Source organism: Streptomyces sp. 11x1, assembly GCF_032598905.1.
Classification (GTDB): domain Bacteria; phylum Actinomycetota; class Actinomycetes; order Streptomycetales; family Streptomycetaceae; genus Streptomyces.
The window spans coordinates 8,151,071-8,207,878 of record NZ_CP122458.1 but is presented as its reverse complement, the minus strand read 5'-3'; the positions used below and the strand labels follow the sequence as shown (position 1 = coordinate 8,207,878).

Annotated in this window: 47 protein-coding genes, 1 tRNA gene and 3 pseudogenes (2 of these 51 only partly in view); 27 read left to right on the top strand and 24 right to left on the bottom strand. The window is 71.3% G+C overall.

Features of this window, described 5'->3' with window-relative positions:
• The 4 genes from P8T65_RS35975 to P8T65_RS35960 form a co-directional block, all read left to right on the top strand.
• A protein-coding gene (locus tag P8T65_RS35975) for a PLP-dependent aminotransferase family protein (protein ID WP_316729347.1) crosses the window boundary here: on the top strand, positions 1–1,335 show its 3' portion. Its footprint begins 72 nt before the window's first position; the window shows 1,335 of its 1,407 coding nt (coding positions 73–1,407); its start codon lies off the left edge, out of view; its stop codon occupies positions 1,333–1,335.
• Between the two features lie 304 nt (positions 1,336–1,639).
• A complete protein-coding gene (locus P8T65_RS35970; protein ID WP_316729345.1) occupies positions 1,640–3,913 on the top strand; it encodes a PEP/pyruvate-binding domain-containing protein in 2,274 nt (757 codons plus the stop codon).
• A complete protein-coding gene (locus P8T65_RS35965; RefSeq protein WP_316729344.1) occupies positions 3,913–4,797 on the top strand; it encodes a hypothetical protein in 885 nt (294 codons plus the stop codon). Before P8T65_RS35970 ends, P8T65_RS35965 begins: the two co-directional genes overlap by 1 nt.
• A gap of 137 nt (positions 4,798–4,934) precedes the next feature.
• Positions 4,935–5,660, top strand: coding sequence for a fused DSP-PTPase phosphatase/NAD kinase-like protein (locus P8T65_RS35960; RefSeq protein ID WP_316729343.1), 726 nt, complete (start codon positions 4,935–4,937; stop codon positions 5,658–5,660).
• 83 nt (positions 5,661–5,743) lie between these two features.
• Here P8T65_RS35960 and P8T65_RS35955 read toward each other — a convergent pair whose 3' ends face one another.
• From P8T65_RS35955 to P8T65_RS35945, 3 genes are all read right to left on the bottom strand, one after another.
• Positions 5,744–6,559 carry an SAM-dependent methyltransferase gene (locus tag P8T65_RS35955; RefSeq protein WP_316729341.1) on the bottom strand — a complete coding sequence of 272 codons (816 nt, stop codon included), beginning with the start codon at positions 6,557–6,559 and terminating at the stop codon, positions 5,744–5,746.
• Between the two features lie 79 nt (positions 6,560–6,638).
• Positions 6,639–6,923, bottom strand: coding sequence for a DUF397 domain-containing protein (locus tag P8T65_RS35950; protein ID WP_316729340.1), 285 nt, complete (start codon positions 6,921–6,923; stop codon positions 6,639–6,641).
• A gap of 9 nt (positions 6,924–6,932) precedes the next feature.
• On the bottom strand, positions 6,933–7,793 hold the full coding sequence (locus tag P8T65_RS35945) for a helix-turn-helix transcriptional regulator (protein ID WP_316729339.1): 861 nt from the start codon (positions 7,791–7,793) through the stop codon (positions 6,933–6,935).
• A gap of 286 nt (positions 7,794–8,079) precedes the next feature.
• On the opposite strand from P8T65_RS35945, the gene P8T65_RS35940 reads away from it, so the two are divergent.
• From P8T65_RS35940 to P8T65_RS35930, 3 genes are all read left to right on the top strand, one after another.
• Positions 8,080–8,835: an ATP-binding protein gene (locus tag P8T65_RS35940; protein ID WP_316729338.1), complete on the top strand. Its 756-nt coding sequence runs from the start codon at positions 8,080–8,082 to the stop codon at positions 8,833–8,835.
• Entirely contained in the window at positions 8,826–9,293 is a 468-nt protein-coding gene (locus tag P8T65_RS35935) for a hypothetical protein (protein ID WP_316729336.1), read from the top strand. The genes P8T65_RS35940 and P8T65_RS35935 overlap by 10 nt, the downstream gene beginning before the upstream one ends.
• A 291-nt stretch (positions 9,294–9,584) precedes the next feature.
• Positions 9,585–11,558, top strand: a complete 1,974-nt coding sequence (locus P8T65_RS35930; protein ID WP_316729334.1) for an ABC transporter ATP-binding protein — start codon at positions 9,585–9,587, stop codon at positions 11,556–11,558.
• Positions 11,559–11,561: 3 nt separating this feature from the next.
• On the opposite strand, the gene P8T65_RS35925 is transcribed toward P8T65_RS35930, so the two are convergent.
• The 4 genes from P8T65_RS35925 to P8T65_RS35910 form a co-directional block, all read right to left on the bottom strand.
• Positions 11,562–11,747 (bottom strand): hypothetical protein, encoded by a 186-nt coding sequence (locus tag P8T65_RS35925; RefSeq protein WP_316729332.1) that lies wholly within the window; start codon positions 11,745–11,747, stop codon positions 11,562–11,564.
• A gap of 303 nt (positions 11,748–12,050) precedes the next feature.
• Complete coding sequence (locus P8T65_RS35920) at positions 12,051–13,388, bottom strand: amidohydrolase (RefSeq protein ID WP_316731833.1); 1,338 nt, start codon at positions 13,386–13,388, stop codon at positions 12,051–12,053.
• 399 nt (positions 13,389–13,787) lie between these two features.
• The gene (locus tag P8T65_RS35915; RefSeq protein ID WP_316729331.1) at positions 13,788–15,776 is read right to left on the bottom strand and encodes an FUSC family protein; all 1,989 of its coding nucleotides are present in this window, start codon (positions 15,774–15,776) and stop codon (positions 13,788–13,790) included.
• 544 nt (positions 15,777–16,320) lie between these two features.
• A complete protein-coding gene (locus P8T65_RS35910; RefSeq protein ID WP_316729329.1) occupies positions 16,321–17,052 on the bottom strand; it encodes a hypothetical protein in 732 nt (243 codons plus the stop codon).
• Positions 17,053–17,290: 238 nt separating this feature from the next.
• Between P8T65_RS35910 and P8T65_RS47465 the strand changes: the two are divergent.
• From P8T65_RS47465 to P8T65_RS35900, 3 genes and pseudogenes are all read left to right on the top strand, one after another.
• Positions 17,291–17,401, top strand: a pseudogene (locus P8T65_RS47465) (3-alpha-hydroxysteroid dehydrogenase); the annotation flags it as partial.
• 427 nt (positions 17,402–17,828) lie between these two features.
• Positions 17,829–18,200 (top strand): annotated as a pseudogene (locus P8T65_RS35905) (FCD domain-containing protein); the annotation flags it as partial.
• A gap of 72 nt (positions 18,201–18,272) precedes the next feature.
• Positions 18,273–19,739 carry a LamG domain-containing protein gene (locus tag P8T65_RS35900; protein WP_316729328.1) on the top strand — a complete coding sequence of 489 codons (1,467 nt, stop codon included), beginning with the start codon at positions 18,273–18,275 and terminating at the stop codon, positions 19,737–19,739.
• A gap of 37 nt (positions 19,740–19,776) precedes the next feature.
• Here P8T65_RS35900 and pip read toward each other — a convergent pair whose 3' ends face one another.
• Together pip and P8T65_RS35890 are read right to left on the bottom strand one after the other, a co-directional pair.
• On the bottom strand, positions 19,777–20,742 hold the full coding sequence (gene pip / locus P8T65_RS35895; RefSeq protein WP_316729327.1) for a prolyl aminopeptidase: 966 nt from the start codon (positions 20,740–20,742) through the stop codon (positions 19,777–19,779).
• Between the two features lie 74 nt (positions 20,743–20,816).
• Positions 20,817–21,578, bottom strand: coding sequence for a uracil-DNA glycosylase (locus P8T65_RS35890; RefSeq protein WP_316729326.1), 762 nt, complete (start codon positions 21,576–21,578; stop codon positions 20,817–20,819).
• Between the two features lie 63 nt (positions 21,579–21,641).
• Between P8T65_RS35890 and P8T65_RS35885 the strand changes: the two genes are divergently transcribed.
• Positions 21,642–22,151: an RNA-binding S4 domain-containing protein gene (locus tag P8T65_RS35885; RefSeq protein WP_316729325.1), complete on the top strand. Its 510-nt coding sequence runs from the start codon at positions 21,642–21,644 to the stop codon at positions 22,149–22,151.
• A 13-nt stretch (positions 22,152–22,164) separates the two neighbouring features.
• Here the strand turns inward: P8T65_RS35885 and P8T65_RS35880 are convergent, their stop codons facing one another.
• The 3 genes from P8T65_RS35880 to P8T65_RS35870 form a co-directional block, all read right to left on the bottom strand.
• Positions 22,165–22,599 (bottom strand): DoxX family protein, encoded by a 435-nt coding sequence (locus P8T65_RS35880; protein ID WP_316729324.1) that lies wholly within the window; start codon positions 22,597–22,599, stop codon positions 22,165–22,167.
• Between the two features lie 120 nt (positions 22,600–22,719).
• Positions 22,720–23,400: a methyltransferase domain-containing protein gene (locus P8T65_RS35875; RefSeq protein WP_316729323.1), complete on the bottom strand. Its 681-nt coding sequence runs from the start codon at positions 23,398–23,400 to the stop codon at positions 22,720–22,722.
• A 123-nt stretch (positions 23,401–23,523) separates the two neighbouring features.
• Entirely contained in the window at positions 23,524–24,519 is a 996-nt protein-coding gene (locus tag P8T65_RS35870) for an acyltransferase domain-containing protein (protein ID WP_316729322.1), read from the bottom strand.
• 86 nt (positions 24,520–24,605) lie between these two features.
• Here P8T65_RS35870 and P8T65_RS35865 point away from each other — a divergent pair, with 86 nt between their 5' ends.
• Positions 24,606–24,869, top strand: a complete 264-nt coding sequence (locus P8T65_RS35865; protein ID WP_316729320.1) for a DUF6343 family protein — start codon at positions 24,606–24,608, stop codon at positions 24,867–24,869.
• A 15-nt stretch (positions 24,870–24,884) separates the two neighbouring features.
• On the opposite strand, the gene P8T65_RS35860 is transcribed toward P8T65_RS35865, so the two are convergent.
• From P8T65_RS35860 to rpsA, 4 genes are all read right to left on the bottom strand, one after another.
• Complete coding sequence (locus tag P8T65_RS35860) at positions 24,885–25,265, bottom strand: tetratricopeptide repeat protein (RefSeq protein ID WP_045555218.1); 381 nt, start codon at positions 25,263–25,265, stop codon at positions 24,885–24,887.
• Positions 25,266–25,314: 49 nt separating this feature from the next.
• On the bottom strand, positions 25,315–25,944 hold the full coding sequence (gene coaE / locus P8T65_RS35855) for a dephospho-CoA kinase (RefSeq protein ID WP_316729317.1): 630 nt from the start codon (positions 25,942–25,944) through the stop codon (positions 25,315–25,317).
• Positions 25,945–26,005: 61 nt separating this feature from the next.
• Positions 26,006–26,944 carry a PAC2 family protein gene (locus P8T65_RS35850; protein ID WP_316729316.1) on the bottom strand — a complete coding sequence of 313 codons (939 nt, stop codon included), beginning with the start codon at positions 26,942–26,944 and terminating at the stop codon, positions 26,006–26,008.
• A 160-nt stretch (positions 26,945–27,104) separates the two neighbouring features.
• The gene (rpsA, locus tag P8T65_RS35845) at positions 27,105–28,601 is read right to left on the bottom strand and encodes a 30S ribosomal protein S1 (RefSeq protein WP_184895379.1); all 1,497 of its coding nucleotides are present in this window, start codon (positions 28,599–28,601) and stop codon (positions 27,105–27,107) included.
• A gap of 227 nt (positions 28,602–28,828) precedes the next feature.
• Between rpsA and P8T65_RS35840 the strand changes: the two genes are divergently transcribed.
• Together P8T65_RS35840 and hrpB are read left to right on the top strand one after the other, a co-directional pair.
• Complete coding sequence (locus P8T65_RS35840; RefSeq protein WP_399101591.1) at positions 28,829–29,833, top strand: class I SAM-dependent methyltransferase; 1,005 nt, start codon at positions 28,829–28,831, stop codon at positions 29,831–29,833.
• A gap of 25 nt (positions 29,834–29,858) precedes the next feature.
• On the top strand, positions 29,859–32,408 hold the full coding sequence (hrpB, locus tag P8T65_RS35835) for an ATP-dependent helicase HrpB (RefSeq protein WP_316729315.1): 2,550 nt from the start codon (positions 29,859–29,861) through the stop codon (positions 32,406–32,408).
• Here the strand turns inward: hrpB and P8T65_RS35830 are convergent.
• The 3 genes from P8T65_RS35830 to P8T65_RS35820 form a co-directional block, all read right to left on the bottom strand.
• On the bottom strand, positions 32,398–33,390 hold the full coding sequence (locus P8T65_RS35830) for a DUF3068 domain-containing protein (RefSeq protein ID WP_316729314.1): 993 nt from the start codon (positions 33,388–33,390) through the stop codon (positions 32,398–32,400). The two genes, hrpB and P8T65_RS35830, sit on opposite strands and share 11 nt — an antisense overlap.
• A gap of 22 nt (positions 33,391–33,412) precedes the next feature.
• On the bottom strand, positions 33,413–33,547 hold the full coding sequence (locus P8T65_RS35825) for an SPW_0924 family protein (RefSeq protein ID WP_184895373.1): 135 nt from the start codon (positions 33,545–33,547) through the stop codon (positions 33,413–33,415).
• Positions 33,548–33,722: 175 nt separating this feature from the next.
• Positions 33,723–35,513, bottom strand: coding sequence for a lytic murein transglycosylase (locus P8T65_RS35820; protein ID WP_316729313.1), 1,791 nt, complete (start codon positions 35,511–35,513; stop codon positions 33,723–33,725).
• A gap of 377 nt (positions 35,514–35,890) precedes the next feature.
• Between P8T65_RS35820 and P8T65_RS35815 the strand changes: the two genes are divergently transcribed.
• The gene (locus P8T65_RS35815) at positions 35,891–36,748 is read left to right on the top strand and encodes a DUF4184 family protein (RefSeq protein WP_316729312.1); all 858 of its coding nucleotides are present in this window, start codon (positions 35,891–35,893) and stop codon (positions 36,746–36,748) included.
• A 593-nt stretch (positions 36,749–37,341) separates the two neighbouring features.
• Here the strand turns inward: P8T65_RS35815 and polA are convergent.
• Positions 37,342–40,068, bottom strand: a complete 2,727-nt coding sequence (gene polA, locus P8T65_RS35810) for a DNA polymerase I (RefSeq protein ID WP_316729311.1) — start codon at positions 40,066–40,068, stop codon at positions 37,342–37,344.
• A 402-nt stretch (positions 40,069–40,470) separates the two neighbouring features.
• On the opposite strand from polA, the gene P8T65_RS35805 reads away from it, so the two are divergent.
• From P8T65_RS35805 to P8T65_RS35765, 9 genes are all read left to right on the top strand, one after another.
• Entirely contained in the window at positions 40,471–42,750 is a 2,280-nt protein-coding gene (locus P8T65_RS35805; protein WP_316729310.1) for an FdhF/YdeP family oxidoreductase, read from the top strand.
• A 65-nt stretch (positions 42,751–42,815) separates the two neighbouring features.
• Positions 42,816–43,304, top strand: coding sequence for a hotdog fold thioesterase (locus tag P8T65_RS35800; RefSeq protein WP_215454578.1), 489 nt, complete (start codon positions 42,816–42,818; stop codon positions 43,302–43,304).
• A gap of 81 nt (positions 43,305–43,385) precedes the next feature.
• Positions 43,386–43,802 (top strand): hypothetical protein, encoded by a 417-nt coding sequence (locus P8T65_RS35795; protein ID WP_316729309.1) that lies wholly within the window; start codon positions 43,386–43,388, stop codon positions 43,800–43,802.
• Positions 43,799–44,458: a Tat pathway signal sequence domain protein gene (locus P8T65_RS35790; RefSeq protein ID WP_316729308.1), complete on the top strand. Its 660-nt coding sequence runs from the start codon at positions 43,799–43,801 to the stop codon at positions 44,456–44,458. Before P8T65_RS35795 ends, P8T65_RS35790 begins: the two co-directional genes overlap by 4 nt.
• A gap of 279 nt (positions 44,459–44,737) precedes the next feature.
• Complete coding sequence (locus P8T65_RS35785) at positions 44,738–45,967, top strand: branched-chain amino acid ABC transporter substrate-binding protein (RefSeq protein ID WP_316729306.1); 1,230 nt, start codon at positions 44,738–44,740, stop codon at positions 45,965–45,967.
• Between the two features lie 113 nt (positions 45,968–46,080).
• Complete coding sequence (locus tag P8T65_RS35780; RefSeq protein WP_316729304.1) at positions 46,081–47,013, top strand: branched-chain amino acid ABC transporter permease; 933 nt, start codon at positions 46,081–46,083, stop codon at positions 47,011–47,013.
• 5 nt (positions 47,014–47,018) lie between these two features.
• Positions 47,019–48,845 (top strand): branched-chain amino acid ABC transporter permease, encoded by a 1,827-nt coding sequence (locus P8T65_RS35775; protein ID WP_316729303.1) that lies wholly within the window; start codon positions 47,019–47,021, stop codon positions 48,843–48,845.
• A gap of 5 nt (positions 48,846–48,850) precedes the next feature.
• On the top strand, positions 48,851–49,762 hold the full coding sequence (locus P8T65_RS35770; RefSeq protein WP_316729302.1) for an ABC transporter ATP-binding protein: 912 nt from the start codon (positions 48,851–48,853) through the stop codon (positions 49,760–49,762).
• Positions 49,759–50,475 (top strand): ABC transporter ATP-binding protein, encoded by a 717-nt coding sequence (locus P8T65_RS35765; protein WP_316729300.1) that lies wholly within the window; start codon positions 49,759–49,761, stop codon positions 50,473–50,475. Before P8T65_RS35770 ends, P8T65_RS35765 begins: the two co-directional genes overlap by 4 nt.
• Before the next feature lie 85 nt (positions 50,476–50,560).
• Here P8T65_RS35765 and P8T65_RS35760 read toward each other — a convergent pair whose 3' ends face one another.
• Entirely contained in the window at positions 50,561–51,214 is a 654-nt protein-coding gene (locus P8T65_RS35760; protein ID WP_184895350.1) for an ANTAR domain-containing response regulator, read from the bottom strand.
• A gap of 90 nt (positions 51,215–51,304) precedes the next feature.
• Here P8T65_RS35760 and P8T65_RS35755 point away from each other — a divergent pair.
• Both P8T65_RS35755 and P8T65_RS35750 read left to right on the top strand, forming a co-directional pair.
• Positions 51,305–51,387: transfer RNA gene (locus P8T65_RS35755), tRNA-Leu, on the top strand.
• Between the two features lie 85 nt (positions 51,388–51,472).
• Positions 51,473–52,260, top strand: a pseudogene (locus P8T65_RS35750) (helix-turn-helix domain-containing protein).
• A 4-nt stretch (positions 52,261–52,264) separates the two neighbouring features.
• On the opposite strand, the gene pyk reads toward P8T65_RS35750, so the two are convergent.
• Together pyk and P8T65_RS35740 are read right to left on the bottom strand one after the other, a co-directional pair.
• Positions 52,265–53,701, bottom strand: a complete 1,437-nt coding sequence (gene pyk / locus P8T65_RS35745; RefSeq protein WP_316729296.1) for a pyruvate kinase — start codon at positions 53,699–53,701, stop codon at positions 52,265–52,267.
• Between the two features lie 111 nt (positions 53,702–53,812).
• Positions 53,813–54,523 (bottom strand): SIMPL domain-containing protein, encoded by a 711-nt coding sequence (locus tag P8T65_RS35740; protein WP_316729294.1) that lies wholly within the window; start codon positions 54,521–54,523, stop codon positions 53,813–53,815.
• Positions 54,524–54,700: 177 nt separating this feature from the next.
• Between P8T65_RS35740 and P8T65_RS35735 the strand changes: the two genes are divergently transcribed.
• On the top strand, positions 54,701–56,512 hold the full coding sequence (locus tag P8T65_RS35735; protein ID WP_316729292.1) for a 5'-nucleotidase C-terminal domain-containing protein: 1,812 nt from the start codon (positions 54,701–54,703) through the stop codon (positions 56,510–56,512).
• A gap of 13 nt (positions 56,513–56,525) precedes the next feature.
• On the opposite strand, the gene P8T65_RS35730 is transcribed toward P8T65_RS35735, so the two are convergent.
• On the bottom strand, positions 56,526–56,808 hold the 3' end of the coding sequence (locus P8T65_RS35730; protein WP_316729290.1) for a GDSL-type esterase/lipase family protein. 881 nt of this gene lie beyond the right edge of the window; only the last 283 of its 1,164 coding nucleotides appear in the window; its start codon lies beyond the right edge, outside the window; it ends in the stop codon at positions 56,526–56,528.

Here is a 56,808-nt window from a genome sequence, read left to right as displayed (position 1 = left end):
GGCCGGCGGGCGGCGTTGATCCGGGCTCTGCGGGAGGCTGTGCGTGGGGGTCGGCTGGCGCCCGGGACCCGGCTGCCGCCGTACCGCTCGCTCGCGGCGGACCTGGGGGTCGCCCGCAACACGGTCGCCGACGCGTACGCGGAACTGGTCGCGGAGGGCTGGCTGACCGCCCGGCAGGGGTCGGGGACGCGGGTCGCGCAACGAGTGGAACCCCTGGGCGCCCCACGCGTGCCCCGGAAGGCGCCCCGCGCGCGTGGGCCGCTGCACGATCTGCGGCAGGGCACGCCGGACGCGTCGGCGTTCCCGCGCCTCGCCTGGGCGGCGTCGTACCGCAGGGCGTTGACACGGGCGCCCAACGAGGCGTTCGGGCCGGGCGATCCGGCGGGCCGGGTCGAGCTGCGGGAGGCGCTCGCCGAGTATCTGGCACGCGCGCGGGGCGTGCGGACCGAGCCCTCGCGCATCGTGGTCTGCTCCGGTTTCGCGCACGCGTTGCGGCTGCTGTTCCACGGCCGGGTGCTGCGGGGGCCGCTGGCGGTGGAGTCGTACGGGCTGGGCTTCCATCGCGAGTTGCTGGCGGCGGCGTCCGTACGGACCGTTCCGCTGCCGCTCGACGAGAACGGTGCCCAGGTGGACGGGCTCGACCGGGAGAGAGCGGTGCTGCTCACGCCCGCGCACCAGTTCCCCACCGGCGGGCCGCTGCATCCCGAGCGGCGGGCCGCCGTCGTGGACTGGGCACGCGCGCGTGGCGGGGTGGTTCTGGAGGACGACTACGACGGGGAGTTCCGCTACGACCGCAAGCCCGTCGGGGCTGTGCAGGGCCTGGATCCCGACCGGGTCGTCCTCATCGGCTCGGTCAGCAAGAGTCTGTCGCCCGCGCTGCGGCTGGGGTGGATGGTCCTGCCGGAACGTTTCGTGGACGCCGTGGTGGAGGCCAAGGGAGAGCGGGAGGCGTGGGCGAGCGTGCCGGACCAGCTGGCCCTGGCGGACTTCGTGACGTCCGGGGCGTACGACCGGCATGTGCGGCGTATGCGGCAGCGGTACCGGGGGCGTCGGGACCGGCTGGTGGCGGCCCTGGCCGCGCACGCGCCGCACATCGAGGTCACCGGGATCGCCGCCGGGCTGCACGCGGTACTGCGGCTGCCGCCCGGTACGGAGCGGTCGGTGGTGAAGGCGGCGGCCTGGCAGGGGGTGGCCCTGGACGGACTGGCGGGGTTCCGGCATCCCGCGGCGAAGGGGGATGCCCCGGACGGGCTGGTGGTGGGGTACGCGACGCCGCCGGAGCACGCGTACTCGGCGGCGGTGGAGGCGTTGTGCGGGGCGCTCCCGCCGGGCTGAGCGGCAGCCCGGCTGAGCAGTCGCCCGGCTGCGCTGCCGACCCTACGGCGCGGCAGGCCGGCGGGGCGGTGCGTCGGTTGGTCGGTGAGTCGGTGTGGGGCGGTGGGTCGCCGACCGAAGGGTTCCCGGTCGACAGGAAAAGCAGGGCGGTGGGACCATTGAGGTCAGGAGGTACGTCACCGCTGTCGCCGCGCGGGCACCCCACAATCCGGTGGTGGCCTGCCCCCATCCTTCGTTCCGTCGTCAGGCGTAGGGCCCCTCCTTCGCGTCCCCCCTGTTGACGGCCGGTCCGGGAGGGTGCTCGATGACGGCGCTCGACGAACGTCACGGAGATCACGGAGCAGGTGCGCACGGCGGGGCGTCGCCCCGGAGCGGCGGCACTCTCGGTTCTCGCGTCGTCCCGCTGAGCCGGCCGACGGCCTCTCTGCCTCTGCTCACCGGATCGAAGGCGGCCCACCTCGCGCGGGCGGCCCGCGCCGGGCTGCCGGTGCTGCCCGGCTTCGTGATCCCTGACGCCCCTCCGGACCCGGGCGACCTGTGGGACCCCGACGATCTACGGGACCTGTCGCGCGCCTGGGCCGAGTTGTCCCGGCACGGGGCGCTGTCCCTGGTGGTGCGGTCCTCCTCGCCGCAGGAGGACACGGAGGAGTCCTCGTTGGCGGGACGGTTCGACTCGGTGCTCGATGTGCGGGGGTGGGAGGAGTTTCGGGCGGCGGTGCGCACGGTGCTGGGCTCGGCCCGGGGGCCCGACGGTGACAGCGCTCCGATGGCCGTGCTCGTCCAGCCGATGCTCAGGGCCCGGGTCGGGGGTGTGCTGTTCGGCGCGGACCCCGTGGCCGGGCGGACCGATCGGATGCTGGTGAGCGCGGTGCGGGGCGGGCCCGACACGTTGGTGAGCGGGGAGCAGCCCGGGACGAGTCACTGGGTGAACCGGTGGGGTCGGCTGCTGCGGACGGATTCGTCCGACGGCGGGGCGCTGCTCACCGGCGGTGAACTGCGTCGTCTGGCGCGGCTGGCCCGGCGGGCCGCCCGGGTGTTCGGCGGGCCCCAGGACATCGAGTTCGCGTTCGACGAGGACGGACGGCTGTGGTTGCTCCAGAGCCGTCCGATCACGGCGATGGGTCCCCGTCCGCCGCGTGGCGCCCGGTTGCTCGGTCCCGGGCCGGTGGCGGAGACCCTGCCGGGGCGGTTGGAGCCGCTGGAGGAGGATCTGTGGGTGGCGCCGATGGCCCGGGGGCTCGCCATCGCGCTCGGGCTCGGCGGGAGCGCGTCGCGTCGGCGGTTGCGGTCGGCGCCGGTGGTCGTGGCGGTCGGCGGCCGGGTCGCGGCGGACCTGCGGCTGCTGGGTGCCGTCCCGCCGAGGCATCCCCGGCTGGCGTGGCTCAACCCGGCGCCGGGGGCCCGGCGGCTGGGGGCCGCCTGGCGGGTGGGGCGGCTGACCTCGACGCTGCCGGGTCTGGCGACGGACCTGGTGGCCGACGTCGACAGGCGGCTGGTCGAGACCCCGCCGACCGGAGACCTGCCGACCGTCGAGTTGATCTCGACCCTGCGCTGGACACGCTCCGTCCTGGTCTCGCTCCACGCTCAGGAGGCCCTCACGGGTGCCCTCCTCCCCGAGCCCCGCGTCACGGCCGCGGGGGCCGCTCTCGCGACGCTCGCCGAGTCGAGGTACCGGGACCGGAGCCTGCCGGACCACCAGGTGGTGGCCGCCGAACCCGTGGTCCTCGCCCTGACGGCTCCGAGCCTGTGGGGCGATCTGCGGCTGCCCCCACCGGAGCCCGTCCACCCCAACGGCGCCTCCGCGACCTCCTCGGTCACCCCCGCCCCGCACCTCTCCCCGGAAACCGCCCTGGCACCCGCCTCCTCGCACTCCCCCTCCGCACGCCCCTCCTCCACCGCCGGCGCCCGAGGCGACACCACGGCCACGGCCCCCCTTCCGTCCGCGCGGCGCGCGGGCCACGTCTCCCCGGGCGCCCTGCCGCCGCGCGAGGCCCTGCGGCTGCGGGTCCGCTGGGTGCAGGAGTTGCAGGTCAGACTGGTGCGGGAGGCGGCGCACCGGCTGCTCGTCCGGGGTGTGCTGGGTGAGGCCCGGCGGGTGGGGCTGCTGCGGTGGAAGGAGCTCATGACGGCCCTGGAGACCGGTGGGCTGCCGGAGGACTTCGCGGAACGGCTGCCCCGGCCCGCGTCCGCTCCGCTCCCGGACCGGTTCCGGCTCGCGGAGGGCGGTGTGGTCGTCGCCGACCGCGCCACCGGGCCGTCCGGCGCGGGAGACGGGAACGGCGGCCGGGGCGTGTCCGGCGGCCGGGGCATGGGCACGGTGTGGGACGGCGAGGGGAGCGGGCCGCCGGACGCCGTGCTGGTGGTCCGGACGCTCGATCCGGCGCTGGCCCCGCTGCTGCCGCGTGTCACGGGGCTGGTGGCGCAGACGGGCGGCCCGTTGTCCCATCTGGCGGTGCTGGCACGGGAGTTCGGTGTGCCGGCCGTGGTGGGCATCGACGACGCGGTGCGCCGTTTCCCGCCGGGGACCCGGGTGACGGTCGACGGGGGCACCGGCGACGTACGGGCGGAGGGTTCGTGATGCGGCGCCTCGCCTACCTCTTCGGGGGCGCGGCGGTGGTCGGCGCGAGCGTCTACTTCGTCGTCTACCTCTACCGGTGGCAGTGGCAGCGGGCCATCCTCAGCGGGGTGCTGCTCCTGATCGTCGGGGTGCTGTTGCTGGGCCTCGTGCTGTTGGGGCGGCTGGCGCGGATCGAGGAGCGGATCAGGGAGAGCGACCGTCGGCAGCAGGACGCGCTGGCCCGGCTGCGGCAGACGCACAGCGGTGAGCGCGGTGACCGGTTCCGTTGGCTGGATGATCCGGCGAGCCGGACGTATGTCTTCGTGCCCGTGCTGTTGATCACCGGTGTGGTGCTGTCGGGGATCGCGTGGCTGGTGCAGCGAATCGCCTCGGTCGCGGCCCGGCCGACGGCGGAGCGGCACCTGGCCGGGCAGCTGGCGGTGCTCACGGCGCCCGATCCGGCGCCGGACGCCGATCTGGAGGACACGGCTGCGCCCGGTGGCGGCCGGGGGCGGGCGGGGCGGCTGATCACCGTGGGTGTCGGCGTCGCCGTGCTGGTCTCGCTGGTGGTCGGGCTCGCCGACCTCACGCAGACCAGGAAGGAGGAGCGGAACGGGGCAGAGGCGACGTCCGTGCTGGTCCGGGTGGACATGCGTGGCGTTCCCCCGAGCGCCGAACGGCAGGCCATGGCCGCGTCACAGGCCTGGGAGCGCTGCCGGAACTCCACGTCGGTGCCGCTGCGGCGGACCACGCTGGGCGAACTCGGCGACGGGATGTTCGCGGCCGTCGTCCGCCCCTCCCTCACCGATCACGACCAGCTGCGGCTGCGCGGCTGCCTGGAGGACGCTGACGTGGACCGCGCGCACCTCACCGTGGTGGGCATCGGCGACGCGGACCAGCCGTGACCCTGGAGATCAACAGATAGGACAAGATACCCACAAACACCGCAAAAGAAGTGAGGTGGCACACAAACAGACAGAGCGCTTATGTCGGGCAGGCTACGATTCCGGACAGACCCCCGTCCCCAACCCCCGGGTCATTCATGTCTGTCTCTGTCGCACCTCCGCCCGTACGCCCGGATCTCTCCGCCCCCTCCGCCCGTCCCCGCTCGCTGCGCCGCAAGGTGGCGCGTGTGCTGATCGGTGTGCTGCTCGGCTACCTCGCCATCTGGGCCACGGGCTCCCTGGGAGTCCTGGCGATGACGTACGTGGCGCGGGAGACGACCTCGGTGCCCGAGGGGACGCGTTCGGTGAAGGGGATCCACAACTTCCAGCCCGTCGGCACGGACGGCGAGCTGTGGCGCGGGGCAGCCCCCTCCCCCACCGGGTACCGGGCGCTCGCCGATCTCGGCTTCACCACGGTCGTCGACCTGCGCGCGGAGAAGCTGAGCGCCGCCCAGCTCGCCCTGCCGCGCGAGGCGGGCCTCGACGTCGTACGGGTGCCGATGCGTGACGGGCAGACCCCGACGCCCGAGCAGGCACAGCGTCTGCTCGACACGGTCTCCGAGAGCTCCGGGCCGGTGTTCGTGCACTGCGGCGCCGGGGTCGGCCGTACGGGGACGATGGCCGCGGCCTATCTTGTGAAGACCGGGCAGGAGGACTCGCCGGGCGCGGTCTGGCGCAACCTGTCGGTCGGGCCGCCGTCGATCGAGCAGATCTACTACGGACTGATGCTGGAGCGGGAGCGCGACACGGCGCAGCCGCCGCTGCCGGTGGTCGCGGTGAGCCGCCTCGTCGACGCGCCGCGCCGGATCTGGTCGTACGTGTAGGCGATCGCAGCAAGGCGTAGGAGTGCGCGGCGCGGGCCGAGAGGCCCGCGCCGCGCGGTCGTGCACCGGTTCCCTACGCCGCTCTACGGCTTGCGGGCCACCGCCCCGTACCCCGGGATGACCCCGTCGTCCTGGCCGGGGACGGGGTCGCCGAGTTCGGGGTGCCAGTGGTGGGGCACCTCGACGCCGGGGTCGACCAGTTCGAGGCCGTCGAAGAAGCGGGCGAACTCCTCGCGGGAGCGCAGCGCCAGGGTGACACCGGCGGCCTTGAGCTTCTCCGTGGCCGCCTTCGACTCCTCCGGGGTGAAGTCGGCGGTGGCGTGCGTGACGACCAGATAGCTGCCGGAGGGCAGTTCGGCCATCAGCCGCTGCACCAGGGCGTGCGCGCCGTCCTCGTCGGAGACGAAGTGCAGCAGCGCGATCAGCGAGAGCGCCACGGGCCGGCCGAGGTCGAGGACCTTCTTGGCGCCCTCGACGACGGCGTGCGGGTCGCGCACGTCGGCCTGCAGATACTCGGTGCGCCCCTCCGGCGTACCACGCAGCAGGGCCCCCGCGTGGGCCAGCACGATGGGGTCGTTGTCGCAGTAGACGACGACGGCGTCGGGGGCGACCCGCTGGGCGATCTGGTGCAGGTTCGGCTCGGTCGGGATACCGGTGCCGATGTCGAGGAACTGGCGGACGCCGTGCTCGGCCAGCCAGCGGGTGGAGCGGTGCATGAAGGCACGGTTGACCTGCGCCATCACCGGTACGCGGGGGTCGAGGGCCAGCATCTGCCGGCCCATCGCCTCGTCGACGGGGTAGTTGTCCTTTCCGCCGAGGTACCAGTCGTACATCCGGGCGGGGTGAGGTCTGCTCGTGTCGATCCCGACGAGGGGACGCCCGTTCATGACGAACTCCATGAGGTTCCGCGGCGGTAAGTGATCAATTCAGGGCCAACATAGGGGGATAGGCTGAACAACAGGGAGGGCGCAACAGGCCTCAGGAGAGCAGGAAGTCGGCCACCCCCGCCTTGGCACCCTGGATGAAGGCGTTCATCTCGTCCGGCGTGTAGATCAGCGCCGGTCCGTCGGGGTCGGTGGACTGCCGTACGGCGATCCGGCCGTCGGCGAGCTTCATGGCCTCCAGGCAGTTCCCTCCGTTGCCTCCGCTCCAGGGCTTGTGCCAGCCCTCGCTGCCCAGCTCCCGGGCGGGCATGCCGTTGTAGACGCGGTTGCGCGACTGTGTGCGTGTGCGCGTCTGCGACTGCGACTTGATGAATTCCATTCGGTGTCTTCAGAGCTCCTCGCGGAGGTCCCGGAGGACCTCCTTCGTGCGTTGTGCCGTGGCGGCCTGCGCCGCCATGCGGTCCATGACCTCGAGGTGGGTCGCCACCTCGGAGCGGTCGTCCAGGTAGACGGCGCCGGTCAGGTACTCGCTGTAGACCATGTCCGGAAGCTCCGGCATGGCGAAACGGAACAGGACGAACGGCCCGTACGTTCCGGGGTGCGGTCCTGTGTCGAACGTGGTGACCTGCACCGTCACATGCGGCAGCTCCATCGCCTCCAGCAGTCGGTCGATCTGGGCGCGCATGACCGCCGGGCCGCCGACGGGGCGGCGCAGGGCGGTCTCGTCCATCACGAACCACAGCCGGGGCGCACCCTCACGGGTGAGCAGTTCCTGGCGTCGCATGCGCAGGTCGACATGGCGCTCGATGTCCGCGGGCTTGGTCTGGCCGATGGCGCCCGAGGTCATGACGGAACGGGCGTAGCCCTCGGTCTGCAGGAGGCCGGGGACGAAGTGCGGGTCGTAGCCGCGGATCAGGGAGGCCGCGCCCTCCAGGCTGACGTACATGGAGAACCAGCCCGGCAGGATGTCGTGGTAGCGCTGCCACCAGCCGGGTTTGTTGGCCTCCTCGGCGAGCTGGACGAAGGTCTCGGCCTCCTCGTCACCGACCCCGTACGCCTTCAGCAGGAGCTGCAGGTAGGGAATCTTGAGGGCGACCTCGGCGGTCTCCATGCGGCGGACCGTTGCGGCGGTGACGTGCAGGACGCGTGCGGCGTCCTCGCGCCTGATGCCCGCGCGCTCACGCAGGTCCAACAGACGCCGACCGAGCACGACCTGCCCGACCGTCGGCGCGGACCGCGGCTCGCTCATCTCGCCTCTCTTCCTGTGACCCTGCGCTGACCTGCGTCGATGTTCGGCCCATCCCGGTGCCGACAGCCTTGCGGCGCCGTACGGAGACCTCGCGCGTCGCACCCGCGCGTGTACACATACGAACACTGTGCGTACATACGAACGTTGTGCGAGGGATTTCCAACTGGCGCCGCTACACGTGCTGTTGCGTGCAGTGTGCCACGACCGTTCAGAGAGTCACACGGCACTCTGCAATTTTCAGAGTGACACTTGCCAACCTGTTCACGGCGGGGCGATAGTGGCAAGCGTGATTCCGCCCCCTGCGCCGTTAGGAACAGACGCCGCCGGTGACCGTGTCGGTCCCGGTCCGGCCGCCGGGGCGCGCCCCGAGACAATCGCCGAGCGCCGGTTCCGATTCGAGCTGGCCGCGCACCCGGGTGCCGTGGCCCAGGCCCGGCGGGTGACCCGTGACCAGCTCACAGGCTGGGCCCTCTGCGAGGACACCTGCGACACCGCCGCCCTCGTCGTGTCCGAACTGGTGACCAACGCGATCGTGCACACCGCGAGCGCCCAGATCGTCTGCGAGCTGTCCGACGGCGACGAGCTGGTGCGGATAGCGGTACGGGACGAGGGCTGTGCGCCCGGCGAGCCGCACCCCTCGCCGCAGCGGCCCGAGGAGGAACACGGCAGGGGTCTGCTCCTCATAGAGTCCCTCTGCCGCTCATGGGGTGCCCAGCCGGTCGGTCCGGGGCTCCTGGTGTGGGCCGACGTGCCCCGCGGACTGCTCGCCCCCCTCGCGCCGGCGGTCACACCCGAGCCGGTCGTGGACATCACCCTGGGCGCGGGCGGGAGCCCGGACACGGCGGCCCGGTCCGATCTGGGCTGGGGTGCGAAGAAGCCGCCGGCCGAGGGTCGGCCCGGTGAGGCGGAGTCCTTCCGCGTGAAGGGCGTCGAGGGCCACCGCGGCGGTGCCGAGGCCGGGTACCGCACGGGTTTCGAATGTCGTACGGAAGTCGGAGTCCGGCCCCAGGCCGGACGGCGGACGGGGGCCGAATGGGTGTGAGCGCGTCGATCGGTCCCGCTCGGCCCCCCGGTGGGGGCAGAGTGGCTCGCGTGGTGAGCCTCGACACCCTGACCAGACTGCGCCGCGCCCAGCGTTCCGCCGCGCCGACCCGCCCCATCCCCCTGCCCGAGGGCATGACCGCGCCCATGGGATGCGACGCGGTCGCCGTCCCGGCCCGCTTCGGTCCGATGGTCCTGCCCCGGCTGCCCCGCGTGGGCTGCGTCTACGCCGACCGTGCCCACTGGTGGTGGATCGTGCCGGCCGACTCCGACTACGCGCTGGAGTGGCCGTCGCCCGTGCGCTACACCACCGGGGCGCTGGTCTCCGACGGTGCGGCCGCTCCCGGGCTGATCCTCAGGCCCGAGGGGACGATTCCCTATACGCCGCCGATACCGCTGTACCTGGCGCTGTGCCGGGTGACGGGGACCACGCCCACGTGGTCCCGCATGACCGCGTAGGGCTCCGCCGGGGTTTGGGCCGCGTTCTGAGAGGGGCTACGCCCCTGCTGCGCGTTCGGTTCGGGCGGGCACGGTCTCGTGGGCGGCTGTCCGGTCGTGGGGGCTGGTCGCGCAGTTCCCCGCGCCCCTGAAGGGGCCTGCGGCCCTTCAGGGGAAGGCCCTGAAGGGCCGCAGGCCCCTCGCGCGCCCCTTGTGCTCCGGGTGGGCCGTGGTGGCACCGTCGTGCGCCCTGGTCGGGAGCGGAGGGTCCCGGGATAGTGGCCGTCTGCGACGACTCGGGGGAGGCCGTGAGTGGGGAAGGCGCGTGGTGGGGGCAAGCCGGAGACGTCCGAGTCGGAGACGCTCCTCTTCGGAGGGCCGCTGCGGTACGACATGGGCTGGTCGCAGCATGCCGACGCCTTTCTGGAGCTGAACTTCCGCGCGATGATCCGGCGGCTGCCGTCGCTGCTCGCGTCGAGCTTCCGGCTGGCCTGGCAGGCGGACCGGCGGGCCGCGCGGACCGTGCTGGCGGCCGAGACGGGCCGGGGCCTCGCCCAGGCGGTGAGCCTGCTCGCGGTGAACACGATCCTGGCCCGGCTGATGGCGGACGGCACGGTCGAGGCACGGCTGCGGGAGGCGGTCCCCGCCCTCGGCACCATCGCCGCGGTCATGCTGGTGGCCACGCTGCTGCGGGCCGCGTCGACGTACGCCACGGGCCGTCTGGAACCGAAGGTCGAGCGGGTCGCGACCGAGCTGTACCTGGAACGGGCGGCGGCGGTGGAACTGTCCGCGATCGAGGACGACGGCTTCCACAAGCTGTTGGACACCGCGAAGTACGGCGCCCAGTCGGCCCGCCGGATGATCAGCTACTCGGCGCGCGTGGTCAATGCGCTGATCTCGCTGATCGCGGCGGCCGGCGTGCTGACCGTGCTGCACCCGGCCCTGCTGCCGCTGCTGGTCACGATGACCCTGCCGAGCGCCTGGAGCTCCCTGACGATCGCCCGCCGCCGCTACACGTCGTTCCACGCCTGGGTGCAGCACGCGCGGGCCGGCTATCTGATCGGTTCCCTGCTGATCGAGCCGGAGGCGGCCCCGGAGATCCGGGTGCACGGCGTCGGCCCGTTCCTGCTGCGCCACTACCGGTCGATGTCGGAGACCGCGGAGGCCGAACAGGCCCGGCTGGCCCGGCTGGCGGCCCGTACGGGCCTGTACGCGGCCGTGTGGACGGGGCTCGCCACCGTGGCGACGTACGCGACGCTGGGCGGTCTGCTGCTCGCCGGTGCCATGGCGCTGTCCGTGGCGGGCACGGCGGTCCTCGCGATCCGCACGGGTTCGTCGAGCCTGGACACGCTGGTCCTGGAGGTGAACGCGCTGCACGAGGAGGCTCTCTTCGTGGGCGACATGCAGCGGCTGTACGTGGAGGCCGCCAAGCGCGCGATCCCGGAGGGCGGTGATCCGCTGCCTGAGGACCCGCGGGAGATCCGGGTGGAGAACGTGACCTTCACCTATCCGGGCAAGGCCGGCCGGCCCGCGCTCAAGGACGTCACCCTGACCGTGCCGCTCGGCAAGATCGTGGCGCTCGTCGGGGAGAACGGCTCGGGCAAGACGACCCTGGTCAAGCTGCTCGCCGGGCTGTACGCGCCCGACCAGGGCAGGATCATGTGGGACGGCGTGGACGCGGCGGGCGCCGACCGGCGGCAGCTCGCCGAGCGCATCGCGATGGTCGCGCAGGACTTCAAGCGGTGGCCCTTCACCGCCCGCGTCAACATGGCGATCGGCCGCCCCTCGGCGCCGCTGACCGAGGAACGGCTCGCGGCGTCCGTCGCGGAGGCCGGGGCGCAGGACGTGATGGACGATCTGCCGCGCGGCCTCGACACGCTGCTGGGCAAGGGGTTCAGCGGCGGGCACGAGCTGTCGGGCGGGCAGTGGCAGCGGCTGGGGATCGCGCGGGCCGCGTACCGCCGCGGGCGGATCCTCATCGTGGACGAGCCGACGGCCGCCCTGGACGCGCGCGCCGAGCTAGAGGTCTTCGAGAAGATCCGCGCCCTGGCGGGCACCGGTCAGACGGTCGTCCTGATCACCCACCGGCTGGCTTCGGTCCGCCACGCCGACCTCGTGCACGTCCTCGACCAGGGGCGCCTGGTGGAGTCCGGCACCCCGGACGAACTGCTGGCCACGGGCGGGGTGTACGCCGAGCTGTACTCGCTCCAGGCGGAGCAGTTCGCGGCGCGGCTGCCGGCCGAGCGGACCGCCCCGGCGAGGGTTCCCGCGCCCAAGGCGGGGTGACGGTCAGGCCGACGCGGTCGCGGCGGTCTCGCCACCGCGCACGATGACCAGGAACATGTCCGTCGCGATGTCCATGACGACCTCGGCCTGCTGCCCCTCCAGGCGCGCCGCGTGCGCCAGCTCCTCCGCCGGCCACGAGCCGCGCGGTCCACCGGCGGGAAAGCGTCCCAGCACCGTTCGCCCGTTCACCCTGCACCTCCATGTCGCGCTGAACCCGTGAGCCCGTAGCCCGCGGCTAGTCAGCTCGTAGATTTAAACGCCAACCATGGGGTGAACGGCTCGCGAAGTGACGGTACTGAGACGTAGTTGACACGAGGTCAACGGCGGATCGTGAGGTGCCTCTCAGAAACCACACATTCCGGTGACGGAGCGTGCCAACACTTGCACTATTTGTCACTCCTCGTACGTGCCCCGCGTCGCGTCGGCGTTGCCGTACGACGAGTACCGGCGGACCGCCGGTTTCATGCGCGCCTCGGAGGGCGCGATCATCGGCTACTCGGGGGCCTTGTCGTAGTCCTGGATCCGGCCGCCGTGGCTGCGGTCGGTGAGTGCGGCCAGGCGGCCCGTCATCTCCCTCACCGTCGCCGGCACGTCGACGGTGAGCAGCTCGCGGTCGCGCATCAGGACACGGCCGTCGACGATCGTGGTGGTGACGTCGGCGGAGCGGGCGCTGTGCACGAGGGTGGCGGCGAGGTCGTGCACGGGCTGGGTGTGCGGGCCGCAGAGGTCGACGAGGACGATGTCGGCCCGCCGACCGGGCGCGAGGCTGCCGATCGTCTTCCCCAGTCCCACGGCCCGGGCGCTCTGGAGCGTGGCGTGGTGCAGGGCCTGTCGGGAGGTCAGCCAGCGCGGGTCGCCCTCGGTGGCCTTCTGCACGAGCGCGGTGAGGGCCATGGCCTCCCATACGTCGAGGGAGTTGTTGGAGGCGGCGCCGTCCGTGGCGAGTCCGACGGGGACGCCGATGCGGCGCAGGGCGCGCACCGGGGTGGTGGGCCAGGCGAACTTGAGATAGCCGCGGGGCGCGGTCGCGACGGCCACCGGCCCCGTCGCCCGCTCCAGGACCGGCAGGTCGCGCTCGTCGATTCCGGTGCCGTGCGCGATGAGGACGCCCGCGGGGAGGCCGAGCAGTCCGGTGCGTTCCAGGACCTCGATGGGCGTGACGCCGTGCCGGGCGAGGCTGTTGTCGGTCTGGTCGCGGCTCTCCGCGGCGTGCAGGTGCACCGGGAGGTCGTGCGCGCGGGCGAGGTCGGCGGTCGCGGCGAGGTCGGCGTCGTCGACGGTATAAGGGGCGTGCGGGGCGAGCGCGGTGGTGATGCGGCCGCCGGCCGCGCCCCGGTGCCGTAGCGCGAACTCCAGGGACTTCTCGCGGCCCTCGGGTCCCTGGGAGGAGAAGAAGGCCTCCCCCAGATGCGCCCGCAGGCCGGTCTCCTCGACGACGGCGGCGACGGTGTCCATGGCGAAGTAGTGGTCGGCGAAGCAGGTCACCCCACCGCGGATCATCTCCGCACAGGCCAGCCGGGCTCCCAGCTCGACGTCCCGCGCCGTCAGGTTGGACTCGACGGGCCAGATGACGTCGTTGAACCACTCCTCGGCCGGCATGTCCTCCGCGATGCCGCGCAGCGCCACCATGGGCGCGTGCGTATGGCAGTTGACGAGCCCCGGCAGGGCGACCTGTCCGCGCGCGTCGATGCGCTCCGCCGTGGGGACGGGGGCCGTCTCCTCCGCCGGTCCGATGCTCGCGATCACCCCCTCCCGTACGACGATCGCGGCGTCCTCGACGAACGCGATCCCCTCGTGCTCGTCGTGGACGAGGGCGGTGCAGCCGGTGATGACGAGCTCGGCAGGGGCCGGGGACGAGGCCGAGGAAGGGGGCCCGGAGGAGGGGGTGAGGGCGGAGGCGGCGGCGTCATGCCGTCACGGTACGACCGGGAAGGGCTCGGGAAGGGGTGACTCGGGCATCGGGGGGGGTGGGTTCCGGCGGCTGCCCGCATCCCGGACGCGGGCGGTCGTGCCGTCGCCGGGCGCCGCTGTCGCCGGGGCGTGGCCGCCGCCAAGTCGTGCCGCCGCCCGGATCGTCGCCGTCTGCTCGCCCGCCCCTCGGTCACCTGTCGCCGTCGTCGGCGCCCGGTCGGTCTGGGACGGGTGTTCGGGATCGGCGCCGGGCGCCCGTCACCCCGGCCCGGACGCCACACGATCCACGCGGTCCCCGCGATCCACGCGGTCACGCCGTCACACCCTCACGCCCGGCTTCCGCAAGAGGTCGGGTGCGGGCGGTGGGGCGGGGAGGCTGATGTCGACGTGCCTTCGGTGGCGGGCGAGTTCGTCGAGGAGGGCGGTGAGCCGCTCGGTGTGATGGCTGCCGAGCCGTCCGGTGTCGTCGAGGTGCACGGCGCAGGCGGTGGTGGTGTCGACCAGCCGCTCGAGAACGGCGGCGATCTCGTCGGTGCCCTCGGTGTGCCGGGCCAGGGCGGGAAGTTCGGCGCCGGCGAGGGCGATCGCGGTGCGGGCCCCGGCGAGCGAGCGGTAGGCCTCGCGGCGCAGCGTCCAGCGGGTGGCCCGCTCGTCGGCCTCGCCCGGCAGGGCCGCCCCGACGGACACGGTGACACCGTTGGGCGTGGACGCGCCGCTCGACGGGGACGGCCCGCCCTCGCCAGGGCCGGCGCCCGGCGTGCGCGCCTCGTGCAGGACGTGCGAGAGATAGGCGTGCGCTGCCGTGCCCGCCTCGGTGAGCCGGGCGCGTACGCCCCCGCCGCGCTGCCCCCTGGGCATCGGCAGGTGTCCGACGATCAGGACGATGGCGCAGGCCAGCAGGGTCTCGGCGATACGGCTCCAGGAGGCCTGGGGATCCCCGCCGACCATGACGAGGGCGAGCACCAGCACGGTGACGACCGCGGTCTGGGCGGCGAAGTGCCGGGTGGCGACGGGGATCAGCGCCCCGCTGACGACGACCAGGGCGATGAGTCCCTCCGGCCGGGGCAGCACGGCGGCGAATCCGGCGAAGAGCACCGCGCCGAGCACGGTCCCGGCCGCCCGGCACAGCACCCGGGACACGAGCGGCCCCAGATCGGGCTTGACCAGGAAGACGGCGGTGGCGGGCAGCCAGTACCAGTGCTGGTGGTGCAGCGCCTGTGCCACGGCCGCGGCGGCGCCGAAGGACAGGGCGACCCGCAGCCCGTACTCGCGTCCGCCGGAGCCGAGGCCGAGCCGGACGAGCGATCCGAGGGTACGGCGGCGGGTGTGCAGGTCGTGTGGGTCGCCGCCCCGGTCGAAGGTCTCGGCGGCGCGCAGCAGCGCGTCGTCGAGGGCGCGCAGCGCGGGCGCGGAGCGTGCGGGCGCGGGCAGCGGACCGGTGGCGGTGTTGCCGCGTACGGCCGTGGCGAGCCGCCGGGGTCCTTCGGAGGCGCGGCCGACGACGGCGTCCCCGGCCCAGGCCAGCGCGGTCGCCGCCTCGGCGAGCGGGAGCGCGGCGGTGTACTGGGCGTGCAGGCGGCGTTCGGCCGAGGAACTGGCGTAACGCCGCAGCCGCGGTCCGGCGAGGGCGTCCTGGGCATGGTCGAGGGCGGCGGTCAGCGCGGCCCGCCGGGCGACGGCGGCGGGGGTGCCGACGGCGTCCAGCAGGGCCGCGATCGCGTCGTACACGGCGGCTACGGCGTCCCGTTCGCCGTCGAAGCGGTAGTCGCCGGCGGTGAGGATCGCGGGGGTGGGCAGGGCGAGGCGCAGCGCGAGCAGCCAGCCGGCGCCGGCGAGGTAGGCGAGCGCGCGCTCCCACCCCGGTTCCGGCAGCGGCATCCCGGCGCCGATGGCGGCCGCGACCAGCAGTTGGGTGCCCGCCCCGGAGGACACGGGCCCGACCGCGCTCATCGCGCCGGCGAGCAGCCCGAGCGCGGTGAGCAGCAGGGTGAGGACGACGGCTCCGGCGTACTGTCCGGCGTACGAGCCGGCGAGGAGCCCCACGGCTCCGGCGAGCGCGGGCGCTCCGAGCCGTTGCACGGCGGCGCGCCTGCTGCCGGGCCGGTCGTTGATGCCGGCGAGCATGGCGCCGAGTGCGGCGAGCACCCCGACGGAGGGGCGCCCCGACACCACGGCGACCAGCAGCAGCGGTCCGCCGGCCAGCGCTCCCCGCAGTACCGCGTTCCAGGGAACGGGTCCCCGCTGCGCACGCAGGGCGTGGGCGAGCCAGGGCGGTAGGGCGAGGGGGGCGCGGCGGGGGCGGGACACGGGGCTCCTGTCGTCGGGTGAGGGCGGGGGTGTGCCTTCGGGCGACGGTGGCCGGGGCGTTGGTGGTGTGCGTATGCGTGTGCCCTCCACCGTAGGTCCCGGAACTGGAGGAAGTGGGACGCTCGCATTACCGCGATGTGACGATCTCTGTAGAGGCCATGTTCTTTATGAACGCAATAAAGGTGGACCCGGGGGCGTAGCCGGCCCCCGGGCCCTGATATGCCGCCCCTTGGGCACGCCGCGACGGTTGAGAACCCGGGTCAGCATCATGTCGCCGCGTCCTGCCTTTGGACCACCACGCATCGAGCTGCGCGGGCTGGACTTGAACCAGCATTTCGACGTCCGGGGCCTGGGTCCGGTCGTTGCGGCGATCGGCGGCGAATACTGAGTCTGGAGCAATAGTCTGAGATTGATCACGGCCCGTCCCTGAATTCCTGGGCGGGTACGGACCGCTCCGTCACGACAAGCCTCAGCTTCAGCTTGCGCTCCTCGCGCGCCCCGCCCGGCTCACAGACCGACCGGGGAGTTCATGAGGCTACCCCAACTATCCGAACAGGTAGCCGAATACGGCGTCACCGACCCGCTGGTCGACGACGTCCACGCCGTTCGCCTCCTCCCGCGCGAACTTCACGGCCTGCTGCAACTTCTCGACGCGGTCGAGGATCTCGTTCACGCGCCGGGCGGGCAGGGCTCCGGAGAACTTCACGGTCGTCCAGTAGCCGACCGGAATGTCCTCGTAATACACCTCCACCTGGGCGGGGTGCTTGTCGGTCGCCTCGGCCTTCACATGGTTGCGCGGCACCTTCTTCGTCCGCACCGTCCGCACGGCCTCGGTCTTCCAGGCATCGGTGGACGGATCCTGCGCCCACGCCTCGGAGGCGTCGAGCACGGGCAGCTTCCGCACGAGCGTGTTGATCTCCCCGAGCTGCTTCTCCAGGAAGAGCAGATAGGCGACGGGCACGTCCGCGACGAGCACCCGGCCCTCCACCTTCACGTCCGCCCGCGCGGAGCAGTTGGCCCAGTCCTTGGTGGCGGTCACGTCGAACAGTCGCGTGAGAACTCCCGCCGTCTCCCGCAACACGTCCTCCGCCCGCACCTGCACCCGGGTCGACTCGGGCGGCAACTGCTCGCCCTCCTCGTCCTTCGGCTGATAGGTACGCGCGATACCGGCCAGCAACGCCGGCTTCTGCAGCCCGTGATGAGCGGCCGTCAGGTCCTGCTGGGACTTGGACTTGACGCCTTTCTCCACTGCGATGATCTGATTGAGTTTCGCCACGCGGAAGACGGTAACAGCGAAACGACCCCCTTTTCGAAGGATTATTTCGGAGCACCATCGGAGCAGCATTTCGCAGCGCTATTCGGCAGCCGACGTCCGCGGCGGCGGAACTGGCGGCGGAGCTCGGCGGACGACGGCCGAGGTGGAGCGGGACCTGGGACCGGTGTCGGTGCTGGTGAACGACGCGGGAATCGCCGAGTGGGGCTCGATGGAGCAGTAGTCCCTCGCCTCGTTCCGCCGCGTCCTCGACGTCAATCTGCAGGGTCCGTGGCTGGGCATGCGCGCGGTGGCGCCCTCGCTGCGCCGGGCCGGGGGCGGGGGCGGGGTGATCGTGAACATCTCTTCCCTGGCCGGGCTTGACCTCGTACGCGGACATCGGCGCGTACGCCGCGAGCAGATGGGGCCTGCGCGGGCTCACGAGGACGGCGGCGCTGGAGCTGGCCCCCGACGACGGCCGGATTCGGCGACGCCGGCACGGCCGGGCAGCCGCTCCCCCGGTTCGGGGAACCCCGAGGAGGTCGCGCGCATGGTGCTCTTCGTCATCGCCGACGCCACGTTCTCGACGGGCTCCGAATTCGTCCTGGACGGCGGCATCCTCGCGGGTCAGCCCACCGTCGTGCCGTCGGACGACTGACCGGCGTGCTCGCCCCACGCCCTTGTCGCAGCTCCCGGCCCCGGCTCCCGGCGCCCCTCGCCCTCCCCACTCCGGCTTTCCGCACTCCACCCCTCCGGCCCACCGGCCACCGGAATTCGGATGCGGCGGGGTGGGCGGGAGGCTCGAGCGGCTCCTCGCCGAGGCGGCCGCCGCCACCGAGGCGGAGGACGCGGAGTCGATCACGGACATCAACAGCCGACTGCACGACCGCATCATCGCCATGGCCGGAAGCGGCCTGCTGATCGAGGCCCTCGAACCCGTCGCGGGCCGCCTGCGCTGGATGACCCGGCGCAACGAGGAGTGACCCCAACTCCGCCCTGAGCACCGCGAGTTGTACGACACCATCGCCTCCGGCGACCCCGAACGCGCCCGTGCGCACGCCCCCGCCCACGTCCGGACCAGCTACCGGTCGACCGTGCGGCATCTGTTCGACGAGGACGGCGAGAACAACGAGGACGGCGTGGACGGGAGGGGCCGGCCAGAATCCCGGTGAACCCCGGCCACGCCCCTGCCTACACTGCCGACCGTCAACGCGGGCATTCATCAAGTTGGTTGGGAAGTGGGCATGGTCAGCAGACGCGGGCTGTTGGGCGGAGCGGCGATCGTGGGCGCGGGGGCGTTCACAGGGGTGGCGCCGAGCGCGGGCAGCGCGGCGGCGGACTCACCGCTCGACACTCCGTTCACCCCCGTCACCACGCCGCACCTGGTGGAGGCCGAGCGGATGGTGCACTACCAGCGGCTGCTGGCGGCGGGCCATCTGCCGGGCGGCCTCGTCGGGCACTGGCCGCTGGACGGCACGGGCGCCGACCGCTCCGGCCGCGACCACCCCCTCACCCTGGGCTCCGGCGCCTCCTGGACCACCCTCCGCGCGGGCGGCGAACTCACCTTCGACGGCACGTCCACGGCGTACGCCACGACGGGCTCCGTCCTCGACACCACGGCCCCGTTCACGGTCTCGGCCCGGGTCCGGCTCGCGGACGGCGACGCACCCGCCGATCCGGCGAACATGTACACGGCCGTCAGCCAGGACGGCACGAACGCCAGCCGTTTCCTGCTCCAGTACGACCCGGAGTTCCGGACCTGGGCGTTCAAGGTCCGCGGCGAGGACCGGAGCACCAAGGTCTCGGCCATCGCCGCCACGGCCGCCTCGCTCGGCACGTGGACCCATCTGACCGGAGTGTGGGACGGCACCCACATCCACCTGTATGTGAACGGCGAACTCCAGGGCAGCGCCGCCGCCACCCTGTCCTGGGCCTCCCCGCAGGGCTTCAACATAGGCCGTGCCAAGTGGGACGGCGCCCCGGTGAACCGCTTCAAGGGTTCGGTGGACGACGTGAGGGCGTACGGGCGGGCCCTCGACGCCGACGAGGTGTCCCTCGTCAGCGGCCGTACCGCCGCCCGGAACAACGAGTACCTGGTCGGCGCCTCGTCCACGGTCACCTGGGGCACGCCCGGCGACCTGACCAGCTGGGTGGCGCGGGCCCGCTGCTCGTCCTTCGTCACCTGGGTGCTCAGGCACACCTACGGCTGGGCCACCGCGGACTACTTCCGGCAGCACTTCGACGACGGCATCCCCGAGGCCGCCGACTACCGCGACGCCTTCGCCCGGGGCCGCGGCGGTCCCCACTTCCAGCCCGTCCGCAAGGTCGCCGACCTGCTGCCGGGCGACCTGATCGCGATCGAGTACGGCCCCGAGGTCACGGACGCCACCGGGCACATCGTGATGGTCCGCGAGGTGAAGGGCGTCTACACGGGGACCGGTGTGAAGGACGGCGAGACCCAGTACGCGATCGAGGTCATCGACATGACGTCCTCCCCGCACGGGGTGTACGGGCAGCCCAGCGCCACCACCCACCCCGACACCCGGATGATCGGCCGCGGCGAGGACCTCGAAGGCGTGGGAATCGGCCACATGATGTTCTACGCCTCGAACTCCACCGGTCTCTTCTCCCGCTACCGCTGGAGCTCCTACGGCGCCTCGCCGGACCACACCGTCGGTGCCCGGCCCATCTCGGCGGCCCGCGTCGTCTGACGCCCGGCCGTTCCCGGCGGCCCCGGTCCTGTGACGCTCAGCCGTTCGCGGCGTAGCGGTCCGTGGCCGCCACCAGCGTCTCCGCCATGTCCGGCGCGCCCGCGTCGTGCCCCACGTCGTCGACGAGGATCAACTCGCTGCCGGGCCAGGCATGGTGGAGCCGCCAGACGACACCGAGGAGGTTGCCGGGGTCGAGGCTGCCCTGGACGAGGGTGCCCGGGATGCCCTTGAGCAGCGGGGCGTCACGCAGGACCACACCGTCCTCGCCGCCGTCGCCGAGGAAGTGGCCGTTGCCCCAGTAGTGGGTGACGGTACGGGCGAAGCCGTAGCGGAAGACCGGGTCCTCGTAGCGCGGCACGGAGCGGGGCGGCTGCGCCGCGATCGCCGTCTCCCAGTCCGTCCAGGCCCGCGCGGCCCGCGCCCGCACGGCCTCGTCGGGCGACTCGAGCAACCGGTTGTAGGCGGCCGGCAGATTCCCGTCCCGCTCCTCCTCGGGCAGCTCGGCCAGGAACCGTGCGAACGCCTCCGGGAAGAACTGCCCCAGTCCCCTGGTCAGCAGGGCGACTTCGGCGTCGGACCCGGTGGCGACACCGGTGAGGACCAGCTCCGTCACGGCCTCCGGGTGCGTCTGGGTGTACCGCAGGCCGAGCGCCGACCCCCACGACACACCCCACACCAGCCACCGCCCGATCCCGAGGTGCCCTCGCAGCAGCTCCAGGTCGGCGATCAGCCGGTCCGTGGTGTTGACGCCCATGTCGGTCTCGTACGCGCTCGCCGGCGGCGTCGAACGCCCGCAGCCCCGCTGGTCGAGCAGCACGATCCGGTACGCCTCGGGATCGAAGAGCCGGGGGAACCAGGCGTTGGCCCGGGAACCCGGCCCGCCGTGCAGCACGACCGCGGGCTTTCCCCGCGGATTTCCGCAGACCTCCCAGTACACGCGGTTGCCGTCCCCGACATCGAGCATGCCGCGGTCGTACGGTTCGATCTCCGGATAGAGAGGCATTGCGTGACCCTAACCGGCGTACGCGGAGGCCGACAGCCAGTTTTCCGCAGGGGCGGGGCGCACCTTCCCCGCGACTACGTCGTGACCGTCAGCCCCGCCGACCGCGCCGCCGTCCGCAGGACGTCCCGCAGCATGGCGGGGGTCAGGCGGCCGGTGAACGTGTTGCGCTGGCTGACGTGGAAGCAGCCGAAGAGGTCGAGCCCGTCGAGTGGTACGTGGGTGCCGTGCCCGAAGACGGGCCGGGGCCGGGGCACGTCCCAGCCTGCCTGGGCGAGCGCGGGCAGCGCGGCCTGCCAGCCGAAGGCGCCGAGCACGACCACGGCCCGCAGCGTCGGCCGCAGCAGCTCCAGCTCCCGGACAAGCCACGGCCGACAGGTGTCGCGTTCCTCGGGCGTCGGCTTGTTGGCGGGCGGCGCGCAGTGCACGGGTGAGGTGATGCGCACGCCGTAGAGCTCCAGCCCGTCGTCCACGGCGACCGCCGTGGCGCGCGAGGCCAGGCCCACGTCGTGCAGCGCCGCGTACAGCACGTCGCCCGAACGGTCGCCGGTGAACATCCGCCCCGTCCGGTTCGCCCCGTGCGCGGCCGGCGCGAGCCCGACGATCAGCAGCGCGGCGTCGGGCGGCCCGAAGCCCGGTACCGGCCGCCCCCAGTACTCCTGGTCGGCGAACGCTGCCCGCCGGGTGCGCGCCACCTCTTCCCGCCACTCGACCAACCGGGGACAGACCCGGCATCCGGTGATCCGCGCGTCCAGCGCGGCCAACCCGGTGCCCTTCCCGCCGCCCGCACCGCCTCCGCCGGCCACCACGCCGCCACCATCGCTGCCGCCGCCGTCCATTCCTCCACGGTACGTCCGGTGATCGCCTCCCCCGTGCGGCGGGCCGGGAGCTAAGGTCGAGGCATGGCTTCTGAAGGTACGCAGGAGCGGGCGGAGGATCCGGCCGCGACGAGCGGGGGCTCCGACAGGTCTGCGGCGGCGTCGGCCGAGGCGGCCCGACCGGTGAGCGGCGAGAGCGTGCGCGTCGACAGCTGGATCTGGTCCGTGCGCCTGGTCAAGACCCGTTCGATGGGCGCCACCGCCTGCCGGGGCGGCCACGTCCGCGTCAACGGCGAACGCGTCAAGCCCGCGTACGCGGTGCGCGTCGGCGACGAGGTCCGGCTGCGCCAGGCCGGGGGCCACGAGCGGATCGTGATCGTGCGGCGTCTGATCCGCAAGCGGGTCGGCGCGCCCGTCGCCGCCGAGTGCTACGTCGACAACTCCCCGCCGCCCCCGCCCCGCGAGGCCGTCGCCCCCGCGGGCATCCGTGACCGGGGCACGGGCCGCCCGACCAAGCGCGACCGGCGGGACATGGAGCGCCTGCGGGGCCTGGCCGAGGCGGCCAACGCCGACCGTCACCGCCGCCCCACCTGATCCGTCACGACGATCACGCCCGGCGGCCGCGCGCGAGCTTCGTCAGGCCGGTCGCGTCCTGGCGTCGCACCCAGGCGATCAGGGCGAGCGGCACGATCAGGATGAGCGGTGTCGCCGCGTACTCCCCGCCGAAGGCGGTGATCTGTGTGATGAACGCCCCCACCATCAGGGCGCTCAGCGACACCGCCGCGACCGGAGCCAGTACGGGGATCAACAGCCCGACGGCACCCGCCAGTTCGAGCAGGCCGATGGTGTACATCCCCGCGCTGCCCCAGCCGAGCGTGTCGAAGGACTCGACGGCCGACGGGTGTGCGATCAGCTTGGGCAACGCGCTCGCGAACCCGTAGAACAGCGCGAGCGCGATCTGCAGCGCGCGCAGCGAGATGCGCGCGCCCTTACCGCGCGCGGTGGCCTCGGTACGGACGACGGGAGCGGTGGTCTCGGACATGGGATCTCCTGTGGGAAGCGGTTGAGGATGCGCTGTCACAGAGGTAGACCGGACCACTCCCCCGAACTCATCGCCGCCCGAACACAATTCACGCCGAGATTCCCGCCCCGGTCGGGCCGCTCACCCCACGGGCACCGCCGTCACCCAGATCCGGTCCTCCGTCAGATACCGGTCCACCGTCAGCCCCGACTCCGCCAGCGCCTCCTCGAACTGCTCCTTGGTCAGGGGGCGTGAGCGGAACGTCTGAGTCCATTCGCCGTCCGGGAAGAAGTACTCCGCGAACACCGAGTGGACCCCGTCCCCGATCGGCTCGGTCGACGCTATGCGGACGGTGAAGCCTCGGGGATCGACCCGTTCCCGGGGGACGTTGGTGTGATAGTCCTCCCCCTCGCGCTGGATCAGTACGAAGCCGTCGTCCGCGAGATGCCGCAGACAGGTCGCGAGCATCCCCCTCCGCACCTCGGGGTCCGCGGTGTGGACGAGGAAGGAGGCGAGCAGCACCACGTCGAACTTCTCACCGAGGTCGAGTTCCTCGATCGAGGCGTGCACCGTGCGGGCGCCGCGCACCCGCTCCAGCATCTCCGCCGACTCGTCGACGGCCGTGACGGTGAACCCCCGCTCGATCAGGGGGTGGGTCATCCGGCCCACCCCGCAGCCCAGTTCGAGAATGCGCGCACCCTCGGGCGCGACTCCCGCGATCACCTCCGGTTCGTCGCCCACCGGCAGCCGCGTGTACAGCTCGACCGCGCAGCCGTCCGGGGTGATCGCTCCGGGCCCGGTCCCCCCGTACCCTTCACGCATCTGAATGCTCATATCCGTCCAACGGCCGGGCGCGCAGGGGCCGTTCCTGTCATGCATCACCCGATGAGGTGAACCCTGCCCGGTCGCGCTCCGCGGCGCCCCGGCTCGCGCGGGGCGCGGACCTCACCAGGCGAACCAGCCGTGCCCGCTGTACCAGTGCCCGCCCGCGCGCAGATGATCGCCCACGGCCCGTTCGAGACGCGTGCGGCGCGGCAGGGTCTCCACCGGCAGGTCGGGGTCCCCGAACACGAAACGGACCGGCAGGTGGTCCTCGGGTTCGCCGGTGCCGCCGGCGACCCGGAACCGCTGCTGGAACCGGACGATGTTGGAGTCCGCCGGCAGGTACCGGGCCAGCTGCGGGTCGAGGAGCCAGGAGTGGCAGCAGCCCGCCGTGTACCGCTCCTCGGGGAAGCGCCGGGCGAAGAAGTCGTGGGCCGACGCCAGCGACCTGTCGCACGCCTGCGGGGTCAGGGGCCCCGCGTAGTCGGGGATGTGCAGGTCGAGGCAGGGTTCCCCAGGTCCCAGGGCGAGGCCCGCCGCCGCCAGCGCGACACCTTCCCGTCCGCCCACCCGGGCTCGCTGGTACTGCAGCCGGCCGAGCTGGAACAGCTCCCCGTGGAAATGCAGAGAGAACCAGGTCGGCGCGACCAGCCCGCCCACGCCGTACCGCCGACGGTGCAGCACCAGGCCGCGGCCCAGGTCGGCCAGGGTGCGCCGGGAGACGTCGTCGGGGATCCCGCGCTCCCGGTGGTACGCGCGCACGTACGGGAGCGCCGCCACGAAGACGTACACCTGGAAGTAGCGGCCGAGCGTGCCCGACTCCAGGGGCAGCGGCAGGAGCCTCGGACCCTTGCCGACCTTCCCCATGTCCCGCACCAGAGCGTCGACGCACCGCCCGAACAGCCAGGTCGCACCCTCGTCGGCCGTCAGCGTGCGGCGCGACGCGACCAGGTCGTTGACGTCCTCGTACGGCACGGCGAGGTCCAGCAGCGCGTCGACCAGTTCGTCCTCGGCGTCCGGCAGCCGCGCGTCCGCCGTGGAGGCGCTCCCGCTCTCCTCCAGGCTCCGCAGCCAGTCGGCGAGCCTCTCGTCCGCCCGCACCGCGTCCAACAGCGCCATCGTCTCCCCGTTTCGCTCGGTCTCCTGGAGAAACGCGTGGGACGGGGAGTACGTTTCCGAGTAGGACGAGGAGGAGTGGCGATCCGATGCGTACCGGCAGTGAACCGACGACAGCGCGCAGTCCTCTGCGGATGCGACTCTGGCTGAGCGTATGGGGCCTGATCTGGGCGATCGCCGGGACAGCGGCGTTCGCTCTGGCCGGCCGTCCCGGCTGGGCCGTCGCCTGCGGAGTGCTGTGGCTGATCATCACCGTCGACCTGGTGATGGTCGTGCGCCACATCCGTCAGGGACCGCACTACCAGCCGGGCCGCGACATCCCACCCTACGACCCGCCGGGGCCCCACCCGTAGCGGCGGGCCCGGCCGTCAGGAGTCGAACCGGGCCGCTTCCACGTACTGCGGGTTCGGGTCGAGGGCCGCGGCGAGCCGGAAGTGGCGCTTGGCCTGGTCGGGGCGGGCCTGGCGCTGATAGGTGCGGGCCAGGGCGAAGTGCGCGAACGCGTTGTCCGGTTCACGCTCCAGGACGATCGTGAACTCCAGCTCGGCGGGCCGCAGTTGGGCCGCGGCGAAGAAGGCGCGGGCACGCAGCAGCCGGGCGGCCGTGTTCTCGGGGTGCTCGGCTATGACTCGGTCGAGCAGCTTGACCGCGCCCCGCGGGTCGTTCGCGGCGAGCAGTTGCTCGGCGGCGCGGAAGTCGATGACATGCGTCTGAGGGCTACGTCCGGTGGAACCGCTGGTCTCGGGCACGGCTGAGTCCTTCCCTTGCTGGGACGGTTCAACGCCCCCTGGGACCCCGCTATTCCTGCGTGCGTTCGGTTTGCTCGTGGGACGAGTGGGCCCGCCGGGTGAGGTCCGCCCACACCTCCCGCACCCGTCGCCGCAGCGCGTCGAGGGGGACGTCGTTGTCGACGACGATGTCCGCGATCTCCAGCCGCTTCTCGCGGGTCGCCTGGGCGGCCATGCGCGCGCGGGCGTCCTCCTCCGTCATGCCGCGCAGCCGTACCAGGCGGTCGAGCTGGGTCTCGGGGGCCGCGTCCACGACGACCACCAGGTCGTACAGCGGGGCGAGGCCGTTCTCGGCGAGCAGGGGGACGTCGTGGACGACGACGGAGTCCTCGGCGGCGGCGCTCTCCAGCTCTCTGGAGCGGGCGCCCACCAGCGGGTGCACGATCGCGTTCAGCGCGGCGAGCTTCTCCGGGTCCGCGAACACGAGGGAGCCCAGCTTGGGGCGGTCCAGGCCCCCGTCGGGCGCGAGGACGCCCTCGCCGAAGGTCTCGACGACCGCCGCGAGCCCGGGGGTACCTGGTGCGACGACCTCGCGCGCGATGCGGTCGGCGTCGATCAGTACGGCGCCGCACTCCACCAGCAGCCGCGACACCTCGCTCTTGCCGGCCCCGATGCCGCCGGTCAGACCCACTTTCAGCATGCCCGGCAGCTTAGGCCCTGGCCGAGGAGGCCGGTAGGCGGTAGGCGGGCGGTGGGCAGGATCAGCCGTCGCCCTCCCGCTCCGCGAGGAACTTCTCGAACTCCCGCCCGATCTCGTCGGCGGAGGGGATGTCGACGGGCTCGGCGAGCATGTTGCCCCGGGTCTCGGCGCCCGCCGCGGCGTCGTACTGGTGCTCCAGGCCCTGTACGAGGGCGACCAGTTCCTCGTCGCCCTCCCGGATCTGCCGGTCGATCTCCGTCTGCGTGCGGTGCGCCTCCGTGCGCAGGGCGTGGGCGACGGAGGGCAGCACCAGGCCGGTGGCGGCCGTGACGGCCTCCAGGACGGACAGGGCGGCGTCCGGGTAGGGCGAGCGGGCGATGTAGTGCGGGACGTGCGCGGCGACGCCCAGCACGTCGTGCCCGGCTCCCATGAGGCGGTACTCCACGAGGGACTCGGCGCTGCCGGGCACCTGGGCCTCCTCGAAGGGGCTGCGGTGTCCGGGGACGAGCTCGGCCCGGTTGCCGTGCGGGGTCAGGCCCACCGGGCGGGTGTGCGGGACGCCCATGGGGATGCCGTGGAAGTTGACCGACAGGCGGACGCCGAGCCGTTCCACGATCTGCTGAACGGCGGCCGCGAAACGCTCCCACTCCACGTCCGGCTCGGGGCCCGACAGCAGCAGGAACGGCGCTCCGGTGGCGTCCTGGACGAGCCGCACCTCCAGGGCCGGCACCTCGTAGTCGGTCCAGCGGTCGCGCTTGAACGTCAGCAGCGGGCGGCGAGCCCGGTAGTCCACGAGCCGGTCGTGGTCGAAGCGGGCCACCACCTGGTGGGGAGTTGAGCCAAGGAGCCGTTCGACGATCTGGTCGCCCGTCTCACCTGCGTCGATGTATCCGTCGAAGTGGTAGAGCATGACAAGTCCCGCCGACTCCTGGGCGAGCGCCATGTCGACGACTGCCAGGCCGTTCGGCTCCCATGCGTACAAACCCTGCGGATCAAGCACTGTGAACGCTCCTCCTCGTGTTCGTAGTCGACAACGCGGGAGCGGGTCCGGGCATTCCCGGAACGCGCCGCGAACACGGCCCGCCCGGGACACACTTCGGGCCCGCATCCGGAGGGATGCGGGCCCGAGGTGTTATCGGCTATCGCTCAGCCGTGTGCGTTCAGCTCTGGCCACCGGCCAGCTTCTCGCGGAGCGCGGCGAGGGCCTCGTCCGAGGCGAGCGCGCCGGAGGTGTCCGCACCCTCGGAGGAGTAGGAGCCACCACCCGCGGCCGGAGCCGCACCCGCGGCGTCGCCGCCCTCGGCCGCGGCAGCGGCGTCGGCCTCGCGGGACTTGATGACCTGGGCCTGGTGCTGCTCGAAGCGCTGCTGCGCCTCGGCGTACTGGCCCTCCCAAGCCTCGCGCTGGGTCTCGTAGCCCTCGAGCCAGTCGTTGGTCTCGGGGTCGAAGCCCTCGGGGTAGATGTAGTTGCCCTGGTCGTCGTAGGACGCGGCCATGCCGTACAGGGTCGGGTCGAACTCGACCGAGGCCGGGTCCGAACCGAAGGACTCGTTGGCCTGCTTGAGGGACAGCGAGATCCGGCGCCGCTCCAGGTCGATGTCGATGACCTTGACGAAGATCTCGTCGTTGACCTGGACGACCTGCTCCGGGATCTCCACGTGGCGCTCGGCCAGCTCGGAGATGTGGACCAGACCCTCGATGCCCTCGTCCACGCGGACGAACGCACCGAACGGAACCAGCTTCGTGACCTTGCCGGGCACGACCTGGCCGATCTGGTGGGTCCGGGCGAACTGCTGCCACGGGTCTTCCTGGGTCGCCTTCAGCGACAGGGAGACGCGCTCGCGGTCCATGTCGACGTCGAGGACCTCGACCGTGACCTCCTGGCCGACCTCGACGACCTCGGAGGGGTGGTCGATGTGCTTCCAGGACAGCTCGGAGACGTGGACCAGACCGTCGACGCCACCCAGGTCCACGAAGGCACCGAAGTTGACGATCGAGGAGACCACGCCGGAGCGGACCTGACCCTTCTGGAGGGTCGTGAGGAACGTCTGGCGGACCTCGGACTGGGTCTGCTCCAGCCAGGCACGGCGGGACAGGACCACGTTGTTGCGGTTCTTGTCCAGCTCGATGATCTTCGCCTCGAGCTCCTTGCCCACGTAGGGCTGGAGGTCGCGGACACGACGCATCTCGACGAGGGAGGCCGGCAGGAAGCCACGGAGGCCGATGTCGAGGATGAGACCACCCTTGACGACCTCGATGACGGTACCGGTGACGATGCCGTCCTCTTCCTTGATCTTCTCGATGGTGCCCCAGGCACGCTCGTACTGGGCGCGCTTCTTCGAGAGGATCAGGCGGCCTTCCTTGTCCTCCTTCTGGAGAACAAGGGCTTCGATCTCGTCACCGACGGCGACGACCTCGTTGGGGTCGACGTCGTGCTTGATCGACAGCTCGCGGCTCGGGATGACACCTTCGGTCTTGTAACCGATGTCGAGCAGGACCTCGTCCCGGTCGACCTTCACGATGACGCCGTCGACGATGTCGCCGTCGTTGAAGTACTTGATCGTCTCGTCGATCGCGGCGAGGAAGGCTTCCTCGTTACCGATGTCGTTGACCGCAACCTGCGGGGTGGTGGCGGTGGTCTCGGTGCTGCTCGTCATGTGGGAAAGGGCTCCGGTACGGACATTGAAGTCGTAGGTACTGCTACGCCGGGAGCCCGTATCGCTCTGAAGAAGCCGGACAGCCAAGGAAGCACCACATGACGAAAAGCCAATGGCGCCTCGAAAACCGAGGGGACATACGACAGATGCGAGCGCAGCCTGCTACGTCTGAGGTGCGCAGGCCCGCAGCGCAACTTGTAGCATACGGGGGCAGCCAGGCACGGTCAATGCGCGAAGGCGCACACCCGGGGCGGAACGCCGCATACCCGGCACAAAACCTGTCCCTTGAGGCCACGCAGGCCTGGGAGACCCCTTTCGTGTCACCACCGGAGCGGGTCGCACGCAGGTTACGGAAGAGTACGACGAGGGAGCCGATCATCCAAGAGCCCGAAGTCCACGAAGCCGACGCGGCCCACGGGGCCGGCGGGACGTCCGAGGCGGACGAACCGGAGGCCACCCGCCGCGACGCCGGGGTGACGGAGAGTTCCCGGGCCAACCGGGGCTGGTGGGACCGGAACGCCGACGACTACCAGGTCGAGCACGGCACGTTCCTCGGCGACGACCGTTTCGTGTGGGGCCCGGAGGGGCTCGACGAGGTGGAGGCGGAGCTGCTGGGGCCGCCCGAGGAGCTGAAGGGCAAGGACGTCCTGGAGATCGGCGCCGGTGCCGCGCAGTGCGCGCGCTGGCTGGCCGCCCAGGGGGCCCGTCCGGTGGCCCTGGACCTCTCCCACCGCCAGCTGCAGCACGCGCTGCGCATCGGGAGCTCGTTCCCCCTGGTGTGCGCCGACGCCGGCGATCTGCCCTTCGCGGACGCCTCCTTCGACCTGGCGTGCTCGGCGTACGGGGCGCTGCCCTTCGTCGCCGACCCGGTGGGGGTGCTGCGGGAGGTCCGCCGGGTCCTGCGCCCCGAGGGCCGTTTCGTCTTCTCGGTGACCCATCCGATCCGCTGGGCCTTCCCCGACGAGCCCGGCCCCGACGGTCTGTCCGTCTCCGGCTCCTACTTCGACCGCACGCCGTACGTCGAGCAGGACGAGCGGGGGCGGGCGGTGTACGTGGAGCACCACCGCACGATCGGCGACCGTGTCCGGGACGTCGTGGCCGCGGACTTCCGGCTGGTCGATCTGGTCGAGCCGGAGTGGCCCGCCTGGAACTCCTCCGAGTGGGGAGGCTGGTCCCCGCTGCGCGGCAACCTGATCCCGGGGACGGCGATCTTCGTGTGCGAGCGGGACTGACCCGGGCACGCGACACACTGGGGGCGTGATCCGTGACGACGCCCTGGACGCGCTGCCCGTGCGCGCCGCCCTGCCCGCTCTGGAGGAGGCCCTGGAGGGGCACGGCACCGCCGTCCTCGTGGCGCCGCCCGGCACCGGGAAGACGACGCTGGTGCCGCTGGCCCTGGCGGGGCTGCTGAACGGCGGCGGACGGCCGGCGCGTCGGGTGGTCGTCGCCGAGCCCCGGCGGATCGCGGCGCGGGCGGCGGCCCGCCGGATGGCGTGGCTGCTGGGCGAGAAGGTCGGCGACAGCGTCGGGTACACCGTGCGCGGCGAGCGGGTCGTGGGCCCACGCGCGCGCGTGGAGGTCGTCACGACCGGTGTCCTGCTGCAACGGCTGCAGCGGGACCAGGAGTTGCCGAACGTCGACGTCGTCGTGCTCGACGAGTGCCACGAACGACATCTGGACGCGGACACGGTCGCGGCGTTCCTGCTGGACGTGCGGGCGGCGCTGCGGCCCGAGCTGCGGCTGGTGGCGGCGTCGGCGACGACCGACGCGGAGGGCTGGGCGCGGCTGCTGGGCGGGGCGCCGGTGGTCGCCGCCGAGGGCGTGGCGTATCCGGTGGAGGTGGTGTGGGCGCCGCCGGCCCGTCCGGTACGGCCGCCGCACGGGATGCGGGTGGACCCGGCGGCGCTGACGCATGTCGCGTCGGTGGTGCGGCGGGCGCTGACCGAACGGGAGGGTGACGTCCTGTGTTTCCTGCCGGGCGTGGGCGAGATCGCGCGCGTGGCGGGGCAGTTGGGCGGGCTCGGTGACGTGGACGTGCTCCAGGTGCACGGTCGGGCGCCGGCCGCGGTGCAGGACGCGGTGCTGGCGGGCGGGGAGCGGCGGCGGGTGGTCCTGGCGACGTCGGTCGCGGAGTCCTCGCTGACGGTGCCCGGTGTGCGGGTGGTCGTGGACTCGGGGCTCGCGCGGGAGCCGCGGGTCGACCACGCGCGCGGGCTCGGCGCGCTGACGACGCTGCGGGCCTCACGGGCGGCCGGGCGGCAGCGGGCCGGGCGGGCGGGGCGCGAGGCCCCGGGGGTCGTCTACCGGTGCTGGGCGGAGGCCGAGGACGCCCGTCTGCCGCGTTTCCCCGCGCCGGAGATCAAGGTGGCCGACCTGACGGCGTTCGCGTTGCAGGCGGCCTGCTGGGGTGATGCGGAGGCGACGGGGCTCGCGTTGCTGGACCCGCCGCCGAGCGGGGCGATGGCGGCGGCGCGCGGCGTGCTCTCGGCGATCGGGGCGGTCGGCTCCGCCGGTCACGCCACGGAAAGGGGTGTACGCATGTCCCGTCTGGGCCTGCATCCCCGGCTGGCCCGGGCCCTCCTCGACGCGACGCCGCTGGTGGGCGCCGAGCTCGCGGCGGAGGTCGTGGCGCTGCTGAGCGAGGAGCCGCCGCGGGAGTACGGCGACGACCTGGCCGCCGCGTTGCTGCGCGCCCGGCGCGGGGGCGACGCCTACGCGGCCCGCTGGCGCGCGGAGGCCCGGCGCCTGCGGACCGCGTCGCCGCACGCGCCCGACTCCCCACCGGGTGAGCCGCGCGGCGACGCCGCGAACGGTGGGACGGCCGTGGGTGCCGGGGGCGATCACGGCGTCGGGGTGGTGGCCGCCCTGGCGTTCCCGGAGCGGGTGGCTCGACGTGACGGTGGGGCGTTCCTCATGGTGTCCGGGACCCGGGCCGAGGTGCCGGAGGGGTCCGGGTTGCGAGAGGGGCCCTGGATCGCCGTGGCCGTCGCCGACCGGGCGGTGGGCGGCGGGCACGCGCGCGTGCGGCTCGGGGTCGCGATCGACGAGCGGGTCGCCCGGGAGGCGGCCGGGGGTCTGTACCGGCGGGACGAGGAGGTCGCGTGGCGGGACGGGGATGTGGTGGCTCGCCGGGTGGAGCGACTGGGGGCCGTGGAGCTGGCGGCGCGGCCGTTGCGGGAGGCGGCGCCCGCGCGCGTGCGGGAGGCGTTGCTGGAGGGGCTGCGGGACGAGGGGTTCGGGCTGTTGCGGTGGTCCGAGGACGCGGCGCGGCTGCGGGAGCGGCTGGCGTTCCTGAGGGGGCGGCTCGGTGAACCCTGGCCCGACGTGTCCGACAGTGCCCTGCACGCGCGCGTGCAGGAGTGGCTGGAGCCCGAGTTGAGCCGGGCCCGGCGGCGGGCCGGCCTCGGGCGGATCGATGCCGGGCAGGGGCTGAGGCGGCTGCTGCCGTGGGCCGCGGGGGACGCCGTACGGCTGGACGAGCTGGCGCCCGAGCGGATCGAAGTGCCGAGCGGGTCCCGGATCCGGGTCGACTACTCGCGGCCCGAACAGCCGGTGCTGGCGGTGAAGTTGCAGGAGATGTTCGGGCTGCGGGAGTCGCCCGTGCTGGCCGGGGTTCCGGTGCTGGTGCATCTGCTGTCCCCCGCCGGGCGGCCCGCCGCCGTCACCGCCGATCTCGCCTCGTTCTGGCGGGACGGGTACCGGGCCGTACGGGCGGAGCTGCGGGGCCGTTATCCCAAGCATCCGTGGCCGGAGGACCCGGCGACGGCCGAGCCCACCCGGTTCACCAACGCGCGGCTCAGGCGTTGACCGGCTCGGACGCCGGGGGCCTCGCGGACTCCGGTTCGCCGGGCCTTCGGCCGTGGGCCTCGACGTAGAGGGAGAGGGCGAGGAGCAGCAGGCCTAGGCCCAGGAAGCCCCAGGGGAGGTAGGAGGTCATGAGGAGGACGAGGAGGCGCTGGGACTCGACCAGGTCGACCGTGTGCTCGATGTAGTCCTCGCGCATCTTCACGTGCCCGGCGAAGGCGGTCACCTTCTCGCGGTCGCCGAGGAGCGTGCCGCCGCGCAGTTCCTCCTTGTGGATCTCCTCGCCGTAGACGGGGGCTCCGGTGACGGGTTCCACCCAGAACTTGCGGACCGTGGTGTACCAGCGGGTCGTGCCCGTCTGTGCGACCGTCTCCCGGGTGATGCCTTCCACGGGCATGGTGCGGGGGAAGGGGACCTCGGTCCAGGGGATGGTCTGTTCGAAGTAGTAGACCTCGACACCGCGGAAGTCCTGGGTGCCCTTGTAGTGGATGGGGGCGGTGATCCGGGCCTGGGCGTCGAAGTACTCGTAGTCCCGCTTCTCGGTGAGGAAGGGCCACTTGAACTCCAGGCCCCGGCGCCGCACGGGGTCGCCGTCGACCATCTCGCCCTTGGCGTGGACGGGTTCCTGGGTGTGGGCGTCGAAGATGTAGCGCTCGGGGATGCGGGAGACCATCTCGCCGTCGGGGCCCTGGACGTACGACAGGCCGTCCCAGACGACGACGTCCCGGTCGGTGCTCTTCTCGATCTCCTCGGAGGCCTCCACGTTGCCCTTGAGGGTCTGCACGATGGTGACCTTCGGGACCGTGCGGGCGGTCATCGTGCCGTAGTCGAGGAGGGTGGCGTCCTTGGCCTCCAGGACCATGTCCTGGTACTGGTTCGCCGGGATCTTGGCCAGGTTCGGGAAGGCGTACCAGCGCAGCAGTGGGGACAGCGCGGTGAAGAACACGGCGAGCGCGAGCAGGATCAGACCGGCCCTACGGCGCATCTCGGGTCTCCCTCCCTGGCGGTCACGGATGTGCGGGGACCGTCGTCAGCAGCGGCTTCGGTGACGTCTTCCCCGTCGGTGAGCCCAGTGCGGTGAGCGTGAACACCAGGGCGAGAGCGAGGGCGAGACCGCTCGCGGCGGCGATCAGGGCGCGCATACGGACCTCCCGACTACGGGCCCCATGAAGGGAACTGATAGGTCGTCAGGTCCGGCACGGTAGCAACGGGCGCGCCAGATGAGAACACGTCGCGCACGGACGACGGCGGCGCCCCTCGTGGAGGAGGGGCGCCGCCGTGGCCGTACGGACCGGCCGAGAGGTCCAGGACTCGTGTCTAGGACGCGCTGGGGCTCGGCGTCGCCGGCTCCGTCGCGTCCGTCGTCTCCGTGGGTTCGGCCGGCTCGGTCGGCTCTGTCGGCTCGGTCGGCTCGGCCGGGTCCTCCACCTTCAGTTCGAGCGTGAGGGTGGCGCCGCCCTCGGTCTCGATGCGCAGCAGGAACGTGCCGGTGGCGTCGTCGGAGTAGAGCTTCGGGAGCTTGAGAGCACCGTCGGCGTCGGTCTCCAGGCCGGTCAGGGTGCGGATGGGGTTGCCCGCGGCGTCCTTGTCGAAGGAGGGGCCCTTGTCGTTCACGGTGGTGTCGAGGAGGGACTTGATCAGGGTCGCCCTGACGGCGACCTTGTCGGCGACCTCTCCCCTGTAGGTGGCCTTGAGTTCGATCTGCTCGGCGAACTCGCCGTTCGGCACGCAGGTCAGCGCGGTGGTGCCGGTGCGGGCGAGGGCGTCGGCCCGGCGGGCGGTGACGGTGACCTTGTGGTCGAGGGCTGTCACGGAGCGGCCCACGACGGTGGCCCGGACGGTGACGGTGCCGGTCTTCTCGCCGGCCACGAGCGCGGGGGCGGTGGCCTTGCCCGTGCTGTCGGTGATGACGGTGGCCACCTTCTCACCGCCGGTGAACGTGGTGTCGGTGCCGCCGACGACGGTGAACCGGACCCGGACCTTCGCGACGGCCTTGCCGGCCTTGGTCTCGGTGCGGGTGGCGAGCCTGCCGGTGAAGGTGTCCCCCGCCATGGCCGTGAGGTTCGACGCGCCCGCGTTCTCCAGGTGGTGCACCGAGTCCGTGGGTGTGCCCGGCGGTGTGGTGGTGGGCGGCTTCGGGGTGCTGCTGCCGCCACCACCCGGCTCGCCGGTGCCGGGCTTCCCCGGCTTGGACGGCTTGGACGGCTTGGACGGCTTGGGGCTGGGGCTCGTCGTGGAGCCGCCGCCGTTGCGGCCGCCGGTGTTGTTGCCGTTGCCGCCGCTCGGCGTCTGCGGCAGGGAGCCGGTGCCGTCCGGGATCTCGTGCGTGCCCTTGCGGTAGTGCTCCAGCCACCTCATGACGGTGTTGTAGTACTCCGTCGAGTTGTTGTAGCTGAGGATCGCGCTGCGCAGGTTGGCGTCGTTCGACAGGTCCCAGTCGAAGCGGCACAGGTAGTGGCCGGCGGAGAGGGCGGCGTCGTAGATGTTGTTGGGGTCCTCGGCACCGTCGTCGTTGCCGTCGCGACCCGCCCACTCCCAGGTGGAGGGGATGAACTGCATGGGGCCGACCGCGCGGTCGTGCGTGCTGTCGTCGTCGTAGACGCCGTTGTCGGTGTCGCTGATGTTCGCGAAGCCGTTGCCGTTGAGCTGGGGGCCGAGGATCTTGCCGATCGTCGTGCCCTCGGTGTCGACACGGCCGCCCCGCGCCTGTCCGGACTCGACCTTGCCGATGGCGGCGAGGAGTTGCCAGGGCAGGTTGCAGCCGGGCTTGGACGCGCGCAGGGACGCCTCGGCCTTCTTGTAGGCGTCGAGGACGGTCGCGGGTATGCCGCTCTCGCTGCCGCCGGCGGTGCCGGAGGTGTCGCCCGGACCCGTCGTCGGGGTGGGGCTGTCGAGAGGCGGAAGGTCCGTGTAGTACCGCGAGTTGCCGGTGGCCGTCTCGTCGGCCTGGGTGCTCATCTCCGGGGAGGGCGAACCCGTGGTCTGTCTGCCCGCGCTGTCGGTGGTCACTCCCGGGGCCTGGGAGGCGGCGAGCGCCGCTACCGTGGCCGCGGCCAGGGCGGTCGTGGCCGCCCCCTTGCGGAGCCTCAAACCGAACTGCGCCGCCATTGAGTGAACCCCTCCCGGTGACCGAACGCCTCGGCGTTCTTCCCGTCTCGTGATGTCTCGGGCATTTCTCCCGGTTTCGCCGGACCGGCTTCCCCGCCCAGGTACACCGACTCCGGAGTTCCGGTCTTGGTTGCGCTCTTCCGGCATTCCTTTTTCCAGAACTCCGGTGACCACCGCGCCGACCGGCACGACGGCCCAGGCGACCCTACGACAACTTCCGTCGCCCGGACACCCGTTCGTGCCCGGTATTCACCTATTGGCCTTATCGGCTTTCTGTCGGTGGGCGTCTTTCCGGAGGGCCGCCCCCCTTCACGCATACTGGCGACCGGTCATCGCCGGTCGATCCGTCCGGCCAAAGTCCGTCACAGGGGGACGACTTGCCCTTCACGCTCAGCCACGCGGCCGCCGTACTGCCCGCCCTGCGGGGGAACGGGACCGGGCGCTGGCCCCTGGTGCCCTCGGTGCTCGTGGCCGGTTCGTTCGCGCCCGACATGACCTACTACGCGGCGAGTGTGCTGCCCGAGGCCATGGAGTTCGGCGATGTCACGCACTCCTTCACCGGGGTCTTCACCGTCGACATTCTCGTCACCTGGGCGCTGGTCGGGCTGTGGCTGGTGCTCCGGGAGCCGCTGGTGGCGCTGTTGCCGAGAGGGCGGCAGGGGAGAGTGGCCGCGCTGGTGCGGTGCGGGACGGGGGCGCGGCGGTTCAGCCCCTCGGTCGCGCTGTGGTGGTACGTCTCGGCCGCCCTCGGTTCGCTGAGCCATGTGGTGTGGGACGCGTTCACGCATCTCGACCGGTGGGGGATGCGGCTCTTCCCCGTCCTCGGCGAGGAGATCGCGGGCTCGCCGCTCTACTGGTACCTCCAGTACGGCGGCTCCGCCGTCGCGGCGGTCGTCCTCGCCGTCTTCGCCGTGCGGGCGCTGCGCCGGCAGCCGGCGGGCGAGCCCGTGGGCGTGCCGGTGCTCTCCTCGGCCGACCGGTGGGTGGCGGGCGTCGTCATCGGCGGGTGCGCGCTGGTGGCGGCGGTGCAGCGGGTGGCCCGATGGTGGGCGTACTGGGGGTCGGTCGCCAAGCCGTACGAGGTGATCCCGACCCTGTGCTTCGGGGCGGGCGCCGGGCTGGTGGTCGGCGTGGTCCTCTACGGCGTCGGCGTCAGGGCGCGGCGCCCGGCTCCTGCCGTTGCGGCGCCCGCGGCCGACGCGGAGGCGGCGACGGACAGTCCTGTCCACCGCTGAGTGCGGGGCTCCGGGGCGGGCCGCCACGGGGGAGGCGGGGTCTGGCGGCGCGTGCCGCGTACGGCGGGACGTGGCCGAGGAGGGCCGCGAGGGGGTGGGTCAGCGGCCAGGGGTAGAGGCTGTGGGGCCGCCGGACGCGGGTGCGGGTCCAGGGGCCCCGGCTGAGGCGGGTTCGCACCCCTGACAGGCGGGTGGCAGCTGTCGCTGTACGACGGCGGAGCGTGCGTATGCCCATGCGGGCATCCTTACGGCTGTGCTACGGCGGGGGCGCGGTGGTGGGGGCTGGTCGGGTGACCCCCGGCGGGGGCCGGGGGGTCGTTCTCGGGTTCGGGTTCGGGTGCGGTTTCGAGTGCGGGTGCGGTTTCGAGTGCGGGCCGTGGTGTGTGTTGGCGGGTGCGGGTCCGGTGGGGGCTGGTCGCGCAGTTCCCCGCGCCCCTGAAAAGCCGGGGCTGCGCCCCGTGCTTTTCAGCCCGCGGCCCCGTCGTCCTTCAGCCCGCAGGGCTGTCTTTTAGGGGTGCGGGGAACTGCGCGAGAAGCCCCACGCAGCCGCACCCGCAAACGCAACCCGTCCCCGAGCCGCCGCACCGCGGTCGCTAGTGTGCCGCCGACTCCCAGTCCGGGCCGTAGCCCACCGAGACATCCAGCGGGGCCCTCAGGTGGACCGCGTCGGCCATCTCCCGGCGGAGGATCTGCTCCGTGCGCTCCCGTTCACCGGGGGCGATCTCCAGGACGATTTCGTCGTGGACCTGGAGGAGCATGCGGGAGGCGAGGCCCGCCTCGTCCAGGGCGCGGCCCACGTTGAGCATGGCGATCTTGACGATGTCGGCGGCGGTGCCCTGGATCGGCGCGTTCAGAGCCATCCGCTCCGCGGCCTCCCGGCGCTGCCGGTTGTCGCTGTTGAGGTCGGGCAGATAGCGCCGGCGCCCGAAGAGCGTCGCCGTGTATCCCGTCGCCCGCGCCTCGTCCACGACCCGGCGCAGATAGTCCCGTACGCCGCCGAACCGCTCGAAGTACGCGTCCATCAGGGCCCGCGCCTCACCCGCCTCGATGTTCAGCTGCTGGGAGAGGCCGAACGCGGACAGCCCGTAGGCCAGGCCGTACGACATCGCCTTGATCTTGCGGCGCATCTCGGCGTCGACGGCGGACTGCTCGACGCCGAACACCTGCGCGGCGGCCGTGGTGTGCAGGTCCTCGCCTGAGGTGAACGCCTCGATCAGGCCCGCGTCCTCGGAGAGGTGGGCCATGACGCGCAGTTCGATCTGGCTGTAGTCCGCCGTCATCAGGGACTCGAAGCCCTCGCCGACGACGAAGCCGCGGCGGATGGCCCGGCCCTCGTCGGTGCGGACGGGGATGTTCTGCAGGTTCGGGTCGACGGAGGAGAGACGGCCCGTGGCGGCGACCGTCTGGTTGAAGGTGGTGTGGATCCGGCCGTCCCCGGCGATCATCTTGATCAGGCCCTCGACGGTGACCCGCAGCCTCGCCTGCTCGCGGTGACGGAGCATGATGACCGGCAGTTCGTTGTCCGTCTGGCCGGCCAGCCAGGCGAGGGCGTCCGCGTCCGTGGTGTAGCCCGTCTTGGTGCGCTTGGTCTTGGGCAGGCCCAGCTCACCGAAGAGGACCTCCTGGAGCTGCTTGGGCGAGCCCAGGTTGAACTCGTGCCCCGCCGCCGCGTGCGCCTCCTTCACCGCCTGCTGCACGGCGGCCGCGAACATCTGCTCCATGGCCTCCAGATGTGCCTGGTCCGCCGCGATGCCGTGGCGCTCCATCCGGGCCAGCAGCGCGGAGGTGGGCAGCTCCACGTCACGCAGCAGCTCCGCGGCACCGACCTCCTCCAGCCGCTCCGCGAACGCCTCGCCCAGGTCGAGGATCGCGCGGGCCTGCACCATCAGCGCGTCGGCCTCGGCACCCTCGTCCGCGCCGAAGGCCAGCTGGCCGTCGGCGGTCGCGGCGGGCGCCAGCTCGCGGCCCAGGTACTCCAGGGAGAGCGCGTCCAGGTCGAAGGAGCGGCGTCCCGGCTTGACCAGGTAGGCGGCGAGCGCGGTGTCCATGGAGACGCCGTCCACGGTCCAGCCGTGCTCGGCGAAGACCCGCATCGCGCCCTTGGCGTTGTGGAACACCTTCGGCCTGGCGATGTCGGCGAGCCAGGACGCCCACGCCGTCTCGTCCGTCTCGTCCAGCTGCGTCGGGTCGAACCAGGCGGCCGCTCCCCCGGCGGCGGCGAGCGCGACCTCGGCGACCGAGCCGGTGCCGAGCGCCCAGGTGTCCACGGTGGCGACGCCGAGGACGTCCGTGCCGTGCTCGGTGAGCCAGGGGGCCAGTTCGCCGGAGGCGAGGACCGTGCCGTCCACCTCGACGCCGGGGGCGGCCGGCGAGGCGGCGTCGGCCTCCTCCGCGCCCGGGTCGACGGCGAGCAGACGCTCGCGCAGCGAGGGGTTGCGAATCTCCAGGGTGTCCAGCACCATCGCGACGGCCTTGCGGTCGTACGCGGCGCGCTCCAGGTCGCCCACGCCCTTGGGGAGTTCGACCGTGCGGACCATCTCGGTGAGGCGGCGGTTGAGCTTGACGGCCTCCAGGTGGTCGCGGAGATTCTGCCCGGCCTTGCCCTTGACCTCCTCGACGCGCTCGACGAGGTCCGCGAACGAACCGAACTGGTTGATCCACTTCGCGGCGGTCTTCTCGCCGACGCCGGGGATGCCGGGGAGGTTGTCGGACGGATCGCCGCGCAGGGCCGCGAAGTCCGGGTACTGGGCGGGGGTGAGGCCGTACTTCTCGAACACCTTCTCCGGGGTGAACCGGGTCAGCTCCGAGACGCCCTTCGTCGGGTAGAGCACGGTGGTGTGCTCGCTGACGAGCTGGAAGGAGTCGCGGTCGCCGGTGACGATGAGGACCTCGAAGCCCTCGGCCTCGGCCTGGGTGGCGAGGGTGGCGATGACGTCGTCGGCCTCGAAGCCGTCGACGGCGAAGCGGACGGCGTGCATCGCGTCGAGCAGCTCGCCGATCAGTTCGACCTGGCCCTTGAACTCGTCCGGGGTCTTCGAGCGGTTCGCCTTGTACTCGGTGAACTCCTCCGAGCGCCAGGTCTTGCGGGAGACGTCGAACGCGACCGCGAAGTGGGTGGGGGCCTCGTCGCGCAGCGTGTTCGCCAGCATCGACGCGAAGCCGTAGATCGCGTTGGTCGGCTGGCCGGTCGCCGTCGTGAAATTCTCCGCGGGCAGCGCGAAGAACGCGCGGTAGGCCAGCGAGTGCCCGTCCATGAGCATGAGCCGGGGACGGCTGCCGCCGGGGGTGCTGTCGGTCTTCTTCGATCCTGTCTCTGCCACGCCCCCGATCCTGCCACGTACCACTGACACCCGGACCCCAGGGACGTACGGAGGAGCCCCGACCGAGACCGGGGTGCCGGATCGCCTCGGACGACGAACCACCGCGAACCCAGCCGGACACTTCCGGACGCCGCGGGCAGCACGGGCAGCACGGGCAGCACATGGTGGCACCCGTCGCCCGTCTCCGACCACCGACCGGCGAGCGCCGCCGACCGCCCGTTGCCACCAGCCCCGCCCTGCCCCGCCGCAGCCCCCGCCCCGCCCTCCACGACCCTGGTCCCGGCCCGGTCGCCACCCCGTCGTCGCGATCAGCGGTCGGCCTCGTTCGGGGGTGATGACGCGTGCGAGGATCGGAGGTGTAGCCACCCGCCCGACGAGCACGTATGCGAATGGGGAGCAGCCATGGCCGGCAAGGCGCCGAAGAATGATCCGGTTCAGGACGCGCCCCGGGTCGCGGAACCCCAGCACGCCGCGGCGGGGCTGCCGGCGATCGGGCACACCCTGCGGATCGCGCAGCAGCAGATGGGCGTGAAGCGGACCGCGCTGACGCTGCTGCGGGTCAACCAGAAGGACGGTTTCGACTGCCCGGGCTGCGCCTGGCCGGAGCCGGACCACCGGCACGCGGCGGAGTTCTGCGAGAACGGCGCGAAGGCGGTCGCCGAGGAGGCCACGCTCCGCCGGGTCACCCCCGAGTTCTTCGCCGCCCACAGCGTGGCCGATCTCGCCACGCGCAGCGGCTACTGGCTGGGACAGCAGGGGCGGCTCACCCACCCCGTGTACCTCCCCGAGGGCGGCGACCGGTACGAGCCGGTGTCCTGGGACCGCGCCTTCGACATCGTCGCCGAGGAGCTGAAGGCCCTCGACTCCCCCGACGAGGCGCTCTTCTACACCTCCGGGCGCACCAGCAACGAGGCCGCGTTCCTGTACCAGCTGTTCGCCCGCGAGTTCGGCACGAACAACCTGCCGGACTGCTCCAACATGTGCCACGAGTCGTCGGGCTCCGCGCTCAACGAGACCATCGGCATCGGTAAGGGCAGCGTCCTGCTGGAGGACCTCTACCAGGCCGATCTGATCATCGTCGCCGGGCAGAATCCGGGGACCAACCACCCACGGATGCTCTCCGCGCTGGAGCGGGCCAAGGCCAACGGCGCGAAGATCATCACCGTGAACCCGCTGCCCGAGGCGGGGCTGGAGCGGTTCAAGAACCCGCAGACGCCGCAGGGCATGCTCAAGGGCGCCGCCCTCACCGACCTGTTCCTCCAGATCCGCATCGGCGGCGACCAGGCTCTGTTCCGTCTGCTGAACAAGCTGATCCTGGAGACGGAGGGCGCGGTCGACGAGGAGTTCGTCCGCGAACACACCCACGGCTTCGAGGAGTTCACCGAGGCCGCCCGCGCCGCCGACTGGGACGCGACGCTCACCGCGACCGGCCTCACCCGCGAGAAGATCGACGAGGCGCTGCGCATGGTCCTCGCCTCGCGGCGGACCATCGTCTGCTGGGCCATGGGTCTCACCCAGCACAAGCACTCGGTCCCCACCATCCGCGAGGTGGTCAACTTCCTGCTGCTGCGCGGCAACATCGGCCGCCCCGGCGCCGGTGTCTGCCCGGTGCGCGGCCACTCCAACGTGCAGGGCGACCGCACGATGGGCATCTTCGAGCGGCCCGCTCCGGCGTTCCTGGACGCCCTGGAGAAGGAGTTCGGCTTCGCCCCGCCCCGGGACCACGGCTACGACGTCGTACGGGCCATCAAGGCCATGCGCGACGACAAGGCGAAGGTGTTCTTCGCGATGGGCGGCAACTTCGTCTCGGCGTCCCCCGACACGGAGGTCACGGAGGCGGCGATGCGCCGGGCACGGCTGACCGTGCACGTGTCGACGAAGCTGAACCGCTCGCACGCCGTCACGGGCGCGCGGGCGCTGATCCTGCCCACCCTGGGACGCACCGAGCGCGATCTCCAGGGCGGCGGCGAGCAGTTCGTGACCGTCGAGGACTCCATGGGCATGGTGCACGCCTCACGCGGCCGCCTGGAGCCCGCGAGCGAGCAGCTGCTGTCCGAGCCGGCCATCGTGTGCCGGCTCGCCCGCCGGGTCCTCGGCGAGGAAAGCCGCACGCCCTGGGAGGAGTTCGAGAAGGACTACGCGACCGTCCGCGACCGCATCGCGCGCGTGGTGCCCGGGTTCGAGGACTTCAACGCGCGCGTGGCCGACCCGAACGGCTTCGCCCTCCCGCACGCCCCGCGCGACGAGCGCCGCTTCCCCACCGCCACCGGCAAGGCCAACTTCACGGCCGCCCCGGTGGAGTACCCGCGGCTGCCCGAGGGCCGTCTGCTGCTGCAGACGCTGCGCTCGCACGACCAGTACAACACCACCATCTACGGCCTGGACGACCGCTACCGCGGCATCAGGAACGGCCGCCGGGTCGTGCTGGTCAACCCCGACGACGCACGGGAGCTGAAGCTCGCCGACGGGTCGTACGTGGACCTGGTGGGCGAGTGGAAGGACGGCGTCGAGCGGCGCGCGCCCGGCTTCCGGGTGGTGCACTACCCGACGGCGCGCGGCTGCGCGGCCGCCTACTACCCGGAGACCAACGTCCTGGTGCCGCTGGACTCCACCGCCGACACCAGCAACACCCCGGCCAGCAAGTCCGTCGTGGTCCGTCTGGAACAATCGTCCACCGACTGAGCGTTTGCTCAGCACACCGGCGCACCCCGCCGGCGGCGCAGGCGATCGACGACGAACGGAGCCCCATGGGCGAGCAGCACCACGTGAAGTTCCCGCAAGAGGTCATCGACGAGTACGCGAGCCTCGGCATCGACCTGGTCGCGATGTTCTCCGCCGGACACCTGGGCACCCGGATGGGCGTTCAGATCGTGGAGGCCTCGGCGGACCGGGTCGTCGGCACGATGCCGGTGGAGGGCAACACCCAGCCGTACGGGCTGCTGCACGGCGGCGCGTCCGCCGTGCTGGCGGAGACGCTCGGCTCGGTCGGCTCCATGCTGCACGCCGGCAGCTCCAAGATCGCTGTCGGTGTGGACCTGAACTGCACCCACCACCGGGGCGCGCGGTCCGGGCTGGTGACCGGTGTCGCCACCCCCCTGCACCAGGGCCGCTCGACGGCGACGTACGAGATCGTGATCAGCGACGAAGCGGGCCGGAGGGTGTGCACGGCCCGGCTGACCTGTCTGTTGCGGGACGCCCCCGCCGCCCCGGACGCGAGGGCCCGGAACGCCGAGTGAGACGTACGGACGAGGGGCGGGCCGGCGCGAGGGCCTGTTCGCCTCTGGTCACCCGGGCCACGCAGGCTCTAGCGTCGGGGCATGGCAACGGGAGGAGCCCTCTGGCCGGGGGCGGCGCTCGGGCCGGCGCTGCTGATCGGCGTCCTGGTCACCGGGTGCGCGGGGACGGGACCGACCGGCGGGACGGCGGGCCCCTCGACGACCGCGCGGGCCGGCGGATCGCCGTCACCGTCGGCCACCCCGCCCGAGGACCTGTGCGCGAAGCTCGTCACGCACTGGTCGCTGGAGGTGCTGGACGGCGACACCTATGGGGACTATCAGTCCATGGGACTGTCGAACGGGCAGTACGACATCCTGCGGGAGGTCGTCGACGAGGCCAGGGCCGAGAAGAAGCGCGCCGGTTCCGCCGCCGCTCGGCGGCTGATCGAACGGCGGGCCCGCGCGGACTGCCAGGAGTGGTACCGCTCGGGCGGTCCCGGCGAGGGGCCCTGGGGTTGAGCGGGGTCGGCCCCGTGGAGCCGGGCGAGGGCACGCGCGCGTGGGACACGGCGGACGACACGTCGACCCCGGACACCGCTTCCCCACCCGAACCGCCGCGCGGGCGGTACGCCCAGGTGTACGCCCGGCACCGCCGGGCCGTGCTCGCGGGCGCGACGGCGGTGGTCGTACTCGTCGGCGGCGGCTACCTCTACGCGACCCGGCCCACAGCGGCACCGACACCGCGGCCGACGCCGCGCGAGACGCCGTACCCCTCCCAGGCCGTCGTGGTCGCCTACCTCGGCCCGGTGGCGCGGTCCGAGGGGACGCCGGGCGGCCGCTTCGGCTTCGAGGTGGAGCTGAGCGTGCGGTACGGCCCCGCGATCACCGTCGACCGGATGACCCAGCCCTACGCGGGACTGTCCCTGCGCACGGACCCGAGGACTCCGTTCCGGATCGGGACGAAAGAGGCCCGAAGGATCGTCGTCACCATGCGCGTCCTCGAATGCGGGAAAGCACCGGAGAACGCCGGACTTCCCTTCCTGGATGTAACGCTACGTAATACGCGCGCAATAGAAGCGCACAGTTTCATCCTGGGTGAGCGCTACGCACGAGACCTCTCCGACGCCCTTCGAGTAGCCTGCGGCAACGATTCCACGTCATCACCAAAAGGCTGAACGCTCCTGAGCACACCCGCGCCGACCCTGCACTTTCTCACTATGTGGACAGGGCGAATCGGCCTGAATTCCGCGCATCCACCCACTGAGTACCGCTCTGCATTACCTCGTGTCATAACAAGAGCGTCACAGCCTTCGTCAGACTCTCCTCCACGTTCCCCACACACGCTTAGAGTCACGGCCAGTCACCGCGCCAACGGAATCGAAGTCACGTCTTCGGCCCAGCGCTCGACTCGGCCACTTCCAACAGGAAGGGCCGTGCCAGGGAAAGGACTGATCGTGCGTCAACGTTCGCTCATCGCCATCACCGCCGCGCTGGCGGCGGGAGCACTCACTCTCACCGCCTGCGGTTCGCGCGACGAGGGCAACGGCGGCTCGGAAGCCGAAGGTGGCACCACTGTCGTCATCGGCGTCGACGCCCCGCTGACCGGTGACCTCTCCGCGCTGGGTCTCGGCATCAAGAACTCCGTGGACCTCGCCGCCAAGACCGCCAACAAGGACAAGTACGTCGAGGGCATAACCTTCAAGATCGAAGCCCTCGACGACCAGGCGCAGCCCTCCTCGGGCCAGCAGAACGCCACCAAGCTCGTCGCCGACAAGAACGTCCTCGGTGTCGTCGGCCCGCTGAACTCCTCGGTCGCCGAGTCCATGCAGAAGGTCTTCGACGACGCCAAACTCGTCGAGGTCTCCCCCGCCAACACCAACCCGGCCCTGACCCAGGGCCCGGACTGGCAGAAGACCAAGACCCGCCCGTACAAGTCGTACTTCCGCACCGCGACCACGGACGCCATCCAGGGCCCGTTCGCCGCGCAGTACGTCTACAACGACGCCAAGAAGAAGAAGGTCTTCGTCATCGACGACAAGAAGACCTACGGCGCCGGCCTCGCCGCCACCTTCTCCGCCGAGTTCAAGAAGCTCGGTGGCAAGGTCGTCGGCACCGAGCACATCGACCCCGAGGCCAAGGACTTCTCCGCGGTCGCCACCGAGGTCAAGTCCTCCGGCGCCGACGTCGTCTACTACGGCGGCGAGTACCCCCAGGCCGGCCCGCTCAGCAAGCAGATCAAGGCCGCCGGCGCCAAGATCCCGCTCGTCGGCGGTGACGGCATCTACAGCGGCGAGTTCATCAAGCTCGCCGGCTCCGGCAGCACCGGCGACCTCGCCACCTCCGTCGGCGCGCCCGTCGAGGAACTGCCCTCGGCCAAGGAGTTCGTCGCCAACTACGAGGCCGCGGGCTACAAGGAGGGCTTCGAGGCGTACGGAGGCTACTCCTACGACTCGGCCTGGGCGATCATCGAAGCCGTGAAGAAGGTCGTCGAGGACAACGACGGCAAGCTTCCCGACGACGCCCGCGCCAAGATCACCGAAGCCATGCAGGGCGTCTCCTTCGACGGTGTGACCGGCAAGGTCTCCTTCGACGAGTACGGAGACGCCACCAACAAGCAGCTGACCGTCTACTCCGTCGAGGGTGGCGAGTGGAAGGCCGTGAAGTCCGGCACCTACTCCGGCTGATCCACACCCGCACCTGAACCCATGAGCCGCGCGGGGCGCTGCACCACTGGCGCCCCGCGCGGACTCGCATCCGGTCACACCCCTCGACAATCCGAAGTCTCGGAGGACATGCGGTGAACGAACTGCCGCAGCAGCTGGTCAACGGCCTGCTACTGGGATCCATGTACGGGCTGGTCGCCATCGGCTACACGATGGTCTATGGCATCGTCCAGCTCATCAACTTCGCCCACGGAGAAATCTTCATGGTGGGCGGATTCGGCGCCCTCACCATGTACCTGTACGTGCTGCCCGACGGCACGTCCCTGTGGGTGGCGCTGCCCCTCATGCTCATCGGCGGCATCCTCGTCGCCGTGCTCGTCGCGGTCGGCGCGGAACGATTCGCCTACCGCCCCCTGCGCACAGCTCCCCGCCTCGCGCCCCTCATCACCGCCATCGGCCTCTCCCTCGCCCTCCAGCAGGCGGTATGGGCCTGGTACCCCGACGCCCGGTCCTCGCTCACCTTCCCCCAGATCGACGGCGGCCCCTTCGAGATCGGCAACGTCACCATCCAGACCGGTGACGTCTTCCTCCTCCTCGCCGCCCCCATCAGCATGGCGATCCTGGCGTACTTCGTGATGAAGACCCGCACCGGCCGCGGCATGCAGGCCACCGCGCAGGACCCGGACACCGCCAAGCTCATGGGCATCAACACCGACCGCATCATCGTGGTCGCCTTCGCCCTCGGCGCCGCCTTCGCCGCCGTCGGCTCCGTCGCCTACGGCCTCAAGTACGGCGAGGTCCAGTTCCGCATGGGCTTCATCCTCGGCCTCAAGGCATTCACCGCCGCCGTCCTCGGCGGCATCGGCAACATCTACGGCGCCATGCTCGGCGGCCTGGTCCTCGGCGTCGCCGAAGCCCTCTCCACCGCCTACATCAGCGACATCCCCGGCATGGACCAGTTCGGCAGCCAGTCCTGGGCCAACGTCTGGGCCTTCGCACTCCTCATCCTCGTGCTCCTCGTCAGGCCCCAGGGCCTGCTCGGCGAGCGCGTGGCGGACAGGGCGTGACACCGATGACGACACAGACCACCACACCCCAGGCCGACGCCAAGACGATCGCCGGCACCCCGCACAGCCTCGTGGGCATCCCCCCGCACATAGGCCGAGCCCTCGCCACCGGCGGCGGCGCCCTCACCGTCGTCTCCACGTTCCTGGCCTGGACCTGGACCTCCGCCTTCCCCGGCGACCTCACCGTCTACGGCTACCCCGGCGGCCTCCAGGTCCTCGTCCTCATCGGCGGCGCCCTCACCGCACTCCTCGGCCTGTCGTCCTACGGAGTCAAGGGCCTGCGCTGGCTGACCCCCGCCGGCGCCGACGGCGCCCTCAAACTGGCCGCACTCGGCACCTTCACCACCACCTGGTACACGATCATCGCGATCACCGCCAAGCTCGGTGGCCTCGTCAACCTGGAACCCGGCGCCTGGATCGCGGGCATCACCAGCCTCGCCGCCCTCCTCGGTGCCCTCGCACTGCCGTACGCACGGCCCGAGACCGACCCCGGCGACCCGGACGACACCGGCTGGGACAAGTTCCGCCACAACGCGCGCAACCAGTGGACCGTCATCAAGGGCACCTTCGCCTCCGGCACCGCCACCCCCGCACGCCAACTGCCCGCGTACGCCGAGATCCTGATCATCGTCGCCGCACTCGCCCTCGGCCTCACCGTCTTCACCTACGGCATCGGCACCGAGTACGACGAACTGTTCATCGGCTTCCTCATCACCGCGGGCTTCTGCTTCGGCGCAGCCTCGAAGGCCGGCCTCGTGGGCCGGGTCTCCGCACTCACCGCCAAGCACCGCAACGTGACGATGATCGGCGCGTTCGTCGCCGCCGCCGCCTTCCCGTTCACCCAGTCCGACGACCAGTACGCGACGATCGGCGTCTACATCCTGATCTTCGCCACCGTCGCCCTCGGCCTGAACATCGTCGTCGGCCTCGCCGGCCTCCTCGACCTCGGTTACGTCGCCTTCCTCGGCGTCGGCGCCTACACCGCGGCCATGGTCTCCGGCTCCCCCTCCTCCCCCTTCGACATCCAGCTGCCGTTCTGGGCCTCCGCCCTCCTCGGAGCCGTCGTCGCCATGATCTTCGGCGTCATCATCGGCGCCCCGACCCTGCGACTGCGCGGCGACTACCTCGCCATCGTGACGCTCGGCTTCGGTGAGATCTTCCGGATCGCCGTCCTCAACATGGACGGCACCTCCGGCCCCGACATCACCAACGGCTCCAACGGCATCTCCTCGATCCCGAACCTCAACATCCTCGGGTTCGACTTCGGGCAGGAACACACCTTCGCCGGCTTCACCATCGCCCGCTTCGCCAACTACTTCCTGCTGATGCTCCTCATCACACTGGTCGTGGTCGTCGTCTTCCGGCGCAGCAGCGACTCCCGCATCGGCCGCGCCTGGATCGCCATCCGCGAAGACGAGACCGCCGCCCTCGCCATGGGCATCAACGGCTTCCGCGTCAAGCTCATCGCCTTCGCCCTCGGCGCCGCACTCGCCGGCCTCGCCGGCACCGTCCAGGCCCACGTCACCTACACCGTGACACCCGAGCAGTACCAGTTCGCCGCAGTCGTCCCGCCCAACTCGGCCTTCCTCCTCGCGGCGGTCGTCCTCGGCGGCATGGGCACCATCAGCGGACCCCTCGTCGGCGCCGCACTGCTCTACCTCATCCCGTCCAAGCTCCAGTTCCTGGACGACTACCAGCTCTTCGCATTCGGACTCGCACTCGTCCTGCTGATGCGCTTCCGACCGGAGGGCCTCATCCCGAACCGGCGCCGCCAGCTCGAATTCCACGAAGAGGCCGAAGCGCCCACGGTCCTCAGCAAGGCAGGGGCCTGACCACCATGACTACCGACACCACCACCACGGACACCGCCCCGGGCCCCGACGCCCCCGGCGAGACCGTCCTCGACGCACGCGGCGTCACCATGCGCTTCGGCGGCCTCACCGCCGTACGCAACGTCAACCTCACCGTCAACAGCGGCGAGATCGTCGGACTCATCGGCCCCAACGGCGCCGGCAAGACGACCTTCTTCAACTGCCTCACCGGCCTCTACATCCCCACCGAGGGAGAAGTCCGGTACAAAGGCCAGGTCCTGCCGCCCAAGTCCTTCAAGGTCACCGCCGCCGGCATCGCCCGCACCTTCCAGAACATCCGTCTCTTCGCCAACATGACGGTCCTGGAAAACGTCCTCGTCGGACGCCACACCCGCACCAAGGAAGGCCTCTGGTCCGCCCTCCTGCGCGGCCCCGGCTTCCACAAGGCGGAAAAGGCCTCCCGCGAACGAGCCATGGAACTCCTCGAGTTCGTCGGCCTCGACGCCAAGGCCGAACACCTCGCCCGCAACCTCCCCTACGGCGAACAGCGCAAGCTCGAAATCGCCCGGGCACTCGCGAGCGAACCCGGCCTGCTCCTCCTCGACGAGCCCACCGCCGGCATGAACCCCCAGGAAACGCGGACCACCGAAGAACTCGTCTTCGCCATCCGCGACAAGGGCATCGCCGTCCTCGTCATCGAGCACGACATGCGGTTCATCTTCAACCTCTGCGACCGCGTCGCCGTCCTCGTCCAAGGCGAAAAACTCGTCGAAGGCGACAGCGCCACCGTCCAGGGCGACGAACGCGTCGTCGCCGCCTACCTCGGCGAACCCTTCGAAGACGCACCCGGCCAGGACGAGGTCGCCGAAGTCGAAGCCGCCGAAGCACACGCCGAGGCCACGACCGACGCAGCGCCCGGCAAGGAGAACGACCGATGACCGCACTCCTCGAAGTCGAAGACCTCCGGGTCGCCTACGGCAAGATCGAAGCCGTCAAGGGCATCTCCTTCAAGGTCAACGCCGGCGAGATCGTCACCCTCATCGGCACCAACGGCGCCGGCAAGACCACCACCCTGCGCACCCTCTCCGGCCTCCTCAAGCCCGTCGGCGGCCAGATCAAGTTCAACGGCAAGTCACTCAAGAAGATCCCCGCACACGACATCGTCGCGCTCGGACTCGCCCACTCCCCCGAGGGGCGGCACATCTTCCCGCGCATGACCATCGAGGACAACCTCCGCCTCGGCGCCTTCCTGCGCAACGACAAGCCCGGCATCGAGAAGGACATCCAGCGCGCCTACGACCTCTTCCCCATCCTGGGCGAACGTCGCAAGCAGGCCGCCGGAACCCTCTCGGGCGGTGAACAGCAGATGCTGGCCATGGGCCGCGCGCTCATGTCCCAGCCCAAGCTGCTCATGCTCGACGAGCCCTCCATGGGCCTCTCCCCGATCATGATGCAGAAGATCATGGCCACCATCGCCGAACTGAAGTCCCAGGGCACCACCATCCTGCTCGTCGAACAGAACGCCCAAGCCGCGCTCTCCCTCGCCGACCAGGGCCACGTCATGGAGATCGGCAAGGTCGTCCTCTCCGGCACGGGCTCCGACCTGCTGGTCGACGAGTCGGTCCGCAAGGCGTACCTCGGCGAGGACTAGCCTCCGGCCCACATACCACGAGGCCCGCACCCCCTTTCAGGTAGGGGGTGCGGGCCTCGTCGTATCAGTCCTCAGGACAGCCGGATCAGCCCTTGGACGCCTTCTTCTCGTCGGCGTCCTGGATGACCGCCTCCGCCACCTGCTGCATCGACATCCGACGATCCATCGACGTCTTCTGGATCCACCGGAACGCCGCCGGCTCCGTCAACCCGTACTCCGTCTGCAGAATCGACTTCGCACGGTCCACCAGCTTGCGCGTCTCCAGGCGGAGGGTGAGGTCGGCGACCTCCTTCTCCAGCTCCTTCAGCTCCGTGAACCGCGACACCGCCATCTCGATGGCCGGCACCACATCACTCTTGCTGAACGGCTTCACGAGGTACGCCATCGCCCCGGCGTCCCGGGCACGCTCGACGAGGTCGCGCTGCGAGAACGCGGTCAGCATCAGCACGGGCGCGATGCGCTCCTCCGCGATCTTCTCCGCCGCGGAGATCCCGTCCATCTTCGGCATCTTCACGTCCAGGATCACCAGATCCGGCCGGTGCTCACGGGCCAGCTCGATGGCCTGTTCTCCGTCACCGGCCTCCCCCACGACGGAGTAGCCCTCCTCTTCGAGCATCTCCTTGAGATCGAGACGGATCAGCGCCTCGTCCTCGGCGATGACGACACGGGTCGTCAGCGGAGGCACGTGCGACTTGTCATCGTCGTCGGCGACGGGCTGGGGCGACTCGGGGGCGGTCACGGGGGCTCCTCGTTCGGGGCGGGGTACTGCTGACAAGAGGGTACCTAGCTGCGACGCGGCTCGTTGAACCGGTACACTTCCGGAGCACTGGCCGGGTTGGTGGAACGGCATACACGGAGGTCTCAAACACCTCTGCCCGTGAGGGCTTGCGGGTTCGAATCCCGCACCCGGCACCGCCGCCGAAAGCGGATGTTCACGTTCTCGTGAACATCCGCTTTTTACTGCACGCAGTCGCGATCAGTGACCCACAGTGGCCGCATGTACTTCCATGGCACTGAGATGCGACAGAAGGCCCTGACTTTGCTGCGGGGCGGCACGAAGAACGCAGAGGTCGCCCGGAGGCTGAACGTGCCGCTGGGAACCATCGGTTACTGGAAGCATCTCGACCGGGCGAAGCGCGGCGAGTGCCCCGGACGCCATAGCCCGCCCTGCCCTCGCTGCGACGGACGAGACCTCGACGAGTCGGCGTACAGCTACCTGCTCGGGCTGTATCTCGGCGACGGGCACATCAGCCACTATGCCGAGCATCGCGTGCCCAACCTCATGATCACTTGCGCCGACTCATGGCCCGGCCTTGTCGACGACTGCGAGCAGGCCATGCGCGCCGTGTTTCCCGGCAACTCAGTGTGCCGCGTTCGCAGGACAGGCTGCCGGAACGTGAAGGTCTACTCGAAGCATGTGCACTGCCTGTTTCCCCAGCATGGCCCCGACAAGAAGCACGACCGCCTCATCTCCCTCGAACCCTGGCAACAAGCCATCGTCGACGCCTACCCCTGGGATTTCGTCCGAGGCCTCATCCACTCCGACGGCTGCCGGATCACGAACTGGACGACCCGTCTCGTCGGCGGAGAACCCAAGCGTTACGAGTACCCGCGCTACTTCTTCTCCAACAAGTCGGATGAATTCGGAAGCTCTTCACGGACACCTTGGACAAAGTCGGCGTCCAATGGACAACACTCGCCCGCGGCAGCGACCCCTTCAACATCTCCATCGCCCGCAAAGCCTCCGTCGCCCTCATGGACGCCCACGTAGGACCCAAGTACTGACGCCCTACCTCGGGCCGTCGCCCTCGGCGATGCGGTGGACGTGAACCATGTTCGTCGAGCCCGCCACCCCCGGCGGTGAGCCCGCCGTGATCACCACCACGTCGCCCTTCTCGCAGCGGCCGTACCGCGACAGCAGCTCGTCCACCTGGGCGACCATCGCGTCCGTGGAGTCGACGCGCGGGCCCAGGAACGTCTCCACGCCCCACGTGAGGCTCAGTTGGGAGCGGGTGGCCGGGTCGGGGGTGAAGGCGAGGAGGGGGATCGGGGAGCGGTAGCGGGAGAGGCGGCGGGCGGTGTCGCCGGACTGGCTGAAGGCGACCAGGTACTTCGCGTTCAGGAAGTCGCCGATCTCCGCCGCCGCGCGGGCCACGGCGCCGCCCTGGGTGCGGGGTTTGTTGTGTTCGGTGAGGGGTGGGAGGCCTGCCGCCAGCATGTCCGACTCCGCCGCCGCCGCGATGCGGCTCATCGTGCGGACCGTCTCCGTCACGTGCTTGCCGACGCTCGTCTCGCCGGACAGCATCACCGCGTCCGCCCCGTCGAGGACCGCGTTGGCGACGTCACTGACCTCGGCGCGGGTCGGCCGGGAGTTGTGGATCATCGAGTCGAGCATCTGGGTGGCGACGATGACCGGTTTGGCGTTGCGCTTGGCGAGGGTGACGGCCCGTTTCTGGACCATCGGCACCTGTTCGAGGGGCATTTCCACGCCCAGGTCGCCGCGCGCGATCATGATGCCGTCGAAGGCCGCCACGATCTCCTCGACGGCGTCGACCGCCTGGGGTTTTTCGATCTTGGCGATGACGGGGAGTCTGCGGCCTTCCTCGTCCATGATCTGGTGGACGCGTTCGATGTCGCGGCCGGTGCGGACGAAGGACAGGGCGATGATGTCGAAGCCGGTGCGCAGGGCCCAGCGGAGGTCGTGCTCGTCCTTGTCGGAGAGGGCGGGGACGGAGACCGCGACGCCGGGGAGGTTCAGGCCCTTGTGGTCGGAGACCATGCCTCCCTCGATGACCCTGGTGTGGACGCGGGGGCCGTCGACGGCCGTGACCTCCAGGGCGACCTTGCCGTCGTCGACGAGGATGTGTGCGCCGGGGGTGACGTCGGCGGCGAGGCCGGCGTAGGTGGTGCCGCAGCCCTCGCTGTCGCCCGTGGCGCCGACCTCGACGCTGATGGTGAAGGTGTCGTCGCGTTCGAGGAGTACGGGGCCTTCGGTGAAGCGGCCGAGGCGGATCTTCGGGCCTTGGAGGTCGGCGAGGGTACCGACGCTGCGGCCGGTCTCGTCGGCGGCCTTGCGGACGTGCCGGTACCTCTCGTCGTGTTCGGCGTGGCTGCCGTGGCTGAGGTTGAAGCGGGCGATGTCCATGCCGGCCTCGACCAGTGCGTTGATCTGGTCGTACGAGTCGGTGGCGGGCCCGAGGGTGCAGACGATCTTTGCTCGGCGCATGGTTCGAGCCTATGGCTTACCCGCTGGTAGTGATTTGGCGGAGCGTGACTACTCAACGGCGTTCGGGTGAAGGGTATTTGACAAGTAGTCACGAACTGCGGAACGGGCTCGTCACAGGCGTGGGGGGTGCATCGTGAAGCGGGCGTTGACCTGTGCGTGGACGCGTTGACGTTGAGGCTCGAGGTCGAGCGGTGCGGCGTCGGCGCCTTTGGCCTGGACGGAGCGCATGAGGCCGCCGGGGGCGTTGGGGTGGAGGGGTTGGGGGGCTTCGGCGCCGATGTCGGCGAGTTCGACGAGGGCGGCGAGGGTGGTTCCGAGGGCTTCGGCGTACTCCCGGGCGCGCTGCACCGCCTCTTTCACCGCTTTCTGCCGGGCTTTCCTGTGGGCGGGTGAGTCGGGGCGGAGGGACCACCAGGGGCCGTCGACGCGGGTGAGGTCGAGGTCGGCGAGGCGGGTGGTGAGTTCGCCGAGGGCGGTGAAGTCGGTGAGGTCGGCGGTGATGTGGACGCGGCCGTGGTAGGCCTGAATACGTTCGCCTCTGCCTTTCTCCTTCAGTTCGGGTGTGATGGAGAAGGCGCCGGTCTCCAGGCGTTCGACTGCTTCGCCGTAGGTCTTGAGCAGGTCGAGGACGGTGGTGTTGCGGCGGGTGAGGTCGTCGAGGGCGGCGCGGCGGTCCTTGCCGCGGGCGAGGACGGTGACTCCGATGCGGGCTGTCTCGGGGTCGAATTCGAGGTGGGCTTCGCCGCGTACGGCGATGCGGGGGGCGTCGGGGGTGCCGTAGGGGACGGCGGTGGGTTGGGCTTCCTCGCTGCTGATGGTCATACGCCCCACTCTGTCACTGGTGGGCTGGTGGTGGGGTGGGCCGGTCACCAGATCGAAACCTGTGGGGTCTGTTGCGGTGGGGGCGGGTCGGGTCAGAATCTACGCGCGTTGTGGTGTCGGCTGTCGGCTCTGTCTACGCGCGTTGAGATCGCCCTTTTCTCCGAGGAGTGCCCCGAGATGCCCTTGAACCGCCGGAAGTTTCTGAAGAAGTCGGCCGTGACCGGGGCGGGCGTGGCCGTCGCCGGTACGGCGCTCGCTCCGAGTGCGCAGGCGGCCGAGGTGGCGGCGGCCGGTGGGCAGAAGGCGCCGAAGCGGTACAGCTTCACCGTGATGGGGACGACGGACCTGCACGGGAACGTCTTCAACTGGGACTACTTCACGGACAAGGAGTTCGACGACAGGGCGCACAACGACGTCGGTCTGGCGAAGATCTCGACGCTGGTGAACCGGATCCGCAAGGAGAAGGGGCGCCGGAACACGCTGCTCATCGACGCCGGTGACACCATTCAGGGCACGCAGCTGTCGTACTACTACGCGAAGGTGGACCCGATCACCGCGAAGGGTGGTCCGGTGCACCCGATGGCGCAGGCGATGAACGCGATGGACTACGACGCGGCGGCGCTGGGCAACCACGAGTTCAACTACGGCATTCCGGTGTTGCGGAAGTTCCAGGAGCAGTGTCGATTCCCGTTGCTGGGGGCGAACGCGCTGGACGCGAAGACGTTGCGTCCGGCTTTTCCGCCGTACAGCATGCACCGGTTGCGTACGCCGTTCGGGCGTGATGTGAAGGTGGCGGTGCTGGGGCTGACGAACCCGGGTATCGCGATCTGGGACAAGGCGAACGTGCAGGGGAAGATGACGTTCCCGGGGCTGGAGGAGCAGGCGGCGAAGTGGGTGCCGAAGCTGCGGTCGATGGGGGCGGATGTCGTCATCGTGTCGGCGCACAGCGGTTCGTCGGGGACGTCGTCGTACGGGGACCAGCTGCCGTACATCGAGAACGCCGCGGGGCTGGTGGCGGAGCAGGTGCCGGGGATCGACGCGATTCTCGTGGGGCATGCGCACACGGAGATCCCGGAGTACTTCGTCACGAACAAGGAGACGGGCAAGCGGGTCGTGCTGTCGGAGCCGCTGAAGTGGGGGCAGCGGCTGACGCTGTTCGACTTCGAGCTGGTGTGGAGCAAGGGCTGCTGGAAGGTCGAGAAGGTCGCGGCGCAGGTGCTGAACTCCAACACGGTGGAGGAGGACCCGGCGATCGTGAAGATGCTGGGTGACGAGCACGAGAAGGTCGTGGCGTACGTCAATCAGGTGATCGGTACGAACGCGGCCGAGATGACGTCGGTGGAGGCGCCGTACAAGGATGTGGCGATCATCGATCTGATCAACCACATTCAGGCGGACACGGTGAGGCAGGCGCTCGCCTCGTCGGAGTACGGGGCGCTGCCGGTGTTGTCGCAGGCGGCCGCGTTCTCGCGGAGCGCGGTGATTCCGGCGGGGAACGTGACGATCCGGGATGTGGCGGGTCTGTATGTCTTCGAGAACACGCTGGAGGCGCGTCTGATGACGGGTGCGCAGATGAAGGCGTATCTGGAGTTCTCGGCGAACTACTTCGTGCAGACGGCGGCGGACGCGGTGGTCGATCCGGCGAAGCTGACGAACGCGAACGGGACGCCGGACTACAACTACGACGCGGTGAGCGGGCTGTCGTACGAGATCGACATCGCGAAGCCGGCGGGGTCGCGGATCACGAACGTGCGGTTCGAGGGTGCTCCGCTGGCGGACGATCAGCAGTTCGTGTTCGCGGTGAACAACTACCGGGCCAATGGCGGTGGCAACTTCCCGCATGTGGCCGCGTCCCCGTTGCTGTGGTCGAACTCGGACGAGATCCGTAACACGATGATCGCGTGGGTGAAGGCGAAGGGCGCGATCGACCCGGCGGAGTTCGCTTCGGTGGACTGGAAGCTGACGCGGAACGGTACGCCGGTCTTCTAGAGGTCCAGGTGTTCTAGAGGTCCAGGAGGGACAGGTCGACGGCGTCGGCGATGGCTTTCGCGCCGGCGTCGTTGAGGTGGAGGCCGTCGCCGCTGTTGTAGGCGTCGCGGATGCGGGTGGGGTGGTCCGGGTCCGCGACGGCGGCGGCGATGTCGACGACGGCGTCGAAGGGGTGGCTGTCGCCGAGGAGCCAGGTGTTGACCTCGGTGCGTACGGTCTGGCCCTCTTCGCTGTCGTAGCCGGGGTAGACGGTGCCGGCGTAGGGGCCGAGGGTGGTGCCGATGACGGTGAGGCCC

What these genes read in the sequence shown, in the direction of transcription:
- P8T65_RS35970 (WP_316729345.1), top strand. Translation starts at nt 1,640, where the DNA reads ATGACGGCGCTCGACGAACGTCACGGAGATCACGGAGCAGGTGCGCAC.
- P8T65_RS35965 (WP_316729344.1), top strand. Translation starts at nt 3,913, where the DNA reads ATGCGGCGCCTCGCCTACCTCTTCGGGGGCGCGGCGGTGGTCGGCGCG.
- P8T65_RS35960 (WP_316729343.1), top strand. Translation starts at nt 4,935, where the DNA reads ATGTCTGTCTCTGTCGCACCTCCGCCCGTACGCCCGGATCTCTCCGCC.
- P8T65_RS35955 (WP_316729341.1), bottom strand. Translation starts at nt 6,559, where the DNA reads ATGGAGTTCGTCATGAACGGGCGTCCCCTCGTCGGGATCGACACGAGC.
- P8T65_RS35950 (WP_316729340.1), bottom strand. Translation starts at nt 6,923, where the DNA reads ATGGAATTCATCAAGTCGCAGTCGCAGACGCGCACACGCACACAGTCG.
- P8T65_RS35945 (WP_316729339.1), bottom strand. Translation starts at nt 7,793, where the DNA reads ATGAGCGAGCCGCGGTCCGCGCCGACGGTCGGGCAGGTCGTGCTCGGT.
- P8T65_RS35935 (WP_316729336.1), top strand. Translation starts at nt 8,826, where the DNA reads ATGGGTGTGAGCGCGTCGATCGGTCCCGCTCGGCCCCCCGGTGGGGGC.
- P8T65_RS35900 (WP_316729328.1), top strand. Translation starts at nt 18,273, where the DNA reads ATGGTCAGCAGACGCGGGCTGTTGGGCGGAGCGGCGATCGTGGGCGCG.
- pip (WP_316729327.1), bottom strand. Translation starts at nt 20,742, where the DNA reads ATGCCTCTCTATCCGGAGATCGAACCGTACGACCGCGGCATGCTCGAT.
- P8T65_RS35890 (WP_316729326.1), bottom strand. Translation starts at nt 21,578, where the DNA reads ATGGACGGCGGCGGCAGCGATGGTGGCGGCGTGGTGGCCGGCGGAGGC.
- P8T65_RS35885 (WP_316729325.1), top strand. Translation starts at nt 21,642, where the DNA reads ATGGCTTCTGAAGGTACGCAGGAGCGGGCGGAGGATCCGGCCGCGACG.
- P8T65_RS35880 (WP_316729324.1), bottom strand. Translation starts at nt 22,599, where the DNA reads ATGTCCGAGACCACCGCTCCCGTCGTCCGTACCGAGGCCACCGCGCGC.
- P8T65_RS35875 (WP_316729323.1), bottom strand. Translation starts at nt 23,400, where the DNA reads ATGCGTGAAGGGTACGGGGGGACCGGGCCCGGAGCGATCACCCCGGAC.
- P8T65_RS35870 (WP_316729322.1), bottom strand. Translation starts at nt 24,519, where the DNA reads ATGGCGCTGTTGGACGCGGTGCGGGCGGACGAGAGGCTCGCCGACTGG.
- P8T65_RS35865 (WP_316729320.1), top strand. Translation starts at nt 24,606, where the DNA reads ATGCGTACCGGCAGTGAACCGACGACAGCGCGCAGTCCTCTGCGGATG.
- coaE (WP_316729317.1), bottom strand. Translation starts at nt 25,944, where the DNA reads ATGCTGAAAGTGGGTCTGACCGGCGGCATCGGGGCCGGCAAGAGCGAG.
- rpsA (WP_184895379.1), bottom strand. Translation starts at nt 28,601, where the DNA reads ATGACGAGCAGCACCGAGACCACCGCCACCACCCCGCAGGTTGCGGTC.
- P8T65_RS35840 (WP_399101591.1), top strand. Translation starts at nt 28,829, where the DNA reads ATGCGCGAAGGCGCACACCCGGGGCGGAACGCCGCATACCCGGCACAA.
- P8T65_RS35830 (WP_316729314.1), bottom strand. Translation starts at nt 33,390, where the DNA reads ATGCGCCGTAGGGCCGGTCTGATCCTGCTCGCGCTCGCCGTGTTCTTC.
- P8T65_RS35825 (WP_184895373.1), bottom strand. Translation starts at nt 33,547, where the DNA reads ATGCGCGCCCTGATCGCCGCCGCGAGCGGTCTCGCCCTCGCTCTCGCC.
- P8T65_RS35820 (WP_316729313.1), bottom strand. Translation starts at nt 35,513, where the DNA reads ATGGCGGCGCAGTTCGGTTTGAGGCTCCGCAAGGGGGCGGCCACGACC.
- P8T65_RS35805 (WP_316729310.1), top strand. Translation starts at nt 40,471, where the DNA reads ATGGCCGGCAAGGCGCCGAAGAATGATCCGGTTCAGGACGCGCCCCGG.
- P8T65_RS35800 (WP_215454578.1), top strand. Translation starts at nt 42,816, where the DNA reads ATGGGCGAGCAGCACCACGTGAAGTTCCCGCAAGAGGTCATCGACGAG.
- P8T65_RS35795 (WP_316729309.1), top strand. Translation starts at nt 43,386, where the DNA reads ATGGCAACGGGAGGAGCCCTCTGGCCGGGGGCGGCGCTCGGGCCGGCG.
- P8T65_RS35775 (WP_316729303.1), top strand. Translation starts at nt 47,019, where the DNA reads ATGACGACACAGACCACCACACCCCAGGCCGACGCCAAGACGATCGCC.
- P8T65_RS35770 (WP_316729302.1), top strand. Translation starts at nt 48,851, where the DNA reads ATGACTACCGACACCACCACCACGGACACCGCCCCGGGCCCCGACGCC.
- P8T65_RS35765 (WP_316729300.1), top strand. Translation starts at nt 49,759, where the DNA reads ATGACCGCACTCCTCGAAGTCGAAGACCTCCGGGTCGCCTACGGCAAG.
- pyk (WP_316729296.1), bottom strand. Translation starts at nt 53,701, where the DNA reads ATGCGCCGAGCAAAGATCGTCTGCACCCTCGGGCCCGCCACCGACTCG.
- P8T65_RS35740 (WP_316729294.1), bottom strand. Translation starts at nt 54,523, where the DNA reads ATGACCATCAGCAGCGAGGAAGCCCAACCCACCGCCGTCCCCTACGGC.
- P8T65_RS35735 (WP_316729292.1), top strand. Translation starts at nt 54,701, where the DNA reads ATGCCCTTGAACCGCCGGAAGTTTCTGAAGAAGTCGGCCGTGACCGGG.